This is a genomic window from Micromonospora sp. NPDC047620 (assembly GCF_043205005.1).
Taxonomy (GTDB): Bacteria; Actinomycetota; Actinomycetes; order Mycobacteriales; family Micromonosporaceae; genus Micromonospora.
This window is the reverse complement of record NZ_JBIDDG010000042.1, coordinates 1-45,233: the sequence shown is the minus strand read 5'-3', so window position 1 is coordinate 45,233 and position 45,233 is coordinate 1. Positions and strand designations below refer to the sequence as shown.

The following is a 45,233-nucleotide window of genomic DNA, read 5'->3' as shown; positions in this document are numbered from 1 at the left end:
CTTCTAATCCCAAGGCCGCAGGTTCGAATCCTGCCGGGCGCACCACCTGCGCAAACGTAGATCGCATCGGTCCGGCGGGGTTGCTACAGCGGTACCGGGACAGAGTATTCTGCCCTAACCGCGCTAGCGCTGTAGCACTCGGGAGGCCCCGCCACATGGACGTGAACGAGCTGCACTTCGCGTCGTACGAGCGATACCACCGCACCAAGCGCACCTCCCCCAACACCGTCAAGAGCTACCTCATCACCCTCCAACAGCTCGCCGAGTTCCGGCCCGGCCTACCCATTGTCGACCTCGACCGTGAGGACCTTGAGGAGTTCCTCATCGCCGCCGCAGCCGTCAACGCCAGCGCCACCGTCCACAAGAAGTTCCGCAACCTGCGCGCCTTCTACCGGTGGTGCGAGGCCGAGGAAATCATCGACAAGTCGCCGATGCGGCGCATCGCCGAACCGAAGGTCACCTCCAAGCCGGTGCCGATCGTGCCCGACGACCAGATCGCCGCCCTACTCAAGGCGTGCTCCGGCCGCGAGTTCGGCGACCGCCGCGACACCGCCATGATCCGCCTCTGGTGCGAGGCCGGCTCGCCCCGCGTATCGGAGATGGTCGGCATCAGCGTCGACGACCTCGACATGCGCCACGACCGGGTGACCCTCCGCGGCAAGGGCGACAAGATCCGCACCATCCCGTTCGGCGCGAAAACCGGCCAGGCCCTGGACCGGTACCTGCGCGTCCGCGCCCGCCACAAGCACGCCAGGCTGGAGTCGCTGTGGCTCGGCCAGCTCGGCGGAGCGCTCACCACCTCCGGCGCCTACCGACTGCTGGAGCGCCGCTGCCGGGAGGCCGGCGTCCCGCGGATCCACCCGCACAAGCTCCGCCACCTGGCCGCGCACCTGTGGGCCGACGCCGGCGGCAGCGAGGGCGACGCGATGGCGCTGTTCGGATGGAGCAGCGCGGAGATGCCGCGCCGCTACGGCCGGTCGGCGCAGGTGGAGCGCGCACATAGAGCGGCCCGCCGGGTTTCCCAGGCGGACCGCTTCTAGGCCACAGTGTGACCGAACTTGCCTATCAGTCTTCCGGGGGCACGACGTACAACCCGCCGCCTGGCAGGCGGTGGCCGTCGTTGACGGCTTGGCGCAGCTGTAGTTCGGCGTCAGCGTCGGCCACACCGATGACGTCGGCCATCTCGCGGCGGACGGCGGCCACGCTGGCGGCGACCTGTCGCATGAGCTGCATCTGCTCGGCCTGCCGGTTCGCCAGGTCGGTGATGCGGTGCGCCAGGTGTTCCTGCCGGTCGTACTGCTCTCGCAGGCGCGCCTCGATGGTCGTGCCGATGCTGCGTAGGACCTGCTGGTTGTGGGTCATCCGGTCGCGTACGAGGACGGTGATGACTGCCGTCCAGGCGACGGCAGAGGCGCCCGACAGCAGCATCATGGTCGTGTGACTGACTGCGGGGGCGTTGCGTACTTCCTCGATTACGGCGAGGACGACGGTGGCCGTCAGGGCGAGCACGGCGACGCACAGGGTGGTGGCAAGCAGGCGGGAGATGCCCGGGGGTCGGTCGGCTGCGGCGCAGTAGAGGCCGGCCCTGGAGGAGGTGGGTAGCCTGAGCTGGCCGGTGCTTCCGTCGATGTCGATGCCGTCTTTTGGGCGATCCCGTGGACGGGACTTGCCCGAGATGGTCGTCATGCCTGCCCTCCCTGAGGGGGTGGGGTGGGTTCGTACGTGTGTACGACTCAAAGCTGATGATTAGCGAAACCCTAACGGGGTTCTTTCCCGCACGAAAGCCCATCACGGGGCTCAATACCCACAGTCGACATTCCCACGCCGTGGCTGTGCGGATGATTCACGCAGTGTTACGGCGACCCCGAGACCTCAGCCTCGCCGACCGGCGGTAGGGCTCAAGGTACTGGTCCAGGAACGCCGCGATCGCCTTCCGCTCCACCTCGGGCAGCGGCGAGCTGTCAGCGAGGAGTCCATCCAGCTCGCGGGCAAGCGGGTGACCGACCACCTTCGGCGGCTCGGGGGCCGCCTCGAGGCCGAGATCCTCGGGCCGAACCCGGCAGGCGAGGACGAGCAGATCACGTAGCGGGGCCTTGATCACGGGCGCCAGCTTCTCCAGGCTCTTCACGCTGGGCTGCTCGGCCCCAGAGAACCACTTGGAGTAGACGCCGGGCTTGATCTGGGTGGCTCGGGCCAGGTCGGCGACGCTCTCGATGCGCGCGTTGGCGTTGGCTGCCATCCGTAGCACGTACGAGCGGAAGGCTGCTCCAGCCTCGGGACCCCACGCTTGGGTGCTCACGTGCACGAACCCTATGGCATTTCGCGCACGAAAGCGAGTCACCCCCCTACCAACTGACCGATAGGCGACTACCTGTCCGTCTACTGCTTCGATCATGCACGTAACCCTATACGGAGATTTCGTGCGCGAAAGTCACCCGAACGGGTGAGTTAGTGGATGTTGCTTTCGAGCGGCCACAGCGCTAGCGTCTGTTTCGTGCTCGAAACACAAGGCCGGCAGACCCCTGACCAGCCGCGCGTTCGACTCCGCCTCGACCAGATCGACCGGATAACCACAGCGCTCGGCCACACCACCGACTCGGACCGCGCCGCGTTCCTCGGCATCAGCCCCGCCGCTCTGTCGAAGATCCGCAACGGCGTCAACGCACCCAGCGAGAAGACCATCGCCGCCATCTGCTCCGCGCTCCCCCGGGTGCCCTTCGAGCGGCTCTTCGTCATCACCACTGATTCGGAGGAGAAGGGATGAACCACGCAACCGCAGGACGCATCGGCGCCCACAAGCGGTGGGGCAAGACCCCCGACCGCAGCGCCGCCACCGAGCCGGCACGCAAGGCCGCCGCCGACAAGTGGCTCCGCGAGATCCAGGTCGAGTTCCCCGATCTCGACCTGGCCACCCAGCAGCAGATGGCCGACAGCCGGCGACGCGAACACATGATCCGCATCGCCCAGCTCCCCCGCCGCCGCAAGGCCGCCTGATCCACCCGGTGCCCGCCCGGGCCCCGGAAACAGACCAGCGCCCCGCATCCCGGCAAGGACATCGCGGAGCGCCGACCGACAAGGAGTATGGCATGGCCATCCAGACCCGACAGTGCTACACGATCACCTGCGACGACTGCGGCAGCAAGCTCGACTGGGACTACGAGCCGCACTTCGACTCGCCCGAGATGGCCCGCGAGCTGGCCAGTGATGCCGGCGAGTTCTGGAGCGACGGCGCCACCGACCTGTGCAGCACCTGCAGGCTCAAGCCCCACAAGTTCGTGCCGGAGATCGCCGGCCGCGACGACGTGGCGTGCGAGCAATGTGGGCTCGACCAGGACGAGCACGAGCCGGTCGCAGCCGCCGAGGTGACCCGGTGAGCCCCGCGGACCGGGAAGCGGTCGACCACATCGCCGCCGACCTCACCCACCTGTCCGACACCGACCTCCAGCGCCTCGCCGCCGACAACGCGTACCTGCCCGGCGAGTGCGCCACGGCCGTCCGCCACGCCATCGACGGCGAGATCGAGTTCCGGCGGGCCTACCGCCACGCCTTCCTGGCGGTGACCCGATGAGCCGCATCAACCGCGACCAGGCCGCCGCCGACCTGCACGCCTACGCCGACGCCATCACGGCCGGAACCGCCAGCATCCCCGCCCTGCGGCACGTCAACGACGGCGGCACCCTGATCCGGGTCGTGCCCCGCGCCATCCACAACGTCCTCTGCGGGTGGCGGGTCGGCACCGCCCAGGACACCACCCCGGTCGTCATCGGCTGCGCCGGCTGCGGCCTGGCCTACCCCGAGGGCGGTGAGCCCCGATGACCGCCCCGCTCGACCTCGCCGGCCTGGCCGACCTGCCCCTGCACGACATCGACCACCACCTCAACGGCCACGAGACCCGCACCTACCAGTCCGACACCCACCGCCGCTGGGCGTACGTCGGACCTGCCGGAGCCGTCTCCGTCACCGCCACCAACCAGTGGGACTACCCGCTGCCCGACGGCGTAGACGTCTGCTCCAACCACCACTGGCTGTTCACCAGCCGCACCACCACCATCCACCGCCCCGACCCGGCCGGCGACCACTGCCCGATCGCCGGCGGCCCGTGCGCGCACAGCAACGGCGGTCCGCTCGTCGAGGCGTTCGCCTACTGGTGGGACGACACCGGCGCGTTCGACGGGGCGGTCAGCGACGACCTGGCCGACACCTACGCCGCCGAGTTCGGGGGTGCGCGATGACCGCCCCGCTCGACCTCGCCAGCCTGGCCGCCTGGGTGTCCCGCCCCGCCCCCACCACCGCCGACTGCGGGCACATCGCCGGCGACCGGTGCACCGACACCTGCCAGCGAACCCGCGACCTGATCGAACTCGCGTTCGCGCCGGTCCTGCACCTGAGGAGCGCCGACTGATGCCGAAGCGGATTCAGCGCAAGCGCACCGCCGGCTGGCGGATGCCCGAGGGAGCCGTCTACGTCGGCCGGCCCACCAAGTTCGGCAACCCATTCGCCTACCGGGGCCAGTGGGGCTCGTCCACTACGGGCCGAAGCACCACGAGCGGTTCGGCCGCGACTGGGACCACGAGGGCCGCATCAGCCGCGCCGGCAACCGCCACGACATGTTCCTCCCCATCGACGGCTCGGATGGTTTGGACCAGGTCGAGACCTACGTCCGGTGGGGGACCCGCGCCGAACTCGTCGAGCTGTACCGCCTCACCCTGGCCGAGCCGACGCTGGGCATGCGGTGGGCGTACCCGAGTCGCGGGGGCCGGTTCGTGAAGGTCACGCCCGACGAGATCCGCACCCATCTGGCTGGCAAGAACCTCGCGTGCTGGTGCCCGCTCGACCAGCCCTGCCACGCCGACGTGCTCCTGGAGATCGCGAACGGCGGGCAGCAGTAATGGCCCGCCTCGCCGTCGCCCTGATCGCGCTCGCCGCCATCATCGCCGCCGCCTACCTCACCGGCCGGCTCACCGAACGCCACCACACCGCCGCCGACTTCCGGCTGCTGCGTTCCGAGCTGGACGCCCTCCACGCCGCCCTCATCGCGATCCCCGCCGACGCGTGGGAGCACCGCCGGGAAGTCGCCGCCGAGCACCTCGCCCGCCGTCGGGCGGCCGTCGACCGGCTCGACACCTACTACCTCGGCCTGCGGGAGGCGTCGTGACGCGCCGCCGCACGTGGGGCCTCGCCGCCCTCACCTCCACCGCCCTCTGGGCCGCCGCCTTCCTGATCTGGAGCCTCTGATGACCGTCAACTGGAACACCTGCGCCTTCGCCGACGAGGGCTGCACCTGCGGACGCCCGTCGCTCGCCATGGTCGAGCAGACCGAGCTGGAGAAGCTCCGCGCCCAGGTCGCCGAGCTGACCGCCGCCCTCACCGAGTCCCGCACGCAGGCCGCCACCTACGCCAACGAGATCGGCGCACTCAAGGCCGAACTGGAGCGGATGCGCGAGCAGGTCTTCGCCCAGAAGCCCGTCATCAACGCCGCCCAGGCGTGGGCCGAGGCGCACGAAGACAACGACGTTGTTCGCCTGATCCGCCGCCCGTCCGCCGCCCCGGCCCTCGTCAACCTCTACGACGCCGTCGAGCAGTACCGGCTGATGGACCTCGCCCTCACGTCCGCCCGCGCCGAGCAGCCGGCGGGGGTGGCCCGATGAGCGCCGACATCCGCAACCAGATCACCGACATCCTCACCCAAGACCTGCCCGCCGAAAAGCGCGCCGACCTCATCCTCGACGCCGTCGCCACCTGGCTCACCGACGCCCGCATGGACTTCCGCCTCGGCCTGGCCCTCTCCGAAGCCGCACCCGGCAAGTTCGGCTACGGCATCTGGGAGGACGCCGAACTGACCGACGCCGCCCGCGCCGTCGTCATCGAAGCCGCCCGGGCACTCCGCCCCACCCCCGTCATCCCGCCCGCCGGAGGCGACCGGTACGCCGCGCTCGCCGCCGTGAACGGCGTCAACACCGGGGAGGCGCTGTGAGCGGCCTCGACTGGCAGGAACGCGGCATCTGCAACCAGACCGACCCCGAGCTGTTCTACGTCGACAAGGGCGGCACGCCGGAACCCGCAAAGGCGGTATGCCGCAACTGCGAAGTCCGCATCGACTGCCTGGAGTACGCCCTCGCCAACAACGAGGCGTACGGCGTATGGGGCGGCACCACCGAGCGCGAGCGCCGCGCCCTGAAGCGGAGGGCCGCATGAGCGCCCTGCCGATGGGCTGCCAGCGGTGCGGCATCGTCCGCCGCCAGCACGACGCCCCCGACCACCGCTGGATCAGCCCCGACATGCGCACCGTCCTCGCCAGGGCCGCCGCGCTGCGAAAGCAGGTGACCGCGTGACCATCATCGAGCTGACCATCACCGAACCCGGCGTCTACGACGGAATGCCCGACGAGACGTACCACCGCGACCCGGTACCCGCCGGCAGCCTGTCGAGCTCCGGCGCCCGCAAGCTCCTGGAAACCTGCCCCGCCCGCTTCGACTACGAGCGCCGCCACCCCGAACCGCCGAAGAAGACGTTCGACATCGGCCACGCCGCCCACAAGCTGGTCCTCGGCGCCGGACCGGACCTCGAGGTGGTGCCCGGCGACCGCTGGGACACCAAGGCCGCCAAAGAGCAGGTCACCGAAATCCGCGACCGGGGCGGCGTGCCGCTCAAGCAGGCCGACCACGACCACGTCACCGCCATGGCCGACGCCATCCGCCAGCACCCCATCGCCAGCGCCCTTTTCAACCCCGCCGCCGGAAAGCCCGAGCAGTCCCTGTTCTGGATCGACGGTGACACCGGCGTCTGGCGCCGCGCCCGCACCGACTGGCTCCCGAGCTCCGGCCGCGGCCGGCTCATCGTCCCCGACTACAAAACCTGCCTGTCCGCCCACCCCGACGCCGTCAGCAAAGCCGTCCACAACCACGGCTACTACCAGCAGGCCGCCTGGTACCTCGACGGCATCGCCGCCGTCGACCTCGGCGAGGACGCCGCGTTCGTCTTCGTCTTCCAGGAGAAGACCCCGCCCTACCTCGTCACGGTCGTCGAGCTCGACGCCGAAGCGCTCATGACGGGCCGGGAGCGCAACCGGCGCGCCCTGCGCATCTACGCCGACTGCACCGCCACCGGCGTGTGGCCCAGCTACGCCGACGCCCACGACATCGCCCTCGTCTCTCTGCCCGCCTGGGCGACCCGCACCGAGGAGTTCACCCGATGAGCGACATCGCCATCCGCAACGACCAGCAGCTCGACCTCGCCGTCAGCTCCGACCAGGCCATCGAGCGCCTCGCCGAATGGGCGCGCGTCGCCGACGCCGCCTACGGCATCGCCACCAAGCTGTGCGGCACCTCGTTCGCCCCGCAGGCGTACCGCGGCAAGGCCGAGGAAGCCACCGCCGCGATCCTCGCCGGCGCCGAACTCGGCTTCGGGCCGATGGCCAGCCTCCGCGCGTTCGATTCGATTCAGGGGACCCCCGCGCCAAAGGCCATCACCCTCCGCGCCGTCGTCCAGTCCCGCGGCCACGACCTCGAGGTCCGCGAGTCCGACACCACCCACTGCGTCGTCGAGGGGCGCCGCAACGGCTCCGACCGGTGGCAGCGGCTGGAGTGGACCATCGAGCGCGCCGAGAAAGCCGGGTACGTCTCCAAGAACCCGAAGTGGAAGACCGACCCGCAGGCCATGCTCGTCGCCCGCGCCACCGCCGAGATGGCCCGCTGGCTCGACTCCGCCGCGATCATGGGCATGCCCTACAGCGCGGAGGAGCTCCACGACGAGCCGGCCGCCGTCCGGCCGAAGCTGACCCGGGTCACCGCTGCCGAGATCCTCGGCACCCCCGTTGAGACGCCGCCCGCCGCCGCCAGCGACCCGACCGATCCGCTCGGCCTGTTCGCCGCTGTGGACGCCCCGCTCACCGCCGCCGAGATCCTCGCCGAGATCGCCGACGCCGGCACCCAGGAACGCCTCGACGAGATCAAGGCCATCTGCCAGCAGAACGGCATCCGCGACCCGCAGGTGCTCGACGCCTGGTCCGCCCGCTCCCACCAGCTCGCCGAGGCGGCCTGAGCCATGACCATCATCATCACCGAAGGACCCACCGCGAAGGTCATCGGCCACACCGGCTACGAGCGACACCGCCGCCGACAGATCGCCTATGGCCGCTGGAACCGGTGGGTCGACCCCACCCCCGTCCGCGAACACATCCTCGCCCTGCGCCGCCGCGGCGTCGGCCGCGACACCCTCGCCCGCAACGCCGGCGTCACCGAACACACCATCCGCCGCATCGTCGGCGGTAAGACCACCAAAGTCCACGTCACGTGCGCGGAGAAGCTCCTCGCCGTCACCGACCCGCAGATGCCGTACGTCGACGCCACCGGCTCCCGGCGCCGACTCCAAGCCCTCGGCACCCTCGGCTGGGACCAGTCCACCCTCGCTACCCGCATCGGGTGGAGCGTCGGCAACCTCAACCTGATCGTCAGCGGCCGACGCAAGAAGGTCACCCCGACCACCGCCGACCTGATCCACCGCCTCTACGAGGAACTGTCGACGGTTGCCGCGCCCGCCGGGTACCCGGCGTCCCGGGCCAAGGTGTCCGCCCGGCGCCACGGCTGGGCGCCGCCGCTGGCCTGGGACGACATCGACGACCCGAACGAGCAGCCCAACCTCGGCGACCCCAGCAGCCGCGACGACGACTACGACGAGACCACCGTCGCGCTCGCCGTCGACGGGCGACTCACCTACACCCAACTCAACGCCCACCGCCCCGACCTGATTGAGGCCATCCGCAGGCTCGCCAAGACCCTCGGCGACCTCGAAATCGCCCACCTGCTCCGCGTGCCCGGCGCCGGAGACGTGATGGAGGGATCCAAGACCCGCGGGCAGGCCACCGTCACCGGCATCCGCAAGCGCGCCGGCATCCCCGCCTTCGCACGGCCGGAAGCCCCCGTCCCGTACCGGCGGGCCCGCGACCGGGCTCGCCGCATCGCCCAGGCCGCCTGATGACGGTCCGCCCTGCCCGGACCCGGCCGGCATCGCGCATCGAGCGCGCGACGGGGCGCCACACCACGACCACCGCAACGACCACCAGGGGGGACCTGATGACCAGCACCACCCCGCTCCAGCAGCGACCGCACACCCTGTACCGCTTCTTCGGCGAAGACGGCGCCCTTCTATACGTCGGAATCACCGCCACGCTGCCTGCCCGACTCGTCAAGCACCGCGACGACAAGCCGTGGTGGAACGAGGTTGCCCGGATCACTGTCACGCACCACGCCGACCGCGAGTCGGTGCTCGCCGCCGAGCTCGACGCCATCAAGGCGGAGTGCCCCCGGTACAACATCCAGCACAACACCGGGTTCTCCGGTTCCGAGATCGGCAGACGGAAGGCCCCGACATGGAGGGGGTGGGGCAACCAGCCGGACGGCGACATCTGGACCTTCCGATCGCGCGCCAGCGGCTACCGGAAGGAAGAACCCCTCCGCCTCTACTGGGAGCTCCACTGCGACCCCATCAGCGACGACTGGCTCCCTGACGAGATCTCCGCCGAGGAACTCTGGCGGCTCTGGATCACCAGGTATCCCCGCGACGAGCAGGCCGAAGCTCAGTTCGGCACGGGCGCCATGCGGATTTGGTGGTTCGTCGACGGACACAGCGTCTTCGAGGGCGCGCCGTTCCAGCACCCCGGTGCCAGCCGCCAGGGAGCCGACGACTTCCTGGCCCACTACACCGTGCCGATCAACGTGAACACCGGCGAGCACATCCAGTGGACCCGACTCCCCGTCGTCGACAAGCTCTGGCAGCCCGGCCGCGCCGACAAGGGCGGATTCATCCAGGAGGCCACCGGGTGGAAGCCCTCTCCGTTGCAGCCGTACGTCGACGTGCGCCAACTGGCTCGCGCCGCCCGACTGGCCCTGCCGGACACCGCCCACCACGCGAGCAAGGCGGCCTGATGACCAAGCTGACGTTCACCGCCGAGGAGGCGTTCGAGTTGGCCTGGACCGCGTACCTGCGAGGCCGCTACGACGCGGACATCAACGAGGTCCGCGGGACGTGGACGGAGATGGCCGAGCCTCGGGCAACGCGTGAACAGCGCGTTGCCCGCCGGATGGCGGAAATGGACACCGCCGCCCGGGCTCGCGCCGAACGGGAGGGCCGGCCGTACCGCATCTACCGCGGAGGACCGGTGGACTGGGAGACCGGCCGCCCGGTCCGCGAGCTGCGGGCGGCGGCGTGACCATGACCGCCGAACCCTTCAACGCGTTCCCATCCGGCGACCCGCACCATGCCGCGTTCGCCGCCGCCGAGGAGGCAGAGAGCATCGTCGGAGCCGCCTACGACTGCGAGCTCTGGCCCGACGGCTGGGAGCAGTACGAGCCGGCTACCGAAGTCGCCGAGAAGGCCCTCGACTCCGGCGCCGCCACCGTGCCACTGGTAAACCTGCCCGACGCGTTCTGGAGCCGCCGGCCCCTCTTCAAGGACATCCGCGAAGCCGCGTGGGCGTCCGTGACCTCTCCCGACGCCGTCCTCGGCTCCGTGCTCGCCCGCGCCGCCGGCATGGTCGACCACCGCATCAAGTTCGACTCCGGCCGCGGCCCCACCGGGTCGCTGAACACCTTCGTCAACCTCATCGCCCCGTCGGGCCAGGGCAAGACGGAGGCGATGCGCACCGCCCACCGGCTCGTTCTGCCACCCCGCCATCTGTCCCGCCTCGACGGCACCCCCGACCCGGATCTCTTCCGCGACGGTATCGGCCTCGGCACCGGCGAAGGCATGGCCGAGGCGTACATGGGCTGGGTGCAGCGGGAGACCGGAGAGCTCGACCGCAAGGGCGAGCCGAAGACGGAGAAGGTCCGCGCCCAGGTCCGCCACAACGCGTTCTTCTACGTCGACGAGGGCCAGACATTGACGAAGATGATGAAGGAGCGACAGGGCGCCACCGTCGGCATGGCCATCCGCACCGCATGGACCGGTGGAGCTCTCGGCCAGGCCAACGCCCGCGAGGAGAACACCCGCTTCCTGCCCGACGGGTCGTACTCCATGGGCCTGCTGATCGGCTACCAGCCGAACGTCGCGCAGGACCTGCTCGCTGACGGCGGGCCGGGCACCCCGCAGCGGTTCCTCTGGCTGTCGGCGATCGACCCGAACATCCCCGACGAGCCGGTGCCGGTGCCCGACCCCATTCGGCTCATCATCGGCGCGGAGCGCATCGGTGAGTCCGCCCCGGTGGTGACGTTCCCCGCGGACCTGCGGGCGCAGCTCCGCCGCGAGCAGATCGCCCGGCAGCGTGGCGAGGTCGTCGTCGACGAACTCGACTCGCACGTTCCGCTGATGCGCTGCAAGCTCGCCGCTCTCCTGGCGCTGCTCGACGAGCGGTTCGCGGTGACGTGGGAGGACTGGGAGCTCGGCGGGCTGATCTGGGCGACGTCGTGCGCAGTCCGGGACCGACTCATCGAGTTCGGCCGACAGGAGGCGGAGCGGAACAAGCAGGCGCTGCTGGAGCGGCGCCGGCAGGAGGCCGTGGCGATCCGCCTGGCGGAGCGTGGCGTCGACTCGACGGTGGAGCGGGTTGCGGCGTGGATCTGCGACAAGGTCCGCGCGAAGGAGCGGATCGCCAAGGGGGCGCTGCGCAAGCTGCTGCCGTCCCGGGACCGCGACTGGTTCGAGCCGGGGCTGTCTCACGCCGAGGCGCTGCGGTGGATCCGCATCGATGAGGACCGCTACCTGACGCCGGGTCCAGCGCGCGTGGACAGGGGGGGTGGACAGGTGGACACGTGTCCACCCCCGGGCGGCGAAAACGGGGGTTCCGGGGATGAGTGACGAATTGACTACGCAGCGTCATAACGGGCCTGACCATATAAAAGAAAGATCAACTTACAAAAAAACCCCTGACTACGTGACGCGCGCGAGGCGAACCCGCGAGGGGGCCGGGGTGGACATGTCCACCTGTCCACCCCCCGGCCCGGATGTCCACCCCTCGGAGCCCGAGCCCATCGGTCCCCTCGCTGAGAAGTTCCTCGACCAGCTCGCAGCGCAACAGGACGACGACGACCTCGCCGCCCGCCAAGCCACCGCCCTCCACCGCCTCGCCCGCCAGAAGCCCGCCATCCGAAGGAGCCAGCCGTGACCACCCCGCCGCACGTCCTCGCCTGGCTCCAACAAGCCGCCACCAACCACACCCCCGGCACCCTCGACGACCCCAACCGCCTCCGCGCCCGCATCCAAGGAGCAGCCGTGAGCCCCGACTACTACACCGAATGCACCTGCGACGTCCGCACCGAGCCCGGCCCCCACCCCCACTGGTGCGCCACCGAGGCGACCAAGCCGCCCCGGCCCGACGACACGATCCGCGACCACATCTACGCCTGGGCCAAAGCGATCGGCCTCGACCAGTGGCTCACCAGCACCGACTACGACGACCTCATCAACCGGCTCACCACCGAGACGCACACCGAATGGACCTGGCGGCACAACGCCTACACCTCAACCGCCAAGGCCACCACCGACCGCGCCGAAGCCGAGCGCGCCATCGCCATCTTGCAGCGCAACAACCCCGGCGGCCCCGTCACCCTCATGCGCCGCACCGTCAGCGGCTGGACCGAGGTGACCCGATGACCCGCCTCACCGTCACCCTCTGCGGCAGCCTCACCCGCGCCGCAACCGACCTCGCACGCATCCACCGCGCCCTCGCCCTCGCCGGCCACCTCGTCCACACCCCCGTACCGCCCCTGCCCGGCGAGACGCCGGCCACCGCCGAGCAGATCCGCAACCTCGCCGACCGGCACTACGCCGCCATCAACGACTCTCAGCTCGTCATCGGCGTCGCCACCGACGGCCGCCCCGGCAGTAGCACCAGCACCGAGATGCGCTACGCCGTCGCCCTGGTCGGCCACACCCGCTGGGTACTCAGCCCGCAGGCCCTCGACGCCCTGCTCGCCGACATCGCCGCCGGCCGCCTCACCGCGACGGAGGTGCCGGCATGAGCACCCCGCTGCTCACCATCACCGCCTACGGCCTCCCCGCCCCTCAAGGCAGCAAACGCCACGTCGGCCGCGGCATCCTCGTCGAGTCCTCCAAGCACCTCAAGCCGTGGCGCGAAGCCGTCAAGACTGCCGCCCTCGACGCCCGCGCCCCCATGTACTGGCAACCGCTCGACGAGCCGCTCGCCGTGCAGATGGTCTTCACCATGCCCAAGCCGGCCAGCGCGCCCAAGCGCCGCCGCACCTGGCCCGCCCGCATGCCCGACCTGTCGAAGCTGATCCGCGCCACCGAAGACGCCCTCACCGACGCCGGCATCTGGCGCGACGACGCCCGAGTCGTCCGCTACCGCGACACCTACAAGGCGTACCCGGGCGAGGAGCCGCTCGCCCTCGAATCACCCGGCGTCGTCATCCGCATCTGGCTGCTGGAACAGCTCACCGCCGAGCCCCGGCCCGCCGTCGTGCCCTGCAGCGCCACCACCCCGCCCGCCCACACCATCCACCAGCCCTGAGGAGGACCGCCATGATCCTCGACCTCTACGCAGGCGCCGGAGGATGGGACGAAGGAGCCCGCACGCTCGGCCTCAACACCATCGGACTCGAAATCTGGCACGACGCGTGCGTCACCGCCGTCCAAGCTGGCCACCCCCGCATCCGCTGCGACATCGCCACCTACCCCACCGCACCGTTCACCGGCCGCGTCACCGGCCTCATCGCCTCCCCGCCCTGCCAGCCCTGGTCCAACGCCGGCAAGCAGCTCGGCAAGCTCGACCAGCCGCGGGTCCACGCCCTCGTCGACCGCATGGCCGCCGGCGACGACCGATGGCAGGACATGGCATGGGAGGACGACCGGTCGCACCACGCCGCCCAACCGACCCGCTGGGTGCGCGACCTGATGCCCGAGTGGGCCGCCTTCGAGCAGGTGCCCGAAGTGCTGCCGCTCTGGGAGCACATCGGGCGGGTTCTCCGCGGCTGGGGCTACAACGTGTGGACCGGGAAGCTGTGCGCCGCGGACTACGGGGTGCCGCAGACCCGCGAACGAGCGGTCCTCATCGCCTCCCGCGTCCGCCGCGTTCACCAGCCCACCCCGACGCACTACGACCCCAGCGCAGGACACGGCCTGTTCGGCACGCCCTGGCTGACGATGGCCGAGGCCGTCGGATGGCACGGCAACGACGTGCTCCAGTCCCGTCGAGACTCCCCGCGGTGGGTCGAGCAGCACGGTGCCCGGGAGAACCGGACCGCGGCCAGTCCCGCCCCGACCATTACCGGCGAGGCGTTCCGCTGGAAGGTCCGCGCCGGGCAGAACAGCCAGATGGGGGACGGAACACAGAAGCGGTACGAGCGGACTACCGACCGGCCAGCGCCAACCGTCATCGGCACGGTTAGCCGCTGGAAGGTCATCGCCGGCGAACACAGCCGCCCAATCGAGCTGAACGAGGCGACCGTCCTCCAGGGCTTCCGCCCCGACTACCCGTGGCACGGACACAAGACGTCCCGCTACCGGCAGCTCGGCAACGCCGTTCCACCCGGCCTCGCCGCCGCGGTCCTCGCCGTCGCCACCGGCCGCACCAACGCCCTGTCCCTCGCCGCCTGAGGAGCACCGTGACCCACACCGCCGCCCTCCACGCCCGAGCCGCCGCCCACAGCCTCGGAGACGCCCTCACCCGGCTCCGCCACGCTGCCGCCGCAGAGGCCGCCCACATCGCCTGTGAGGGCCTGTACGCCGCCGACGGGCTCCGCTCCACCACCTACGGCGTCCGGTACGGCAGCGGCGGTCACAGCGACCCCACCGCCACCACCTACCTCGTCCACGACCGGCCCTTCCAGGTCAACCGGTCGCAGGCCCTCTACGACGACCTCACCGAACAGCTCCGCCAGCTCGCCGCTCCGCTGCCCGGCGCCGGGACGCCGCTCGACCGCATCCACGCCGCCATCCCCCGCATGCGAGCGGACATCGCCCAAGCCGCCGCCTGCGCCCTGCACCGGCTCGACGAGGTGGCCCGCCGGCACCTGCACATCGGACCCGCCCGGAGGTCGCTGTCCGGCCCGAAGGCGCCCGCCTGCCCGGTCTGCGGCATCCGCAACCTCCACCTCCAGACCGCCGGCCCGCAGGACGCGTGGACGGTGGTGTGTGACGGCGAGTGGCGGGACGGTCGCCTCAACCCGTGCCTGTGTGTGGGTCCCGGCTGCCCGTGCGGCGTGGACGGTGCGGTGCCGGGCGTCGCGCACATCTGGCCCCGTGACGCCGTCATCGGTGCGGTCGCGGGGGCCGCACCAACCCAACCCGCCAACTGACCCAACCGGCCCGAGAGGACGACCATGAAGCCCCCGTTCCCGTACTACGGCGGAAAGATCACCATCGGGCCGGCCATCGCCAGCCTGCTACCCGCGCACACCCACTACGTCGAGCCGTTCGCCGGCAGCCTCGCCGTCCTGTTCGCCAAAGAGGCCTCGATCCACGAGACCGTCAACGACCTCGACGAGAGCATCATCAACTTCTGGCGGATCCTCCGCGAGCGGCCCGACGACCTCGCCCGCGTCTGTGCGCTCACCCCCCACTCCCGCGCCGAGTACGAGGCCTGCGCCGACATCGACGCCACTGTCGACGACCTGGAGCGGGCCCGCCGGATGTGGGTCCGGCTCACCCAGGGACGCTCAGGTCGGCTGCGGCGGGCGGGCTGGCGGCACTACGTCGCGCCCGCAGGCGTCAGCACCGGCATGCCTGGCTACCTGGACGGCTACGTCGAGCGGATGGCGGCCGCGGTCGAGCGGCTCAAGAACGTGACCCTGGAGTGCCGGCCAGCGCTGGAAGTGATCCGCACCTACGGGGCCCGCCCCGACGTGCTGCTCTACGTCGACCCTCCGTACCTCGGCAGCGTTCGCGCCAACGACCGGTCGTACCGCCACGAACTGATGGCCGACAACGAGCACCGAGAGCTGGCCGAGGCCTTGCACTCCTGCAAAGCGGCCGTGGTGCTGTCCGGCTACCCGTCCGACCTGTACGACCGCGAGCTGTACTCCGGCTGGGACCGGCACAGCATCGCGGCGAGCACCTTCCACGCCGACGTCCGTGCCGCCCGTACCGAGGTGCTGTGGTCGAACCGGCCGCTCGGTGTGCAGGGCGCGTTCGACTTCGACGAGCTGGGGGCGGCCTGACCGACCGTGGCCCGTGGCGTGAGTCCACCTCTCGTCACGGGCCACGCAACCCGACCCGAACGACCGAAGGAGACACCGAGATGAGCCCCGACCAGATTGCTCAGCGCATCGCCTCCGCGATCGAAGGCGACTATCCCGAGGTGTTGCTGGTCGCCCACGTCGACAGCGACCCGACGGCGGTGTGGGTTGAGGCAACCGACAGCGACGGCTTTACCCACACGTTCCGGCTGACCGTGGAAGCGCAGTGACCGGGTGTGCCACTTCCAACGAAGTGGCACGGGGGGTCGAAGGTGACGGAGTGTCGCCCTAGGCCCGGACCACAAGTGGTGCCACAATGGGTGTACCACAAAGGAATCACAGAGAAGGAAAGAGGCACCATGCCTACCGAGACCACCGCGTACACCGACGCCGACGTCGAGCTGGTCGCCAATGCGCTCTGGGCGGAGTGCGGTGCGCCCGGCCCGGCAACCCCCACCTGCCGTGAGGACGCCCGCGCCGCGCTGGACTCCCTTGCCCGCGCCGGCCGACTGCTGCCCACCGGGGGCAAAAAGAGGACGGAACACGAGATCGACTGGCAGCACCGCGACCGCGAGCAGGACAGCCCAACGATGACCTACGACGACTTCGCCGAGCACCAGGTCGACAACGAGATCGCAGAGGCTGGCCACCTCGGCTACGAGCCCCGGCAGGTTCGGCGACGGGCCATCCTGACCTGGCCGGACGGAGCGACCTTCACGAGCGCGTGGGAGATGCGGTGACCGACCCGACGCCGCACACCGGCATGGAGTTGGGCTACGCCCGCGTCTCCACCACCAAACAACACCTCGACCGGCAGATCGACGCCCTCGAAAAGGTCGGCATCCCCACCGACCGCATCTACGTCGACAAGCGCACCGGCGCCACCGTCGACCGCGACGGCCTCAAGACGCTGCTCGCCTACGTCCGGCCCGGCGACACCATCGTCGTCTACACCCTCGACCGCCTCGGCCGGAACCTGCGCGAAGTCCTCAACCTCGTCCACGACCTCAACGACCGCGGCGTCGGCGTCCGATCCCTTGCCGACCCCATGCCCATCGACACCAACGCCACCGGCATGGGCCGCATTGCGTTCCTGCTGCTGGCGCTCATCGCCGAAATGGAGCGGGTGTTCACCGCCGAACGCGCCGCCCACGCCCGAGCAGTCGCCGCCGCCGCCGGAAGGAACATCGGCCGCCCGAGGGCACACAGCGACGCCCAGATCGAACACGCCCGACTGCTGCGGGAGCGGGGCGACAGCCTGTCCCAGATCGTGAAGAAGACCCAGATTCCGAAGTCGTCACTGCGCCGCTACCTGAGCACCGCCGAGACCACGAAGTGAGGACCCCGATGGACGACATGCAGCGCTACCGCGAGATCCGCGACAACGCCGACCCCGACGACCCGGTGAAGACCCTCCGCCTGTCGCTGATCGTTGCCTGCGACGAGGCGCTCGTCGAAGCCCTGAAGTTGGAACGACAGGGCAAGCGCGGCAAGGTGCGCGCCCTGGGCTTCACCGCCACCGCCGACCTGCTCGGCCTCTGACCGGCCGCCACCGAGGCAAGACCACCACCCGCTGAGGGAGAATCGAACCGTGGACGACCTGCCCTGGATCAACGGCCGGCAATGGGGAACCGCCCACCAACTCGCCGCCCACCTCGGCGACGACATCACCCCCGCCATGATCCGCCGCTGGCGCGACCGCAAAGGACTCACCACCATCGCCGGCTACTCGCCTCTCGACGAAGCCGCCGCCATCGAACACGCCACCCGCACCTCAACACGCGGACGCCCCCGCCAACTTGACCTTGCCGCCGCATGAGCAGATGATTGTTCACGACTCCGTTGGCGGAGTGTGCCCACAGCCCGGCAGGTCGACCCCCCAGGTCCCGCCGGGCTGTCGCGTACCCGGGGTTCGGGACGCGGGGCGAGGGAAGCGGGCAGGCCAAGCGGCGGGCTGGCCTGCCCGCACACGCCCACCACGGAGGCAGCCATGGCCGCCCGCTGGGCAGGACGCAAAGGAAGACCGTGGCTCAGGCTGTGCGCCCAGGTGTACGCCGAAGAGACACACTGCATCCGCTGCGGCAGGTACGTCGACCAGACCCTGCCACCCCGCACACGCTGGTCCCGCAGCGTCGACCACAAGGTGGCGCTGCACCTCGGCGGTCAGCCCCTCGCACGCGGCAACGTCGGCCTGGCCCACTACGGATGCAACAGCAGGCACGGCGCCTACCTCAGATGGGCAACGAGGGGACGCAAACGCCCAGCCGAGGACGCATCGCCGCAGCTCAGCACATCTGAGGACTGGTGAGCGTCAGGGGGAGGGCGGGTCGAAAGTCCACAGGCCCGCAGGCAGACCCCACGCTCCTGTCTCCCGTTTTTCCCCCCGCGCTGGATCTTGGAGGCGGCTTGTGGGGCTCACGAACGCCGAGCGGCAGCGCCGATACCGCGAACGGAAGCGCGCTGAGCAGCGCAATGGCGTCACGGACGTTACGTCGGCCGTCACGGGACCTGTTACGCGTAACGACGTAACGCCGGACGGCCCGAAGCTCGGTCCGCGGGGCCGGCGACTCTGGGAGCAGCTCACCAACGAGGGCGCGGCGCTGAAGCCGGCCGAGAGGGTGCTCGCCGAGGAAGCCAGCCGGACCGCGGACCGCCTGGACACCCTGGATCGGATCCTGCGGGGCGATGAGGACGCGTGGATGCGGTTTCGGTCGATGAACGAGGACGGCACCGTCGTCGCGGTGCAGATCAACAACGTGTTGGCGGAGGCCCGCCAACAGCAGGTAGCGCTCAAGGCTCTGCTCGCGGAGCTGCGGACGTCCCAGGCCGGCGGCGCGGCACCGAAGACACCCGGCGCCCGACCACCGGCAGCGAAGGAGGACGTCGGCGATGTCTCTGCTGGCTCCCCCGGCGTCGTCAGTCTCGCCGCTCGGATTGCCGCTAAGAGGGGCGGATCGACCGCGGGTTGAGACGCACCCGGAGTTCGCCTACTCGTACGGCGAGGAGGCATCTGAACTGATGCGCCGGGCCCGCCGGCCGCTGGACCCGTGGCAGGTCGACGGGGTCACGCTGATGCTGGCATGCCGCGATGACGGGCAGTGGGCCTGCTACGAGTACTGCGAATGGGTGAGCCGGCAGAACGGCAAGGGCGGCATGCTGGAGGCCCGGGCGCTGACCGGATTCCTCCTGCTCGGTGAGCAGCTGATCCTCTGGAGCGCCCACCTCTACAAGACCGCCGTGGAGATGTTCCGTCGGGTCAAGGCGCTGATTCGGGCGTTGGGTCGGCGGGTCAAGCCAAACAACGACGACCTGTGGTGGGTGCCCGCCGTCGTGGTTGATGAGGAAACCGGCGAGTCTCGCGAGGAAGAGGTACTCGTCAAGGTTTCGAACGCCAACGACAATCGGGGCTTCGAGCGGCTCGATACAGGCGCGCGAATCCTGTTCATCGCCCGGTCGGCCGGCGGCGGCCGGGGCATGTCAGGCGATGTCAACATCATCGACGAGACGTTCGACTATGACCGGGACGAACACTCGGCCCTGCTCTATACCCTGAGCGCCCGGCCGAACCCGCAGATCATCTACACATCGTCGCCGCCGCTGAAGGGCGACACCGGTGAGATCATGTACGACTTGCGTCGCCGGGGTGACCCCACCGCGCCTCGGGACGCCGATGATGGACCGTGGGCGCAGGACCCCTCTCTCGGCTACCGCGATTGGGGCCACGCCGGGGACCTGGAGGACGTCCAGGTCGACATCGAAGACGTCGCGGTGGCTGCAGCCGCCAACCCGGCGTACGGCATCCGTATCACCCTGGAGACGATCCAACGGGAGTTGCGGTCCGACCGTGCGGGCTATCCACGGGAGAGGCTCGGCATCTGGCCTCGCGAGATACGCGCCCAGAACGGCGCAGTCATCTCCGCCGAACTGTGGGAGGCGCTCGGCGACCCGCAGTCGACGCGGGTTGGAGACATCGCCATCGCGATCGACGTCAGCCCAGAGCGGGATGGGGCGATAGCGATTTGCGGCCGGCGGGGCGACGGCCTGGCGCACTGGGAGCTGATCGAGGACCGCCCGGGGACGGATTGGATTGTTGACCGGGTACTGGAGCTGAAGGCGAAGCACAACCCGCTGGTCATCGCGATCGACGGGAAGGGCCCGGCCGGCTCACTGGTGTCCGACCTGATGAAGAAGGGCCTCAAGCCCTCCGCGGACCCGCAGGAGCCCAAGCCGGGAGACCTCGTGGTCTCGGGGGCGCAGGACATAGCTGACGCCTGGGGCAAGTTCGTCGATGCCGCCAAGCAGAAGCAGGGCCGGCATCGCCGACAGCCGCAGCTTGACGCGGCGCTCGGCGGCGCGAAGATCCGGTCGATTGGCGACGGCGGAACAGCGTGGGGCCGGAAGCACTCGGCGAACATCGCGCCGCTGGTGGCGGTGACCCTCGCCCATTGGGCGTACGAGACTCGCGCGCACCTCATCGTCGAGGAGACCGCGCCGAACATTTGGTGAGGAGCTGGTCGTGAACGACTTCGTGGAGGCGCTCGGGTACGCCCTCATCGTCGCGTTCCTGTACCTGGTGTGGGCGCCGCTGGCGCTGCTGGGCGGCGGTCTGCTGCTGGTGGTGTGGGCGAACGTGCGCGAGAAGCGTCCGGCCGGCCAGAAGGGCCGCACGGCGGCGGCGCTGGGCGCGGCCTGGGGCGCGGCAAGGCGGGCGTACCGGGCGCAGCAGGAACTGCCCGACGGGCCGCCGGTTCGTCGGATCGCGTGAGTAGGAGGGGGTCGCGGTGACGTTGTTCAACTCGGCCCGGGCCGCGATCCGCAACGCCAGCGTGGAGTCGCCGGCGGTGCCGCTGACCTCGACGACGCTGTTGGAACTGTTCGGCGGGCCGAAGGTCGCCGCCGGCGTGGCGGTCAACGAGCAGGGCTCGCTGGGCATGCCGGCGGTGTGGCGGGCAGTGAACTTGATCGCCGGCACGTCGGCGTCGCTGCCGCTGCACGCCTACCGCTACGAAGACGACATCCGGGTTAGGGTCGGTCCGGGTTCGCAGGCGGCGCGGCTGCTGGTGAACCCGCACCCCGACATGACGCCGTTCGAGCTGTGGGAGCAGGTGTTTGCGCACCTGCTGCTGTGGGGCAACGCCTACCTGCGGGTGCTGCGGAACCGGCTGGGTGAGATCGCCGAACTGTGGCCGATCCACCCGTCGCGGGTCCGCGCCGGCCGCGAGTCGGAGACCGGCACGAAGGTGTACCTCATCGACGGGGCCCTCGACGCCGAGTACACCGACGAGAAGATCCTGCACATCCCGGGCTTCGGCTACGACGGGGTGTGCGGCGTGTCGCCGATCCGGGCGGCCCGGCAGGGCATCGGCTTGGCCCTCGCCGCGGAGCAGTACGGGGCGCAGTTGTTCGGCAGCGGCTCTCTCGCGTCCGGCATTCTGCAGACGGAGCAGCGGCTCAACCCGGAGCAGGCCGACGCGCTGAAGGCCCGATGGAAGGCGAAGGTCGGCGGCCTGGACAAGGCCCACGACGTGGCGGTGCTCGACTCCGGCATCAAGTTTCAGCAGCTCAGCATCCCGCCGGAGGACGCACAGTTCATCGAGTCGCGGAAGTTCCAGATCGACGAGGTCGCGCGCATGTTCGGCATCCCGCCGCACATGCTGATGCAGACCGAGAAGTCCACGTCGTGGGGCACCGGCATCGAGCAGCAGGTGCTCGGGTTCGTGAAGTTCACCCTCCGGCCGTGGCTGACGCGGGTGGAGCAGCGGGTGACGAAGCTCCTGCCGCCGCAGCCGGTGTACGCCCGGTACTCGCTGGAGGGGCTGCTGCGCGGCGACTCCCAGCAGCGGGCCGCCTTCTACAAGCAGATGTGGGAGTTGGGCGCGTTCAGCACCAACGACATCCTCCGGCTGGAGGACATGCCGCCGGTGGAGGGCGGAGACACCCGCTACCGGCCGCTGAACTTCGGCGAGCTGGGCCAGCCCGACCCGAACACGCAGGAGGTGCCCAGCGATGCCTGAGCCCAGCTACCGGTTCCGTGGGCGGGTCGCGCCGTCGGCCCGGGCGAAGACCCCGATTTGCGCCGAGCAGCCCGCCAGCGACGTCTCCGACGGGGTGGCGACGCTGCGGCTGTACGACCCGATCGACTCGTGGGGCGACTTCTGGGGCGTCTCGGCGAAGGAGTTCGTGCGGGCCCTCGACGAGATCCCGGACGTGCACGAGATCCGGCTGCACATCAACTCCCCGGGCGGCGAGGTGTGGGAGGGCATCGCCATCCTCAACGCCCTGCGTAACCATCCCGCGCGTGTTGTTGCGGTCGTTGACGGCCTGGCCGCGTCGGCGGCGTCGTTCATCGCGACGGGCGCCGACGAGGTGGTGATGGGCCGCAACACCGAACTGATGATCCACGACGCGTGGGGGCTGGCGATCGGCAACGCCGCCGACATGCGGGACCTCGCGAGCCGCCTCGACAAGATCAGCGACAACATCGCCAGCGTGTACGCGGCGAAGGCTGGCGGCACCGTCGAGTCGTGGCGGGCGGCGATGCTCGCCGAAACGTGGTACTCCGCCGAGGAGGCCGTGGCCGCCGGCCTGGCCGACCGGGTGGAGGGTGCCGAGCCCGACGTGGACGCGAAGAACGCGTTCGACCTGTCGGTGTTCAAGCACGCCGGCCGCGCCCAGGCCCCGGAGCCGGTGATGCCCCGCGAGGACCCGCCCGCCCCGCAGCCGGAGCCGGTCGCCGACCGGATCCCGCGGCCTGATGACCCGCTGGTGCGCCACCGCAACCGGCTGGCCCGCACCGGGCGATAGCCCACCCACCTTCGTACCCGACGGCAACAGGGCCGGCCGGGACGTCCGCATGCTCACGGAAGGGACCACGCATGCCTACCACCCAGCAGCTCCGCGAGCAGCGGGCGAACATCTGGGAGCAGATGAAGGCTCTCATCGAGAAGCCGGAACGCTCCGCCGAGGACAACCAGACGTACGACCGGCTGGAGACCGAGTACGACAAGCTCGACGGCGACATCGAACGCCAGGAGAAGCACGAGAAGCGAGAGAAGGAGAACAACGCGGTCGACCGCCGCGGCGTCGTCCCGCCCAGCGACAAGCCGGCCGAACCGACCGAGGAGGCGTACGCCAGCGCGTTCCGCAACTTCCTTCGTGAGGGCGTCAACGACCTGGAGCCAGAGGAGCGGGCGTTGATGCGCTCCCGGTTCGAGCAGTTCAAGAACGCAGCGGGCGCCGGGACCGGCGCGGCCGGCGGCTACTTGGTGCCGCCGGAGTTCCGCGACCGGATGATCGAGACGATGAAGTGGTACGGCCCCATGCTGCAGGAGGCCGAGACCATCACCACCGACACCGGCGCGAACCTGCCGTGGCCGACGAACGACGACACCGCCAACGTCGGTGCGATCCTCGCGGAAAACACGCAGGTTACCGAGCAGGACGTCACGATCGGCACCGCGTCGATCGACGCGTACATGTACACCTCCAAGCTGGTGCGCGCGTCGTACCAACTGCTGCAGGACCGGCCGGATTTCGACGACTGGCTGGCCCGCAAGCTGGGCGAGCGCATCGGCCGCATCTGGAATCAGCACTTCACCACCGGCACCGGCACCGCGCAGCCCGATGGCATCGTCACCAGCGCCACCGTCGGCGTGACCGGCGCGGCCGGTACCGCTGCGAGTGGTCCGGCGTACGCCAACTTGGTGGACCTGGTCGAGTCCCTCGACCCGGCGTACGGAGCCGGCAACGGGCTGCGCTGGATGATGCACCAGTCGGTGCGCAAGTCGCTGCGGAAGCTCACTGACTCGCAGAACCGGCCGCTGTGGGAGCCGTCGCTCCAGGCCGGCGAGCCGGATTCGCTGCTCGGGTATCCGACGCGGCTGAACAACGACATGCCGACCCTCGGCGCCAACTCGAAGTCGCTGCTGTTCGGCAACATCCGCGAGGCGTACCTGATCCGCACGGTTCGTGGCATCAACACGCTGCGACTGACCGAGCGGTACGCAGATTTCCTGCAAGTAGGCTTCCTGGCCTTCGCTCGCGCCGACGGAGCTCTGCAGAACGGCAATGCTGTGCGCGTGTGGCAGGCCGCCGCCACCTGATCGGTTGATGCGGGTGCGGTATGCGAAAATCGGTCATGCCTAACGCCGAGACCACGGCTCGCTACCGCGCCCGCACCGATGAGGAACTGCTGGCGCTCACGCCAGCGCAGAAGACATGCCGCTCCTGCAAGGAAACCAAGCCGGGCGACGAGTTCGCGCGGGACAGGTCCAAGCCGGACGGCCGCGACACGCGCTGCAAGGCGTGTGCTCGCCAGGCGACGAGCGAATACCGACGCGAGCATCCTGAGCGGGTTCGCGCCACTGCGGCCCGCTCCTATCGGCGGACGTACCAAACCACCCGGGCTTACAAGCTGAAGCGACTGTACGGCCTCACCGTTCTTGAGTACGACGATCTATTCAAGGCTCAGGGTGGTCGTTGTGCGATCTGCCGGCAGCCGGAGACGGCTCGGGACAACAAGACCGGCGCGGTGCGGGACCTGGCGGTTGACCACTGCCACAACAGCAGCAAGGTTCGAGGCCTTCTCTGTGCTCGCTGCAACTCCGCAATCGGGCTGCTCAACGACGATGCCGACGTGCTGCGTTCGGCGATCCGATACCTAGAGGAGACGTGTAGAGATGGCACAGGCCAGTGAGAACACGAGCGGCGCCGGGAACACGGCGGTGCCGAAGCACGGGGACCACGACCGGGTGGCGATGCTGTCGCTGCGCGCCGACGGCTCCCCGGACCAGCTCGCCCCGGAGATGATCGGCGACAAGGAGTTCGCCCGGGAGGCGACCCGCCGGCAGTTCCAGGAGCAGGCGGTCAGCGCGGCGGACGTCGCCGAGCGGGGCGTGACCGCCGACACCGGCGCCGAGGAGGTCGGCCAGGACCCGGAGATCGAAAAGCTCCAGAAGGTCCACGAGAAGGCGGCCGGAGAGGCGGAGTCGGCGGCGGACGCGACGGTGAACGCCCTGTTCACCGACGACCCGCAGCTCACCACCGGCACCGAGGTGAAGCCGGCCGCGCGGAGCACCGCCACCGCGGCGGACACCTCGAAGTCCAGCAAGAACAGCAGCACTCGCTGATGGGCGGCCCCGCCGGTCGGAGCGGGCCGGCCGGCGGGGCATCAGCGTGAAGGGGGCGGCGTGGCTGACACGGACATCGTGACCGTGGCCGAGGTGAAGAAGCACCTCAACATGAGCGCAACGGACACGTCGCAGGACGACGAGCTGGGCGTGTTCATCGAGTCGGTGACGGACGTCATCGAGCACATCGTCGGCCCGGTCGTTCCTCGCGCGGTCACCGAAGTCCACGACGGCGGCGGCGGCGCGCTGGTGCTGCGTCGCCCGCCGGTGCTGTCGGTGATGTCGGTGACCGAGGACGGCATTGCGGTGGTGGAGGGCACGTACTCGCCGTCGCTGTCGGCGGGGGTGCTGTATCGGTCGTCGAGCGCGTCGTCGCGTAGTCACTGGGCGGGCGGCCGGGGCGCGGTGACGGTCGTCTACCGGGCGGGCCGGGCGTCTACGCCGGCGAGCATCAAGCAGGCGGCGAAGGAGCTGGTGGCGTTGAACTTTCGGCCGCAGCAGGGCGGCAACTACTCGCCGTTCGACAGCGGCGGGGACGCGGCACCGGGCGGGGAGATGATCCTCGGGTTTTTCGTGCCGAACCGGGTGATGCAGATGCTGGCGCCGCACGCGGTCCCGGACGGGTTCGCCTGATGGCCACCTCAGCGATCCCCGCAGCGATCGACTACCTGGTGGAGACGGCGCGGGCCCTGCCGGAGGCGGCGGAGCCGGTGCGGGTGTTCGACGGCTGGCCGGACGCTCGCGCGGACACGGCGATGGTGATTGGGGTGACCCCGGACGATCCGTCGACCGAGGACGGCGTGACCCACGGCAACTTGGGTGCCCAGACGCAGTGGGAGGACTTCACCATCCCGTGCATCATCTGGGCGCACCGCGCTGGTGGCGAGGCGATGGGGGAGGCGCGGCGGGCTGCGTTCGCGCTGCTCGACGCTCTCGACACGCATCTGCGGACGCCGACGGGCCGGACGTTGGGCGGCGCCCTGAAGTCGGGGACGGCTATCGCGACGAATGTGGTGATCCGGCAGACCGGGTCCGCTGAGGAGGCCGGCGATGGCCGGGCCTGTGAGATCAGTTTCGACGTGCTGTGCCGCTCGCGGTCGGCAGCGTGAGAGGGGTTGTCGTGGCGAGGGTGAAGTTTCCGCATGACGTGCCGCACGACGTGCCGTGGCTGGGCCGCAGGGTCGAGCCGGGCGAGATCGTCGAGGTCCCGGACGGGGACCTGCCGAACTACCTGGAGGCCGGCTGGACGGCCGCCCAGGACAAGGAGACGAAGAGGGCCGTCGAGAGGCTCGACAGGGCCCCGACCAGCGGTGAGGAGCAGAGCTGATGGCGATCGGTTCCGGCCTTGGCAGCTCCTTCGGGATGGCGCCCGAGGTCACCTACGGCACGTACGTGGCGCCCACCCGCTTCCTGGAGGCGACGGCGTCGCTGACGAAGCAGAAGCAGACCTACCAGGGCGGCGGCATGGCTGCCGGCCGGATGGTGCAGCCTGGCAGCCGCCGGTACGTGACCACGAAGGGCGCGTCGGGGTCGCTGTCGACGGCCGTGTACTCGAAGGGCATGGGCCTGCTCCTCAACGGCCTGATGGGTGGCACCGTCGCGCCGGTGCAGCAGGGCGCCACCGCGGCGTATCTCCAGACGCATGCGCTGGCGGACCCGTTCGGCCGGTTCTACACGATGCAGGCCGGTGTGCCGGACCTGGGCGGGACGGTGCGCCCGTACACGTACCTGGGCTGCCAGATCACGTCGGCGGAGTTCTCGTGCGAGATCAACGGAAATCTGGCGACGACGTGGCAGGTGACCGCCCGGGACGTGTCGGAGGCGCAGACCCTCGCCGCCCCGTCCTACCCGTCTGGGCTGGGCGAGTTCCACTTTGGTCAGGCGACGCTGAAGGCGGGCACGTACGGTGCTGAGACGGCCGTGGACGGCGTCCGGTCGGTGAACCTGACCATCGAGCGTCCCCGCCACGACGGCGGCCCGTACATGGGCAACCAGGGCCTGCGGTCGCAGGGCGTACTGAACGGCTGGACCGGGGTGTCGGGCACGATTCAGGCGGACTTCCTCAACAAGGCCGACTTCGCCGACCGGTTCGCCGCGGACACCCCGGTGTCGCTGGTGTGGGAGTTCGTGGGACCGCTGATCGCCTCCACGTACTACGAGACGATCCGGTTCCGCATCCCGCAGGTGTTCTTCAACGGCGACACCCCGACCGCGGGCGGCCCCGCCGAGGTGTCCACGAGCTTCCCGTTCGTGGCGCAGCACGACGGCACCAACTCGCCGGTGACCATCGAGTACATCTCCGCCGACACGGCTCTCTGATGTCGGTGCAGGTGCGCGGCGGCGACCGGTTCACGCTGGTGGCCCGCCGGTTAAAGGGCGCCGCTGACCGCAAGGATCTCGTTCGGGAGCTGCGCAAGGGCATCCTCGACGCGGTCCCCGCGCTGAAGGATGCCGTCCGCACCGACGCCCCGGCGTACCTGCCGGACCGGTACGCGGCGGAGCTGGTGCCGTCGCTGCGGATGACGACGTCGACGAGCACCGGCGGGTCGCAGGTGACGGTGACGATCCACGTGTCGGCGAAGGGCGCGAAGGGCAACGCCCGGCAGGTCGGTGATGTGGAGGCCGGCCGGCTGAAGCACCCCGTGTTTGGGCGCACCCGCGCCCTGAAGCGGCATGCCCTGCATCGGGCGACGTCGCAGCTCAACCCGTGGGTGACGCAGGCCGTGAAGCCGGGGTTCGTCACCGAGCCGATGTCGGAGGGCCGGCCCGCGGTGCGCCGGGAGATCGAGGCGGCCGTGGACCGCGTCCTCAACAAGATCACAGGAGCGTGAGCATGACCATCATCCGGGTGTGCCTCGACGACACCGACCGCAAGCAGTACGGCGGTGACGACGGCCCCCTGCCCGCCGAGCTGGTGCTCGACACCGAAGCGCTGAAGGACATGGGCGCCGGTGACCTCGACGCCGTCGAGCGGGAAATGGACCTGGCCGTTGCCGGTCTGCTGACCGTCATCGAGCCGCGCCTGTCGGGGCTGTCGTTCGCCCGGCGGGCGGTGGCGTACCTCGCCGTGCGGATGGCCGGTCACGCGGTGTCGTTCGCCGAGTTCCAGCCGAAGCTGCTGCGCGCAACCTTCACCCAGGAGGACGCGGGCCGCCCCCCGGCTGGCCCCTCGGAGGTTTCCTCCGAGGCATGACCGTCGGCGCGTTCCTGCGCGCCGTGGAACCGTTCTTCACGTTCGAGGCCCGCATCCCCCCGTATGAGGTGCGGCGGCTGTCCCTCGACCAGATCCGCGACCACCTGCTGTGGTGGGAGGCCCACCGCGGCCCGATCGAGTTCAAACCGACCACACCCGGGAGGTGACCGGTGGCCCGCGAGAAGGTGGAGTTCGACGTCGTCGGCCGTGACTCCGGCGGCTCGAAGGTGTTCAAGCAGGTCGGTGACGCCGCCGAGAAGGCCGGCGACCAAGTCGAGGGCCTCGGCGAGCAGTTCAGCCACCTCGACACGGACATCGCCGCTGCCCAGGCCGCCGTGCGGGACCTCGCGGCGGAGATCGACCGCACCGGCAACAAGGAGCTGTTCAAGGATCTCCGCAAACAGCAGGGTGAGCTGCGCAAGCTGATGTCGGCGCGGAACCTGCTGCCCGACCCCGACGACGGCCGTAACGAGGCGCTGCGCTTCGGCGCCCGGGTTGCCGAAGGGGTCGCCGCAGGCCTGTCCAAGGCTGGCGGCCCGATCGCGGCGGCGTTCAGCAATGTGTTCGGAACGCTGCCGCCGCAGGCTCAGGCCGCTATCGGCGCAGGTGTGGTCGGCGCGGCAACTGCCGCAGGCCCGCTGATCGGTGGCGTGATCTCTGCTGCGGTGGTTGGTGCGGCGGGCGGCGGCGGCATCATCGGTGGTGTCGCTATCGCCGCGCGGAATCCGGCGGTGCAAGCGGCGGCGAAGGAGACGGGCAGCGCGTTCTCGGACGCCTTGGAACAGGCCGCTGAGTCGTTCGTTCCGGCGACCATCGAGTCCCTGGGCGTCGTCCGGTCTCGCATCGGTGACATTTCCGACGACCTGGACCGCGCCGGGAACGCCGCGTCGCGGATGCTGCGTCCGCTGACGGAGGACGTGCTCGACGGCGCCGAGTCCGCAGTTGAGGGCTTCGCCACCGCGGTGGAGCGGTCCGGGCCCGTAGTCGCGGCTCTGGGAACCATCGCCGAGCGTGCCGGCGACCTGGTCGGCGACACCTTCACCATGCTCAGCGAAAACTCGGCTGAGGCGTCGCGGGCGCTGGGCACGCTGTGGACGGTCTTCGAGTACGGCACCCGCGGAATGGTCGCCACGATCGCCGGGCTGACCGAGGTGTACGGCTGGATGGAGAAGCTGTCCGCCGTCGCTACGGGCGACGCCGCTCGGTTGGCTGAACTGGTCGCCCAGGAGGAGGCGGCGAAGAACGCTGGCGGCGGCATGTCGGAGGGCCTCCAGAACCTGATCAACGCGCTGGCCGGCACCGGCGATGCGGCTGGGTCGGCGAATGCCGACGTGGAGACGTTCCAGCAGACGCTGGAGCGGTTCCGGGACGCCGCGCTGGGGGCGGAGAACGCCGAAATCCGCATGGAAGAGGCCATCGACCGGGCTGCGGAGGCGGCGCAGCGCGGCAAGCGGGGCATCGACACGAACACGGAGGCGGGCCGGGCGAACCGGCGGGCCTTGCTGAACCTCGCCGAGGCGACGAAGGCGTCGTCGGCGGCGATCCTGGAGTCGACGGGCTCGCATGACCTGGCTGCGCAGGCCACGGAGCGGGGGCGGGCGAAGTTCCTGGCTGCGGCGAAGGCGATGGGTGTCGAGAAGGGCGAGGCCGTCGACCTGGCGAACAGCCTGTTCGGAATTCCGGAGAAGCGCCAGTCGGATGTCGATGTCAACATCCGGCAGACGCCGATCGACCTGAAGACGGTGGCTGGGCGCATCGCGGCGATCAAGTCGAAGCGGGTCGTCATCACGGTCGTCAACAACCAGGTGACGACCCGGTCGGAGGGCCGCAACGTTGGCATCGGTGACGGCGTCGGTGGTCGCGCATCGGGCGGTTCGACACTGCGCGGCGAGACGTATTGGGTGGGTGAGCGTGGCCCGGAGCTGCTGACGTTCGCGGACAACGGCTATGTGCTCAACGCCCGCCAGTCGGCGGACATCGCGCGGTCCACGATGCTCGCAGGGTCGCCGGCACCAGCGGGGGTGGCTGCGGGTCCGGGCGTGGACGACCTGTTTCGGGCGTTCGTGCGGGCTTTGCAGACGGTGCCGGTGGCGCGGATCGACAGCGGCCGGACTGCGGACATCTACGCGAGGGCGGGGTGAGTGGTGCCTGACGTGTGTCAGTTCGTCGACAGCATCGCGGCGTCGCCGACGGTGCGTCTGGACCTCAACGACGACGTCGTGTGGGGGCTGTCGTATGACGGCACGGACCTTTCGCCGCCGGACCTGCGGCGGGCGGTGTCGCAGACGCTGCTCACCGACGGCGGGCAGGTCACGGCGGCTGTGTACGACAATCGGGTGTTGCGGCTGCGCCTGGAGCTGAAGGACATCAGCGCCGATGCGATGGCCGTCCGTACGCAGGAGCTGCTGCGGGAGCTGGACCGGCCGACGAACCTGCTGCGGTGGCGGCCGGGCACCAGCGAGCCGGTGTTCTTCCGCACCATGCGGTCCCCAGTGAACCGGGTGACGGAGGTGCCGGGCGGGGGGTTGCTGAAGCTGCTCGACGTGGAGGTGCTCGCGGAGCCGTTCGCGTACGGGCTGAAGGAGACCCTGCCGGCGGTGACGGTCTACAACGACCCGGCCGAGGGGCAGACCCTCAACGCCAACCCGTACTTCGAGGCAGACGTTTCGGGGTGGACTGGCCGGGAGGGAGCGGCCCTCACCTGGTCCACGGCGCAGGCGCATGAGGGCGTGGCGTCGCTGCTGCTCACGCCTGACGGGGTGGGGGTTAACTCGCGGGCCGAGTCGGAGCAGGTGCCTGTGACGGCGGGGGCCACCTATCGGGCGTCGGCGTGGCTGCGGTGCGCGGTGACGCGGGTCGTGGATGTGCAGATCCTTTGGTACACGGCCGGGGGTGCGTTTCTGAGCAACACGGGCTCCGGTACGTCGGTTACGGCGGGGGTGTGGACGCTGGGGCAGGTGGCCGGCGTCGCGCCGGTGGGTGCGGCTTTCGCGACTCTGACGGTGCGGATGACGGGCACCCCGCCAGCGTCGAACACCCTGCACATCGACGAGGCGCGGATCCGGCCGGTCGGCGGAACGGGCGGTGCCTGCTTCGACGTGACCGATGTTCGCGGTGACGTGGAGACGCCGCTGTTCCTGCGGTTGGGCTCCAACGTGATCGGCAGTGTCTACGACTACCGCAACGTGGTGATGGGTGTGCGCCGGCGAGGCACTCCGTCGCAGGCTCCGTTCGTTCTCCAGGCGGAGGCGATGACGACGGGCACCAACACCACGTTGGGCGCAGCCAACGATCCGCTGATGTCGGGGTCCGGCCAGAACTACATGCGGGTCGCCCCTGCGGGGGCGCTGATGGAGCAGCGGCTCTACATGCCGCTGTGGCCGACGGCAGCGACCCAGGACGCGCGGGGCCGATACCGGGTGCTGGCCAGGATGCGTATCTCCGCGGTGAGTGACGTGTGGTCGGTGCAGTTCGCGTACGGGGCGAACGCGACGCTGCCGATCCGCAACGATGCGGTGCGGGTGACGCAGACGTCGGAGATCGCCTACTACGACTTGGGCACCATTCAGTTCCCGGTCGGCGCGGACCCGGTCACCGACGGCTACTCGGGCACGGAAACGCCGGTGGCCGGCACCCGGGTGGCGGTGTGGGCGCAGCGGGCGGCAGGCGCCGGAACCCTCGACATCGACTGTCTGGTGTTTGTGCCTGCTGACGACCGGTACTCGGTGACGCGGGTGTGGTCGGACACCGGCGCGTCGGCGGGGATCATCGACGGGGCCCAGCACATGGCGTACGCGGTCGGTGGCTCCGGTGAGGTTCGCATGCCGGCGCAGCCGGACGCGCCGGTCGGCGGGCTGCCGATGCTGTCGCCAGGGCAGGTGAACCGCATCGTGTGGCTGGTCGACGGCGGCAGCCCTCGCGACATCCTGTCGTCGACGTCGACGCTGACCCCGTACTACTGGCCCCGGTACCTCTACACGCGCCCACCATCGAGCTGAGGGGGTTGGGGTGAGTCTGCCGATTCCCCTGACGGTGCGGCTGCGTACGGCCCGCGCTGACCGGCATGTCACCGCCGACGCCCGGGATCTGGTGATGCGGTGGACCGATCCGGGCGGGTACGCGTCGTGCATGGTGCCGCTGGACCGGCCGCTGTCTCTCCAGCCAGACGAGATCGGCTACTACGGGCAGGTCACCGTCTACGACGCCCGCGACGGGTCGGTGGTGTGGGACGGCCGCATGGAGGATCCGGGCCGGTCGGCACGGGACGGGCAGGTGTGGGACCTCACCGCTGTCGGCGGGCAGGCCCACACCCGCGACCGGACGGTGCCGCTGGTGTACGTCGACCAAACCCTGTCCGACGCCTTCCGCACGCTGACGAACGCGCCGGGCGCCACCAACTCGACCGGTGAGGACCCGGGCGGCTCCGGTAAGGACAGCGTGATCCTCCAGTTCCCGGAGGGCCAGTCGGTCAGCACCGGCTCCCGGGTGAACGTCCGCTTCGACGCGCTGGCCCGCGCCGGCATGAAGTTGGGCCGGATCGACTACGCGTTCGACGGTGGTATCGCCGACGCCAACTATTCGGTGATGGCCATCGCCAGCACGAACGGCGGGGCGTCGGACATCGCCCGCGACCAACCGCTGTCGACCGGCGGCGGCGGATCCTCGGCGCGGGTCGTCGGCACCCACTGGACGAACGGCCGAAACACTCTCGACCTGCGGTTGCAGCGCAGCGCGGGCGGGGCGATCAAGGTCGCCGACGACCTGCATTGGGCCGCGTTCATGGACTTGGTCGTGCAGGCGATGCGCTACAACGCCAACGGCCTGGAGAAGACCACCGGCTACACCAGCAACACGATCCTGGCCTCCGACGTGGTGGCGGACCTGTTGGGTCGGCTACTCACCGACTACGACGGCACGAACGCCGTCATCGCCACCACCACGCATCCGATCGACCAGCTCGCCTACCCGGACGGGGTGACGGCGGCGCAGGTGCTCGATGACCTGCTGCGGCTGGAGGGCGGCTTCACGTGGCGGGTGTGGGAGCGTGCCGCTGCCGGGAAGTACCGGTTCGAGTGGGTGCCGCTGCCCTCCGTGGTGCGCTACGAGTGCGACGTGGTCGACGGCTACGACGGCCAGGGCAGCGCGGATGGCCTCTACAACATGGTCACCGTCCGCTGGCGGGACTCCGCCGGCCGGTCCCGGTTCACGTTCCGCAGCAGTGTGGTGCCGGAGCTGGTTGCGGCGGGCCTGAACCGGCAGGCGTCCATCGACCTCGGCTCAGAGGTGGGGTCGACGGCTGCCGCGCAGCGCGCCGGCGACCAGTTTTTGGCCGAGCACCAGTTCGCCCCGAACGGGGGCCGGTTGCGCATCGCCCGCCCGATTCTCGACTTGCAGACCGGGCGGATGGTGCAGCCGTGGGAGATCCGGCCTGGGCTGATCCGGGTGCGCGGCATCCTGCCCCGCGTGGACGCCCTCAACGCGTCGGCGCGCGACGGCGTGACCGTGTTCCGGATCGTCGGCGGCGAGTACCGGGCGTCCGACGGCGCGGCGACGTTGGACCTCGATTCGTACGCCAACACCACCCCGCGGCTGCTGTCGACGCTGATGCGCCGCATGGCCACGTTCCGGCGCCCCTAACCCATGGAGGACTGAGATGACGTACGTGCTGCCCGATCCGCCGGGCACGAGCATGGTGCTGGACCGCGACGGGATCGAGTGGCGGGGGCAGGACGGGACGTGGACGGCGTCGCCGTGTCCGCAGTGCCGCACGCGGCTCGGCACGATGACGTGGCCGGAGCTGTTGCAGGATCGGGGGCCGCTGTCGGATGTGCCGCTGCCGCCGGCGGGCGCAGCGATGGCGGGTGAGGGCTGATGCGTCTGACATGGCTGCCCGAGGTGCTCCGCCGCGCCGGCCTGACCGTGCACGTCGCGTCGGGCTGGAGTGAGCGCGGCTCGTCGAGCTGGGGCCCGATTGAGGGCATCACCATCCACGAAACCCGGGGCTCCCGCACCAGCACCGACGCGGGCGAGATCCGGGTGCTCATCCACGGCTCCAACTCCGCGCCGCCGCCGATCGCGCAGCTCTACCTGTCCAGGTCGGGCGAGTGGTGGGTGATCGCGTCGGGGCGCTGCAACCACAACCTCGTCGGCTGGGCCGGCCCGAACAAGGGCCTCGGTAACTCGCGGCTGCTGGGCATCGAGGCGCAGCACGCTGCTGGTGAGCCGTGGACGGCCCGCCAGTACGACTCGTACATCCGGGGTGTCGCCGCGCTGGTGCGGCACCTCAGGATTCCGGTCGGCCGGGTGGCCGGGCATAAGGAACACCAGCCGTGGCCGGCCCCGAAGGGGCAGACCAGCACGAAGAGCGACCCCGAATTCGACATGACCCGCTTCCGCCGCGACGTTGCGGCGAGGCTTGCTGGAGAGGACGACACTGTGACCCCTGCCGAGTTCCTGACCATCCTGAAGGACCCGAAGGTTGCCGCCGAGATGTCGCGGCTTCCGTGGGCGTTCAAGCCCGCCGACCACGACGGAGAGACCGCCCACGGGATCGTGCTGACGAACATGACGCACAGTCTGCTGACGGCGAACAACCTGGCCACGAACGCCGACACCAAGGCCACCCAGATCCTGGCCCGCCTCGACGGCCTCGACGAGGAGATCCTCGCCGGGCTGGGTGGGCAGCCGGCGCCGGAGGTCGCGCAGGCCCTCGTCGCTGCCGGCCAGGACCCGGCCGCCCTCGCCGCCGAGCTGACCAAGCTGGCCGGCACCACCCCGCAGAGCTGATGCGCCGGGCAGCGTCCGGCCTGCGGCGCCGGGTCGGCCACCGCGGGTCGGCGCTGCTGTTCTTCGCCGTCCTCGACCTCGTCTACTGCAGCAGCCTGCTGTTCCCGTCGCCCCAGGCACGCCGCGGGGTGTCGCTGATGTTCCTGTCCGGGCTGATGCCGCTGTGGGCGTGGGCTGCGGCGTGGGGCGGCGTCGGACTGCTGTGCCTGGTGCAGGCGTTCCGCCCCAGCGACCAGGCTGCGTTCGCCGCCGCCATAGGGCTGAAGGTGATGTGGGGCGGGGTGACGTTGGGTGGGTGGCTGGTCGGCGGCGTCGACCGCGGGTACGTCCAAGCGGCTGTGTGGCTGGCGTTCGCGGGGTTCGTAGGGATCATCGCGAGCTGGCCGGAGCCGATCGACCAGAAGGGGCGGCCCACGTGGACCCCACCCTTGGAGTGATCCTGGCGGCGGTGTTCTCCGCCATCGCGGCCGTTGTCGCCAGCTACATGACCAACCGCGTCGCCGGGCGTGCCCAGCGGGACTCGGCGCTGCTGGAGTGGGCGAAGCAGTTGCAGGCCAGCGAACAGGCGGCCCGCCAGGAGGCCCGGGAGTCCGACGACCGCGCGGAGCGGATCAGGGACGAAGCCGATTCCGACGTCAAGCAGTTGCGCACCCAACTCGAATCCATCCAGATCCAGCTCGACATGGCGCAGAAGGCCGCGGCCCGTCTGACGGACACGCTGATCTCCGTGGCGACGGAGGTGTGGCGCCCGGAGCCGGACATCGGCGCGCTGAGGCGTCTCGTCGGGAAGCCGGGCACGGTGAACGGCCGGTCGGTGTAGCGGGGGCCGACCGACTCAGTACCCGTCGTGGCGGTGGATCCGCCACTGCCCGGCCGCCCGGCCGGCAGCGTAGACGCGCTCCAGCTCAGCCCGCGCACCCGCCTCGTCCGGGTAGCGGACGTGCTGGGACGGCGCTGATGCCGGGTCGGACAGGTACAGATCCCATCCGGCCCCGTCCATGCGCTCCTCCAGCCTCACGTGGGCGAGGGGCACGTCCGGGTCGTCCGGCGCGTACAGCCAGGCCGACTCGCGGACCTGCGGGAAGCCTGCCATCCAACGACCGTACCCAGGAGGTACAGATGAAGCTCAAGCCGTACGCCAAGGCCGTCGTCGGCGGGCTCACCGCCGGCCTCACCGCACTCGGCACCGCCCTCGCCGACGACCACGTCACCCGGCTGGAGTGGACGATCGTGGCGGGCGCTGTCCTCGCCGGCCTCGGCCTGGTCTACGCCGTGCCCAACAAGCCGGCCTGACCGCACCACCCCAACGACTGCGCCCCCTCTCTGCCGCCCGAACCGGGCTGGCGGGGAGGGGGCGCTTCGTCGTATCTGGGGGCTACTTCACCGCCCACCGCGGCGTCACCTGCTCGCCCTCCGGCGCGTACTCTACGAACGCCGGCCGCGTCTTCCCCGGCACCGGGAACGTGATCCAACCCCGCACGCACCGGCCCGGCGCGAGAGCCTTCTCCGTCCACGGGTACTCCGGCTTCGGGAACGCGTCATAGCCCGTCTGCGACGCGCCGATGGTGGTGTCGTCGGCGTAGACGAGAGCCCACGGCCCGTTCGACACACCCACTGACGAGACGGTGATGTCCTTGTTGGCGCACACCTTCACGTCAACGGCACCCCACACGAAGCCGGGCTGTTCGTCGGGGCGGGGCGCGGACTTGGCGACGTTGTGTCGGTAGGCGTAGACGGTGGCGGTGACGTACCCGCCGCCGGTGACGATGCCCTTGCCGAAGGGCAGCGGCGTGTCCGGGTTGACGGTGGGGCTCGGGCTGGCGGCGCTGGGCGTCGGGCTTGCGGCGGCGCTGGTGGGGGCGGGCTCGGACGTGGCAGGTGCGGCGGCCGGCTCAGGGTCGCTGGCGCAGCCGGCCAGCACCGCGGCGGCCAGGGCCAGGGCGGCGGCGTAGTGGGGGAGGCGGGTCATCCGGGCACCATATCGACCTGCGGCAACGCTCGCAGGGCATGACGGACAGGTCGTCATGTGCGACAGTGAAGGCGTGATGACGCTGAGCACCCCGCCCGCAAAGCAGCGCGACGTCGATACGGCGCTCGCCGACCCGGCCCGCGTCGAGCGCTCCCGGGCCGACCACACCGAGGGCCTCCGCAAGCTCGCCACCGCCGTTGAGGTCGCCGTCGGCCGCGGTGCCACCCGCGAGGAGATCCTCGCCGTGGTGACGCGCTCGGCCGACGAACTGGCGCAGACTTCCACGCTCGCAGCGACCGCCCGCGCCCGGGTGCACGACGGCGACGACCGCTACTGACCGACACGCGAAGCGGCCCCCACCGTGCTGGTGGGGGCCGCTTTCTGCTGTTCAGGCCGCGTACTTGCCGCCGTCGAGCTTGCGGAGCTTGCCCTCGTCGACGTACCGCGGCACCCACTTGTTGATCGTCTTCATGGACACCTTGATGCCCCGGTCGGCGAGCTTGCGGCGCATCTCCGTGGGGCCGATGCCGTCCGTGCCGGCGTCGCGTGCCAGCTCGATGAGCAGCTCCGGCTGCCAGCCCTCGCCGTCGAGGCCGTCGTCGCCCTGGTCCTGCCCGGCCGCGGGCCGGAGGTCGGCGACCAGCGACCCGAACACGTCGTCGAGCTGGTCCTTCGGCATCTGGCTGACTTCCATCCGCGCCGTAAACCGCCGCAGGCCATCCCGAGCAGCCGCGCGACGGGCGTCCCGATCAGCGGGAGCAGCCGGAGCCTCCGCCTCTACCTCGACGGCGGCCGCCGCCCGCGGCCCCGGAACTGCGCGGTGGCCTCCGGCCGGAACAGTGGGCGCCGTTTCCGGCCTGCCCGCCATCCGGTCCAGCCACGGCCGCAGCGCATCGAGCCGGTGGGCGTACGCCTCCCCGCCGACCTGCTGCCCCGCCCGGTCCAGACGCGGCCGCTCCCCCGCGGTGGCCCGGACGACGGCGGCGATCCGATCCGGCGTGGTCCGGTACACCTTGATCTGCCGCACCGGCGCCCCCACGTCACCGCGCCGCAGGTAGAACGTGCCCGGGTGCACCAGGTCGGCGGAGCGGACCTTCGCGCCGGCCATCATGTAGCCCAGGTCGGTGTCGTCGTCCATTGGCCCGGCCAGCTTCAGCGCGGTTTGCTTCCGCACCGGCACCGGAATGGTGTCCTGCGTTGGGCGCAGCGCCGAGAACACCACGTTGACGGCCTCCGCGCGGCCGATCCGCTGCACCTTCAGCAGCGACTCCATCGCCTTCTTCGCCATCGGGTCCCCGTCGAGCTCGGCGGACTCGTCGACCACGATGGTGATCTGCGGCAGGTCGGCGGTGACTGGCAGCAGGTCACCGCCGGAGCGGGCGGTCAGGGCCGCGTACCGGGCCTTCCGGTCCTTCGCGATGGCGGCCGCGACCTCGGCCATCACCATCACCTTCTCGGGGGTGTCGGCCACCCAGTCGATCGGCGGCTCGTCGACCTCCCCGTCGACGTACGGGAGCATGAACGGCACGGCCAGGCCGCCGCCGTTGAGGTCGGCGATCCAGGTCAGGTTGTCCCGGCAGCGCAGCAGGTTCTCGATGAGCACCTTCAGCAGGTTCGTCTTCCCGCCGCCACGCCGGGAGGCGATCAGCCCGGACGCCTGCCGCAGGTTGATCACGGCGGGGGTCTTGTCCTCGTTGACGCCGATCGTCAGGTCTTCCCAGATCGACAGCGGCGAGTAGTCCTCGGGGGCGGGCACGTCGTCGGCGAGGGCGTACACGGTGGGCACCCGCATGACGGCGGTGCCCTGGATGTCACCCTCAGCAACGCCGATGGTGCAGCCGCGGGGCAGGCCGGCCGCAGCGCCGAGCCGGTGCTTCACGCCGTCGATCGCCTCCCACGAGTCGCCGGACTCGGGGGCGAAGGTGATGTGCAGGGTGAAGCCGGTGCCGGCCGGCCAGTCGTCGTCAGCGGTGATGGTGATGGGCTGCACGCGGGCGATGCGCTCGATGCGCTGCTTCCACACGGCCCGCCGCCCGGTCGGCGCAGTGGCCTGCCCGGGTGCTGTACCGGGCTGCTGGGCCGCCTGGGGCGCGTCCTCGCCGACGAACGCTGGCGCGACGAACACGCCGAACAGGGCCGCGCCCGCCCCGGCGACCAGGTTGGCGAGGTGCCACGGGCCGGTGAACGCGGACCAGGTGGTCCACGCTGCGGCGGCCAGGCCGGAGGCGAGCCGGAAGGCCCGCTCCGACCACGGCCGCCCGGTACGGCGGTCTCGTACTGCGACCCCGGCCAGGACAGCGCCGGCCAGGGTCGCGGGCACCACCGCAGGCACGTCCCCCGCGGTGCACAGCCCCGCACCGACCAGCGGCCCGGCGGTGGCGATGACCGCGCTGGCGATGTTGTCCCACGACCTCTGACCGTTCACTGCTCTGCCCTCCCTGGGTCAGACGTTCCAGCGACGCTCGCCCTGACGGGGGGCCTCGCCGCGCTCGATGTCGGTCTCGTTCTCCCGGTACACGGCGGTTTTGGCCTCGCCGACGGTGCTGGCGGCGGCCTTCACGTCCCCGGCGACGCTGCCGAGGGCCTCGACGACGGGGGCGGCCAGCGGCCACTCCGACTCGGCGCGGCTGGCCATCATCTTGATGCCGCCCTCGATGGCGGACAGGGCATCGCCGAGCTGCGGCAGCTCACGGACGAAGACGTGCATGTCTTCCTCGTCGTACGCCTTGAGCTGGCCGGCGAGGTCTTCGGCGGCGGCGAGGATGTCTCGCATGCTTCCCACGGTGGTTCCTCTCGATCGGCGGGAGGTGACCGGCGCCGGGGTGGCGTCGGCGACCTTCTCCACGGCTTCCTTGACCAGCTCGTCCCGGGTGGGCGGCTGGGGCTTCTCCTGCCCGGCGGCCGGCGTCGGTGCTTGCTCGGTCGGCTTCGGTTCGGGGCTGGGCTTCTTCGGCTGAGGACTGGCCTTGCTGCCTTCGCGTACGCCGCGTCGGAAGTCGGCAGCGAGCTTCGCCGCCTGCTTCCGCGCCTTGCCCCAGTTCGGACGCCACGTTCCGGCTGAGGCGCGCTGGCCGAGGCGGACACCCCACTGGCCGCGCCCGATACCTGGGCGCTTCTCGGTGGCCTGACGGCGGGCGGTCGCTCGCTTCGCGGCGCCGCCCAGGCGGCCGAGCAGGCCACCCGAACGGCTTCGGCCGGACCGCGACGTACCGCTGGGGCCCCGACCGCTCCCGGTCCCGGAGCCGCGCCCGAGGCGGCCGAGGAGCCCTCCGGCGCGTCCGGCGGACCGGCCCGCACCGGAGCCGGTGCGGCGGCCGGACGCTCCGCTGCGGCCCAGCCGGCCCAGCAGGCCACCGGACCGCTTCGCGCCGGCCCCCGACCGCCCGCCACCGGAAGCCGCGCCCCCGCGCCGACCGCCGGTGAGCCGGCTCAGCAGGCCACGCCGAGCCGAACCGCCGCCACCGCCGGAGGCACCCGACGCGGCTCGACCGTTGCGGCGGAGCAGCCGGCCCAGCGGACCCCGCGCGCCCCGCGCCGCACGCTGGCCGCCGGCCGCAGCCCTGCCGATCGGCCCCAGCGCTGCCCGGCCGAGGCGGGCGTCCCGCCGGCTCCGCCCCCGCAACCACACCAGCAGCCCGAAGCCGACCAGGATCAGCAGCACCCCGTGGATCACCCCGCCCCAGAACGGGCCGCCGACCTGCCAGACGAGCAGCTCCAGGGCGACCACGACCAGCGCGGCGGCAGCGAGAATCTTCGGCGGCGGTATCCGCAGGGACCGCCGGACCGGGCGGCCGGTGGACGGCTTCTCCGGCTTCCGGGAGTCGGGCTCGGGGACCGCCGGGGCGGGCGTCTCGGGGTGAGTCACCGGGGGGTGAGTCACCTGCGGGTCGGTCGTCATTTCCGCACCTCAGAGGGGGTTCCGGAAGGGGTGACGCCCAGGTGAGTCACCTCGGGTGAGTCACCCCGGGGTGAGGCCTTCACCCAGGCGAGCGCGTAGCAGGCCAACGCGGTGATCGCGGCGGTCGCGAGGAGCGCGGCGAGGAGGGTGTGCAGCGGCAGCCACGGGCCGCGGGCGGCCCGGTCGGCGGCGAGGAACCCGCCAACCGCGACGGCGGAGGCCAGGGCGACGTTCCCGCGCACGTTGAGCGCGGCAGCACGCTGGCGCGGCGTCTTCATCGGTGGTCCGCCCGGTACTCCATGACCAGCGCGAGCCCGGCCAGCACGAGGGCCACGGCGAACGCGGCCACGGCAACGTCGAAAATGCCGGACCAGTCGAGCAGGTCCGCGAGCGCGGCGCCGATGGCGGCCAGGCCGCTCGTGAGGGACGCGCCGTTGACGACGTAGTGCCACCGGCTGGGCGGGGTGTAGACGATGACCGGCTCGGCACCGGCGTCGCGGGACTCCGCAACGCGACGGGCCAGCTCATCGGCGGTCTCGGCCGGCATGGTGACGGTGCGGCCGGCGAGCGCGGTCAGAGGCGAGCCCTGCGGCACCTGGCTGGTGACGGCGTACCGGGTCGTTGTCATGATGGGTGTCTCCCTTGGTGGAGTGCGGGGCCCGGTCCGGCTCGGAAGGTGGGGCCGGGCCCCGCGGCTTGTGGTGGGTCAGATGCCCCTGGCCAGGCGACGCTGGTCGCGCAACCAGTCGCCCGCCGAGTCGTGCAGGCCGTTGATGAGGCCATCGGCCACCTGGTGCTGATCGCCGCTGGTCGCGGCGGTGGTGTGGAACTCCTTCTTGGTGTCGCCGATCTCGATGACGATCCGAACGCTGACGTGCTCTCCCATTGCGGTGCCTCCTCAGGCGGTCACGTCGATGTCGAGGCGCTTCCACCACGGCAACTGCTGCTCGCAGCGGATCACCCAGGCGTTCGCGGCCAGGTAGGCGTCGGTCTCCTCGGTGCTCTGCTCGCTGACCTCGGCGAGGCGGGCGCGGGCGCAGCGGTAGGCGAAGCGGGCGACGCGGGTCTGGTGGCTCATGGGCCAGCGGAGTCGGCGGAGTCGGCGGATGGCCTGGAGCATGGTCAGTTCCCCTTCGTGGTGCCGCTGAGCTGCTCGAACATCACGTGGGCCAGGCTGGCGGGAAGCTGTCCGCGCTGGATGGCGCCGAGCTGCGCGTACTGGCCGGCGATGCGCTCCCAGCCCTGCATCAGAAGCGCGCGGTAGCCGGCGTTCTCCCGTTCGTTGGCCGCGGCGGCCTTCTCAAGGAGATCGGCGGCCTTCGCCAGGTAGTCGGTTTCACCAGCGGGCACCCGTGTGGTGCCGGACTCGTCGTAGGTGGTGCCGTACATTGCGGGCTCCTTTCAGACCGCAGCGCGGTCGTCGGTGTCGGCGGACTCGATGGCGAGCGCCGGGTGGTCAGCGGGGATGCTGTTGAGGACCGTCCGGACCGTCCGGTCGGTCGTTCCGGCGGCGGCGGCGAGTTCCTTCCGCGTGCCGCTCGGGTTCTGCCGGTAGGCGGAAATCACGCGGGCCACGGTGGCGGAAGCGACGTCCTTCACGACCGGAAGGTCACCCGGAACGGATGGCGGAAGGGCTGGCGTCGCCTTCCGCTTCCGGGGGGCGGAAATTTCCGCCTGCCGGCGGGCTCCGCCTTCCGCCCGCTGCTGCAACCGGGCGATCACCTGCTGCGCCTTCGCCAGCTCCTCGGCGAGCGACTGCCGCGACTCGGCCAACGCCTCACAGTGCTGCTCAGCGGCCATCTTGTCGGCGATGGCCCGCTCCGCCAGCAGCCGCGCCTCCTCCAGTTGGCCGGCGACCCGGGCGGCCTGCTCGGACGCCTCGGCGGCCTGCGTGCGGGCGTCGCGGGCGGAAGCCTGGATCTCCTCGGTGCGGCGGATCAGGCGGGCGATTTCCGCCTCCGACTCGTGGCTCTCTTCCGCCCGTGCTTCCGCCTCCAGGGCGGCCTGCTCTTCCGCCTTCCGCCGGCGCTCGGCTTCCGCCTCGGCGCGCTGTTCGGCGTCGGCGCGCTTCCGCTCTTCCGCCTCCAAGGCGGCCTCGGCTTCCGCCCGCTTCCGGTCCGCAGCGACAGCTTCCGCCCGCGCCTTCCGGGCATCCTCGACCAGTTCGCCGTCGCGGCGCTCCGCCTCAATTTCCGCCCGGGTCTTGCCAGTCAGCGCCTTCACCCGTACGACCACGATCGGCGCAATGCAGGCGACCGCCATGACAAGACCCCACGGCGTCTCCTCGCCTTCGGTGATGAAGACGGGCACGAGGTGCACAGCGATCTGGCAGAAGAGCATCAGCGAGAGGCTGATCGCGACGTCCAGCCAGCGGCGCTTGTGGAACGCGGTGACCACGTAGACGTCGAGCATGACCGGGAAGATCCAAGCGATCCCCTCGTGGAAGTGCGCCATGACGGCCAGGTCGAACTCGCCCTTGGCGGTCAACGCCACGGCGGTGGACAGGGCGATGCGCTCGCCCCAGGCGGTGGCGTCGGCGCGAAACCAGGCTTGCGCCGGGCTCATCGCTCGGCTCCCACCATCGCGACGTGGGTGATCTCGCCGTGGCCGTCGGTGCGGTACACCTCGGCGTAGTCGAGGCCGAGGGCGACCACCATCTGCCGCGCGGCGTCGATCGCCTCGGTCTCGTTGCGGGCGATGTACCGCTCGGTGTGGTCGAACTCGGCGCCGGCGGCGTAGAGGTCAGCTCGGTACTCCATGCCGGCCAGCATGACACATCTTGGAAAGGTTGGAAAGGTTGGTAGAGTCTTCACATGTTGAGTCCACCGCCTGCTCCCAAGCCGCGTCTTGCCGTGCGACCATTGGTCAACTTGCGAGACCTGGAAGACCTGGGAGACGACGTGGCCGAGAACGGATACCTGACCATCAACCAGGTCCGCGACCGCCTCGTCGCCGCCGGCTTCAACGACAGCGGTCAAACCATCCGTCGGCTCGTCGACTCCGGCCACTTCGGGCAAGAGGGCGCCGACTGGTACCTCACCGAACGCGGCCGATACCGGATGATCGCCGTCGAGGCCGTCGATCGACTCATCGCCCGCCGGCGGCTGGCCGGCCACCAGAGGGGGGATCACGTGCCCGAGGAAGCTACGAAGCCCGAGCCGAGCCCCGTGGTGGCGAGCATCGTCACCAGCGACCTCGGCGTGCTCATCGGCCGACGGAACGACGGCAAGCCACCGTGGACCTTCATCGCCGGTGAAATCGAACCCGGAGAGTCCCCGGCCGACGCCGCGGTACGCGAGGTCAAGGAGGAGACGGGCCTGCTGGTACGCGCCGCCGAACGCGAGATCGGTCGCCGCGTGCACCCCAAGACCGGGCGCACGATGATCTACTTGGCGTGTCACCCACTCGGGAAGCTCGACGTGTTCGTCGGCGACGAGGACGAGCTGGCCGAGGTCCGGTGGGCATCCCTGGAGGAGGCACAGCAGCTACTGCCGGGCCTGTTCGAGCCGGTGCTGGCCCACCTTCAGCGGGAGCTGGGAGCCTGACGCCCTCACGACACAGCGGCCACCCCTTCGTCGGGGGTGGCCGCTGTTTTGTGTCGAGAGACAGAAGGACCGGGAGGCGCGGGGCCTCCCGGTCCGGGGTGTCGCGACCCGGCGCCAACCAGGGACGGAATACCCGCAGGTCAACCTAGGTCACAGTGTGGCCATAGGTCAATCACTGCTTGAGGTGGGGCAGCGGGTCGTGATCTCATCGGCGGGCCAACCAGGGAGCCACCGCCATGCCCATACCGATGTCGTCGCGCCAGATCGCGGACGACCTGACCGCCCGTATCCGCAGCGGGGAACACAAGCCGGGCAGCAAGCTGCCGTCGCTGCGGGAGCTGGCCGAGCTGTACTCGGTCAGCGTGTCGACGATCCAGCGCGCCCTGGAGCTCACCCGGGAGCGTGGGCTTACCGTGGGAAGGGCCGGCAGCGGCGTCTACGTAGCCGAGAATTAGCGCTGTAGCAGAGGGCAGAGTATTCCCCGACTCTCGTTCTTCAGCGACCTGCGTTTACGCACGTCGCTACAGCGCTAAGGGCGGGAGTTCTTCTAATCCCAAGGCCGCAGGTTCGAATCCTGCCGGGCGCAC

General features: G+C 70.6%; 70 protein-coding genes and 1 pseudogene. 58 read left to right on the top strand and 13 right to left on the bottom strand.

Annotated elements, in window-relative coordinates:
• Positions 1 to 155 precede the first annotated feature (155 nt).
• On the top strand, positions 156 to 1,040 hold the full coding sequence (locus ACGF5C_RS31770; RefSeq protein WP_393307644.1) for a tyrosine-type recombinase/integrase: 885 nt from the start codon (positions 156 to 158) through the stop codon (positions 1,038 to 1,040).
• A 25-nt stretch (positions 1,041 to 1,065) separates the two neighbouring features.
• On the opposite strand, the gene ACGF5C_RS31765 is transcribed toward ACGF5C_RS31770, so the two are convergent.
• Positions 1,066 to 1,686, bottom strand: a complete 621-nt coding sequence (locus tag ACGF5C_RS31765; RefSeq protein WP_393307642.1) for a hypothetical protein — start codon at positions 1,684 to 1,686, stop codon at positions 1,066 to 1,068.
• Between the two features lie 157 nt (positions 1,687 to 1,843).
• The gene (locus tag ACGF5C_RS31760) at positions 1,844 to 2,299 is read right to left on the bottom strand and encodes a helix-turn-helix domain-containing protein (protein ID WP_393307640.1); all 456 of its coding nucleotides are present in this window, start codon (positions 2,297 to 2,299) and stop codon (positions 1,844 to 1,846) included.
• Positions 2,300 to 2,494: 195 nt separating this feature from the next.
• Here ACGF5C_RS31760 and ACGF5C_RS31755 point away from each other — a divergent pair, with 195 nt between their 5' ends.
• The 53 genes and pseudogenes from ACGF5C_RS31755 to ACGF5C_RS31495 all read left to right on the top strand — a co-directional run bounded on the left by ACGF5C_RS31755 (position 2,495) and on the right by ACGF5C_RS31495 (position 36,054).
• Positions 2,495 to 2,764 (top strand): helix-turn-helix domain-containing protein, encoded by a 270-nt coding sequence (locus ACGF5C_RS31755; protein ID WP_393307638.1) that lies wholly within the window; start codon positions 2,495 to 2,497, stop codon positions 2,762 to 2,764.
• Positions 2,761 to 2,994, top strand: a complete 234-nt coding sequence (locus ACGF5C_RS31750; protein ID WP_393307636.1) for a hypothetical protein — start codon at positions 2,761 to 2,763, stop codon at positions 2,992 to 2,994. Before ACGF5C_RS31755 ends, ACGF5C_RS31750 begins: the two co-directional genes overlap by 4 nt.
• A gap of 92 nt (positions 2,995 to 3,086) precedes the next feature.
• On the top strand, positions 3,087 to 3,374 hold the full coding sequence (locus ACGF5C_RS31745; RefSeq protein WP_393307634.1) for a hypothetical protein: 288 nt from the start codon (positions 3,087 to 3,089) through the stop codon (positions 3,372 to 3,374).
• A complete protein-coding gene (locus tag ACGF5C_RS31740; protein ID WP_393307632.1) occupies positions 3,371 to 3,568 on the top strand; it encodes a hypothetical protein in 198 nt (65 codons plus the stop codon). Before ACGF5C_RS31745 ends, ACGF5C_RS31740 begins: the two co-directional genes overlap by 4 nt.
• Positions 3,565 to 3,816: a hypothetical protein gene (locus ACGF5C_RS31735; RefSeq protein WP_393307630.1), complete on the top strand. Its 252-nt coding sequence runs from the start codon at positions 3,565 to 3,567 to the stop codon at positions 3,814 to 3,816. Before ACGF5C_RS31740 ends, ACGF5C_RS31735 begins: the two co-directional genes overlap by 4 nt.
• Positions 3,813 to 4,232 (top strand): hypothetical protein, encoded by a 420-nt coding sequence (locus tag ACGF5C_RS31730; protein WP_393307628.1) that lies wholly within the window; start codon positions 3,813 to 3,815, stop codon positions 4,230 to 4,232. The genes ACGF5C_RS31735 and ACGF5C_RS31730 overlap by 4 nt, the downstream gene beginning before the upstream one ends.
• The gene (locus ACGF5C_RS31725; protein WP_393307626.1) at positions 4,229 to 4,402 is read left to right on the top strand and encodes a hypothetical protein; all 174 of its coding nucleotides are present in this window, start codon (positions 4,229 to 4,231) and stop codon (positions 4,400 to 4,402) included. The genes ACGF5C_RS31730 and ACGF5C_RS31725 overlap by 4 nt, the downstream gene beginning before the upstream one ends.
• A pseudogene (locus ACGF5C_RS31720) lies at positions 4,402 to 4,470 on the top strand (hypothetical protein); the annotation flags it as partial. The gene ACGF5C_RS31725 and the pseudogene ACGF5C_RS31720, both read left to right, overlap by 1 nt.
• 41 nt (positions 4,471 to 4,511) lie before the next feature.
• Positions 4,512 to 4,889: a DUF4326 domain-containing protein gene (locus ACGF5C_RS31715; RefSeq protein ID WP_393307624.1), complete on the top strand. Its 378-nt coding sequence runs from the start codon at positions 4,512 to 4,514 to the stop codon at positions 4,887 to 4,889.
• Complete coding sequence (locus ACGF5C_RS31710) at positions 4,889 to 5,155, top strand: hypothetical protein (RefSeq protein WP_393307623.1); 267 nt, start codon at positions 4,889 to 4,891, stop codon at positions 5,153 to 5,155. Before ACGF5C_RS31715 ends, ACGF5C_RS31710 begins: the two co-directional genes overlap by 1 nt.
• A gap of 79 nt (positions 5,156 to 5,234) precedes the next feature.
• A complete protein-coding gene (locus tag ACGF5C_RS31705) occupies positions 5,235 to 5,648 on the top strand; it encodes a hypothetical protein (protein ID WP_393307621.1) in 414 nt (137 codons plus the stop codon).
• Entirely contained in the window at positions 5,645 to 5,974 is a 330-nt protein-coding gene (locus tag ACGF5C_RS31700) for a hypothetical protein (protein ID WP_393307619.1), read from the top strand. The genes ACGF5C_RS31705 and ACGF5C_RS31700 overlap by 4 nt, the downstream gene beginning before the upstream one ends.
• A complete protein-coding gene (locus tag ACGF5C_RS31695) occupies positions 5,971 to 6,195 on the top strand; it encodes a WhiB family transcriptional regulator (protein WP_393307617.1) in 225 nt (74 codons plus the stop codon). The genes ACGF5C_RS31700 and ACGF5C_RS31695 overlap by 4 nt, the downstream gene beginning before the upstream one ends.
• On the top strand, positions 6,192 to 6,332 hold the full coding sequence (locus tag ACGF5C_RS31690) for a hypothetical protein (protein WP_393307615.1): 141 nt from the start codon (positions 6,192 to 6,194) through the stop codon (positions 6,330 to 6,332). The genes ACGF5C_RS31695 and ACGF5C_RS31690 overlap by 4 nt, the downstream gene beginning before the upstream one ends.
• Positions 6,329 to 7,195 carry a PD-(D/E)XK nuclease-like domain-containing protein gene (locus ACGF5C_RS31685; protein WP_393307613.1) on the top strand — a complete coding sequence of 289 codons (867 nt, stop codon included), beginning with the start codon at positions 6,329 to 6,331 and terminating at the stop codon, positions 7,193 to 7,195. The genes ACGF5C_RS31690 and ACGF5C_RS31685 overlap by 4 nt, the downstream gene beginning before the upstream one ends.
• Positions 7,192 to 8,040 carry a hypothetical protein gene (locus ACGF5C_RS31680; RefSeq protein WP_393307611.1) on the top strand — a complete coding sequence of 283 codons (849 nt, stop codon included), beginning with the start codon at positions 7,192 to 7,194 and terminating at the stop codon, positions 8,038 to 8,040. Before ACGF5C_RS31685 ends, ACGF5C_RS31680 begins: the two co-directional genes overlap by 4 nt.
• A 3-nt stretch (positions 8,041 to 8,043) precedes the next feature.
• Positions 8,044 to 8,973 (top strand): hypothetical protein, encoded by a 930-nt coding sequence (locus ACGF5C_RS31675; RefSeq protein ID WP_393307609.1) that lies wholly within the window; start codon positions 8,044 to 8,046, stop codon positions 8,971 to 8,973.
• 98 nt (positions 8,974 to 9,071) lie between these two features.
• Positions 9,072 to 9,923, top strand: coding sequence for a hypothetical protein (locus ACGF5C_RS31670; protein ID WP_393307607.1), 852 nt, complete (start codon positions 9,072 to 9,074; stop codon positions 9,921 to 9,923).
• Positions 9,923 to 10,207 (top strand): hypothetical protein, encoded by a 285-nt coding sequence (locus ACGF5C_RS31665; RefSeq protein WP_393307605.1) that lies wholly within the window; start codon positions 9,923 to 9,925, stop codon positions 10,205 to 10,207. The genes ACGF5C_RS31670 and ACGF5C_RS31665 overlap by 1 nt, the downstream gene beginning before the upstream one ends.
• A 2-nt stretch (positions 10,208 to 10,209) precedes the next feature.
• On the top strand, positions 10,210 to 11,790 hold the full coding sequence (locus tag ACGF5C_RS31660) for a hypothetical protein (RefSeq protein ID WP_393307603.1): 1,581 nt from the start codon (positions 10,210 to 10,212) through the stop codon (positions 11,788 to 11,790).
• A gap of 303 nt (positions 11,791 to 12,093) precedes the next feature.
• A complete protein-coding gene (locus ACGF5C_RS31655) occupies positions 12,094 to 12,585 on the top strand; it encodes a hypothetical protein (RefSeq protein ID WP_393307601.1) in 492 nt (163 codons plus the stop codon).
• A complete protein-coding gene (locus ACGF5C_RS31650) occupies positions 12,582 to 12,953 on the top strand; it encodes a hypothetical protein (protein WP_393307599.1) in 372 nt (123 codons plus the stop codon). The genes ACGF5C_RS31655 and ACGF5C_RS31650 overlap by 4 nt, the downstream gene beginning before the upstream one ends.
• Positions 12,950 to 13,462, top strand: a complete 513-nt coding sequence (locus tag ACGF5C_RS31645) for a RusA family crossover junction endodeoxyribonuclease (RefSeq protein ID WP_393307597.1) — start codon at positions 12,950 to 12,952, stop codon at positions 13,460 to 13,462. The genes ACGF5C_RS31650 and ACGF5C_RS31645 overlap by 4 nt, the downstream gene beginning before the upstream one ends.
• An 11-nt stretch (positions 13,463 to 13,473) precedes the next feature.
• Positions 13,474 to 14,547, top strand: coding sequence for a DNA cytosine methyltransferase (locus ACGF5C_RS31640; protein WP_393307595.1), 1,074 nt, complete (start codon positions 13,474 to 13,476; stop codon positions 14,545 to 14,547).
• Positions 14,548 to 14,555: 8 nt separating this feature from the next.
• The gene (locus ACGF5C_RS31635; RefSeq protein ID WP_393307593.1) at positions 14,556 to 15,248 is read left to right on the top strand and encodes a hypothetical protein; all 693 of its coding nucleotides are present in this window, start codon (positions 14,556 to 14,558) and stop codon (positions 15,246 to 15,248) included.
• A 24-nt stretch (positions 15,249 to 15,272) separates the two neighbouring features.
• The gene (locus ACGF5C_RS31630; RefSeq protein WP_393307591.1) at positions 15,273 to 16,109 is read left to right on the top strand and encodes a DNA adenine methylase; all 837 of its coding nucleotides are present in this window, start codon (positions 15,273 to 15,275) and stop codon (positions 16,107 to 16,109) included.
• An 80-nt stretch (positions 16,110 to 16,189) separates the two neighbouring features.
• A complete protein-coding gene (locus tag ACGF5C_RS31625; RefSeq protein WP_393307589.1) occupies positions 16,190 to 16,357 on the top strand; it encodes a hypothetical protein in 168 nt (55 codons plus the stop codon).
• A 129-nt stretch (positions 16,358 to 16,486) separates the two neighbouring features.
• The gene (locus ACGF5C_RS31620) at positions 16,487 to 16,867 is read left to right on the top strand and encodes a hypothetical protein (RefSeq protein ID WP_393307587.1); all 381 of its coding nucleotides are present in this window, start codon (positions 16,487 to 16,489) and stop codon (positions 16,865 to 16,867) included.
• Positions 16,864 to 17,466 carry a recombinase family protein gene (locus ACGF5C_RS31615; protein WP_393307585.1) on the top strand — a complete coding sequence of 201 codons (603 nt, stop codon included), beginning with the start codon at positions 16,864 to 16,866 and terminating at the stop codon, positions 17,464 to 17,466. Before ACGF5C_RS31620 ends, ACGF5C_RS31615 begins: the two co-directional genes overlap by 4 nt.
• Positions 17,467 to 17,474: 8 nt before the next feature.
• Positions 17,475 to 17,669, top strand: a complete 195-nt coding sequence (locus ACGF5C_RS31610) for a hypothetical protein (protein WP_393307583.1) — start codon at positions 17,475 to 17,477, stop codon at positions 17,667 to 17,669.
• 49 nt (positions 17,670 to 17,718) lie between these two features.
• On the top strand, positions 17,719 to 17,946 hold the full coding sequence (locus ACGF5C_RS31605; RefSeq protein WP_393307581.1) for a hypothetical protein: 228 nt from the start codon (positions 17,719 to 17,721) through the stop codon (positions 17,944 to 17,946).
• A 589-nt stretch (positions 17,947 to 18,535) separates the two neighbouring features.
• Positions 18,536 to 19,096, top strand: coding sequence for a hypothetical protein (locus tag ACGF5C_RS31600; RefSeq protein WP_393307579.1), 561 nt, complete (start codon positions 18,536 to 18,538; stop codon positions 19,094 to 19,096).
• A 49-nt stretch (positions 19,097 to 19,145) separates the two neighbouring features.
• A complete protein-coding gene (locus ACGF5C_RS31595) occupies positions 19,146 to 20,633 on the top strand; it encodes a hypothetical protein (protein WP_393307577.1) in 1,488 nt (495 codons plus the stop codon).
• A gap of 10 nt (positions 20,634 to 20,643) precedes the next feature.
• Positions 20,644 to 20,892, top strand: a complete 249-nt coding sequence (locus ACGF5C_RS31590) for a hypothetical protein (RefSeq protein ID WP_393307575.1) — start codon at positions 20,644 to 20,646, stop codon at positions 20,890 to 20,892.
• A gap of 16 nt (positions 20,893 to 20,908) precedes the next feature.
• Positions 20,909 to 22,141 (top strand): phage portal protein, encoded by a 1,233-nt coding sequence (locus tag ACGF5C_RS31585; protein WP_393307573.1) that lies wholly within the window; start codon positions 20,909 to 20,911, stop codon positions 22,139 to 22,141.
• Positions 22,134 to 22,931 carry a head maturation protease, ClpP-related gene (locus ACGF5C_RS31580; RefSeq protein WP_393307571.1) on the top strand — a complete coding sequence of 266 codons (798 nt, stop codon included), beginning with the start codon at positions 22,134 to 22,136 and terminating at the stop codon, positions 22,929 to 22,931. The genes ACGF5C_RS31585 and ACGF5C_RS31580 overlap by 8 nt, the downstream gene beginning before the upstream one ends.
• A 71-nt stretch (positions 22,932 to 23,002) precedes the next feature.
• Complete coding sequence (locus ACGF5C_RS31575; RefSeq protein ID WP_393307569.1) at positions 23,003 to 24,229, top strand: phage major capsid protein; 1,227 nt, start codon at positions 23,003 to 23,005, stop codon at positions 24,227 to 24,229.
• A gap of 20 nt (positions 24,230 to 24,249) precedes the next feature.
• Complete coding sequence (locus ACGF5C_RS31570; RefSeq protein WP_393307567.1) at positions 24,250 to 24,822, top strand: endonuclease VII domain-containing protein; 573 nt, start codon at positions 24,250 to 24,252, stop codon at positions 24,820 to 24,822.
• Positions 24,806 to 25,255, top strand: a complete 450-nt coding sequence (locus ACGF5C_RS31565) for a hypothetical protein (protein WP_393307565.1) — start codon at positions 24,806 to 24,808, stop codon at positions 25,253 to 25,255. The genes ACGF5C_RS31570 and ACGF5C_RS31565 overlap by 17 nt, the downstream gene beginning before the upstream one ends.
• A 60-nt stretch (positions 25,256 to 25,315) precedes the next feature.
• Positions 25,316 to 25,888, top strand: coding sequence for a hypothetical protein (locus tag ACGF5C_RS31560; RefSeq protein WP_393307563.1), 573 nt, complete (start codon positions 25,316 to 25,318; stop codon positions 25,886 to 25,888).
• Complete coding sequence (locus tag ACGF5C_RS31555) at positions 25,888 to 26,364, top strand: hypothetical protein (protein ID WP_393307561.1); 477 nt, start codon at positions 25,888 to 25,890, stop codon at positions 26,362 to 26,364. The genes ACGF5C_RS31560 and ACGF5C_RS31555 overlap by 1 nt, the downstream gene beginning before the upstream one ends.
• Before the next feature lie 20 nt (positions 26,365 to 26,384).
• On the top strand, positions 26,385 to 26,582 hold the full coding sequence (locus tag ACGF5C_RS31550; RefSeq protein WP_393307559.1) for a hypothetical protein: 198 nt from the start codon (positions 26,385 to 26,387) through the stop codon (positions 26,580 to 26,582).
• Positions 26,582 to 27,574 (top strand): phage tail tube protein, encoded by a 993-nt coding sequence (locus ACGF5C_RS31545; protein WP_393307557.1) that lies wholly within the window; start codon positions 26,582 to 26,584, stop codon positions 27,572 to 27,574. The genes ACGF5C_RS31550 and ACGF5C_RS31545 overlap by 1 nt, the downstream gene beginning before the upstream one ends.
• Positions 27,574 to 28,086, top strand: coding sequence for a hypothetical protein (locus tag ACGF5C_RS31540; RefSeq protein WP_393307555.1), 513 nt, complete (start codon positions 27,574 to 27,576; stop codon positions 28,084 to 28,086). The genes ACGF5C_RS31545 and ACGF5C_RS31540 overlap by 1 nt, the downstream gene beginning before the upstream one ends.
• A 2-nt stretch (positions 28,087 to 28,088) precedes the next feature.
• Positions 28,089 to 28,448, top strand: a complete 360-nt coding sequence (locus tag ACGF5C_RS31535; protein WP_393307553.1) for a hypothetical protein — start codon at positions 28,089 to 28,091, stop codon at positions 28,446 to 28,448.
• Positions 28,445 to 28,615, top strand: a complete 171-nt coding sequence (locus ACGF5C_RS31530) for a hypothetical protein (protein WP_393307551.1) — start codon at positions 28,445 to 28,447, stop codon at positions 28,613 to 28,615. The genes ACGF5C_RS31535 and ACGF5C_RS31530 overlap by 4 nt, the downstream gene beginning before the upstream one ends.
• A 3-nt stretch (positions 28,616 to 28,618) precedes the next feature.
• Positions 28,619 to 30,589, top strand: coding sequence for a hypothetical protein (locus ACGF5C_RS31525; RefSeq protein ID WP_393307549.1), 1,971 nt, complete (start codon positions 28,619 to 28,621; stop codon positions 30,587 to 30,589).
• Positions 30,590 to 30,592: 3 nt separating this feature from the next.
• Positions 30,593 to 32,446 (top strand): hypothetical protein, encoded by a 1,854-nt coding sequence (locus tag ACGF5C_RS31520; RefSeq protein WP_393307547.1) that lies wholly within the window; start codon positions 30,593 to 30,595, stop codon positions 32,444 to 32,446.
• 10 nt (positions 32,447 to 32,456) lie between these two features.
• Positions 32,457 to 34,085 carry a hypothetical protein gene (locus ACGF5C_RS31515; RefSeq protein ID WP_393307545.1) on the top strand — a complete coding sequence of 543 codons (1,629 nt, stop codon included), beginning with the start codon at positions 32,457 to 32,459 and terminating at the stop codon, positions 34,083 to 34,085.
• A 16-nt stretch (positions 34,086 to 34,101) separates the two neighbouring features.
• Positions 34,102 to 34,320, top strand: a complete 219-nt coding sequence (locus tag ACGF5C_RS31510) for a hypothetical protein (protein ID WP_393307543.1) — start codon at positions 34,102 to 34,104, stop codon at positions 34,318 to 34,320.
• The gene (locus ACGF5C_RS31505) at positions 34,320 to 35,234 is read left to right on the top strand and encodes an N-acetylmuramoyl-L-alanine amidase (RefSeq protein ID WP_393307542.1); all 915 of its coding nucleotides are present in this window, start codon (positions 34,320 to 34,322) and stop codon (positions 35,232 to 35,234) included. The genes ACGF5C_RS31510 and ACGF5C_RS31505 overlap by 1 nt, the downstream gene beginning before the upstream one ends.
• The gene (locus tag ACGF5C_RS31500) at positions 35,234 to 35,671 is read left to right on the top strand and encodes a hypothetical protein (RefSeq protein ID WP_393307540.1); all 438 of its coding nucleotides are present in this window, start codon (positions 35,234 to 35,236) and stop codon (positions 35,669 to 35,671) included. The genes ACGF5C_RS31505 and ACGF5C_RS31500 overlap by 1 nt, the downstream gene beginning before the upstream one ends.
• Positions 35,650 to 36,054, top strand: a complete 405-nt coding sequence (locus ACGF5C_RS31495; protein ID WP_393307538.1) for a hypothetical protein — start codon at positions 35,650 to 35,652, stop codon at positions 36,052 to 36,054. Before ACGF5C_RS31500 ends, ACGF5C_RS31495 begins: the two co-directional genes overlap by 22 nt.
• A gap of 15 nt (positions 36,055 to 36,069) precedes the next feature.
• Here the strand turns inward: ACGF5C_RS31495 and ACGF5C_RS31490 are convergent, their stop codons facing one another.
• The gene (locus ACGF5C_RS31490) at positions 36,070 to 36,327 is read right to left on the bottom strand and encodes a hypothetical protein (protein WP_393307536.1); all 258 of its coding nucleotides are present in this window, start codon (positions 36,325 to 36,327) and stop codon (positions 36,070 to 36,072) included.
• A gap of 26 nt (positions 36,328 to 36,353) precedes the next feature.
• Here ACGF5C_RS31490 and ACGF5C_RS31485 point away from each other — a divergent pair, with 26 nt between their 5' ends.
• Positions 36,354 to 36,527, top strand: a complete 174-nt coding sequence (locus ACGF5C_RS31485) for a hypothetical protein (protein ID WP_393307534.1) — start codon at positions 36,354 to 36,356, stop codon at positions 36,525 to 36,527.
• An 82-nt stretch (positions 36,528 to 36,609) separates the two neighbouring features.
• On the opposite strand, the gene ACGF5C_RS31480 is transcribed toward ACGF5C_RS31485, so the two are convergent.
• Entirely contained in the window at positions 36,610 to 37,203 is a 594-nt protein-coding gene (locus tag ACGF5C_RS31480) for a hypothetical protein (RefSeq protein WP_393307532.1), read from the bottom strand.
• A gap of 55 nt (positions 37,204 to 37,258) precedes the next feature.
• On the opposite strand from ACGF5C_RS31480, the gene ACGF5C_RS31475 reads away from it, so the two are divergent.
• Positions 37,259 to 37,540, top strand: a complete 282-nt coding sequence (locus ACGF5C_RS31475) for a hypothetical protein (RefSeq protein ID WP_393307530.1) — start codon at positions 37,259 to 37,261, stop codon at positions 37,538 to 37,540.
• A gap of 51 nt (positions 37,541 to 37,591) precedes the next feature.
• Here the strand turns inward: ACGF5C_RS31475 and ACGF5C_RS31470 are convergent, their stop codons facing one another.
• The 9 genes from ACGF5C_RS31470 to ACGF5C_RS31430 all read right to left on the bottom strand — a co-directional run bounded on the left by ACGF5C_RS31470 (position 37,592) and on the right by ACGF5C_RS31430 (position 43,860).
• Entirely contained in the window at positions 37,592 to 39,628 is a 2,037-nt protein-coding gene (locus ACGF5C_RS31470) for a hypothetical protein (RefSeq protein WP_393307528.1), read from the bottom strand.
• A gap of 18 nt (positions 39,629 to 39,646) precedes the next feature.
• The gene (locus ACGF5C_RS31465) at positions 39,647 to 41,101 is read right to left on the bottom strand and encodes a hypothetical protein (protein ID WP_393307526.1); all 1,455 of its coding nucleotides are present in this window, start codon (positions 41,099 to 41,101) and stop codon (positions 39,647 to 39,649) included.
• On the bottom strand, positions 41,098 to 41,379 hold the full coding sequence (locus ACGF5C_RS31460) for a hypothetical protein (protein ID WP_393307524.1): 282 nt from the start codon (positions 41,377 to 41,379) through the stop codon (positions 41,098 to 41,100). Before ACGF5C_RS31460 ends, ACGF5C_RS31465 begins: the two co-directional genes overlap by 4 nt.
• Positions 41,376 to 41,729 carry a hypothetical protein gene (locus ACGF5C_RS31455; protein WP_393307522.1) on the bottom strand — a complete coding sequence of 118 codons (354 nt, stop codon included), beginning with the start codon at positions 41,727 to 41,729 and terminating at the stop codon, positions 41,376 to 41,378. Before ACGF5C_RS31455 ends, ACGF5C_RS31460 begins: the two co-directional genes overlap by 4 nt.
• Before the next feature lie 78 nt (positions 41,730 to 41,807).
• Entirely contained in the window at positions 41,808 to 41,987 is a 180-nt protein-coding gene (locus ACGF5C_RS31450; protein ID WP_393307520.1) for a hypothetical protein, read from the bottom strand.
• 12 nt (positions 41,988 to 41,999) lie between these two features.
• Entirely contained in the window at positions 42,000 to 42,221 is a 222-nt protein-coding gene (locus ACGF5C_RS31445) for a hypothetical protein (protein ID WP_393307518.1), read from the bottom strand.
• Positions 42,222 to 42,223: 2 nt separating this feature from the next.
• Positions 42,224 to 42,490, bottom strand: a complete 267-nt coding sequence (locus ACGF5C_RS31440) for a hypothetical protein (protein WP_393307516.1) — start codon at positions 42,488 to 42,490, stop codon at positions 42,224 to 42,226.
• A gap of 12 nt (positions 42,491 to 42,502) precedes the next feature.
• Positions 42,503 to 43,666 (bottom strand): hypothetical protein, encoded by a 1,164-nt coding sequence (locus ACGF5C_RS31435; protein WP_393307514.1) that lies wholly within the window; start codon positions 43,664 to 43,666, stop codon positions 42,503 to 42,505.
• Positions 43,663 to 43,860, bottom strand: a complete 198-nt coding sequence (locus ACGF5C_RS31430; protein ID WP_393307512.1) for a hypothetical protein — start codon at positions 43,858 to 43,860, stop codon at positions 43,663 to 43,665. The genes ACGF5C_RS31435 and ACGF5C_RS31430 overlap by 4 nt, the downstream gene beginning before the upstream one ends.
• A 111-nt stretch (positions 43,861 to 43,971) precedes the next feature.
• On the opposite strand from ACGF5C_RS31430, the gene ACGF5C_RS31425 reads away from it, so the two are divergent.
• Both ACGF5C_RS31425 and ACGF5C_RS31420 read left to right on the top strand, forming a co-directional pair.
• Positions 43,972 to 44,646, top strand: a complete 675-nt coding sequence (locus tag ACGF5C_RS31425) for an NUDIX hydrolase (RefSeq protein WP_393307510.1) — start codon at positions 43,972 to 43,974, stop codon at positions 44,644 to 44,646.
• A gap of 236 nt (positions 44,647 to 44,882) precedes the next feature.
• Positions 44,883 to 45,101 (top strand): winged helix-turn-helix domain-containing protein, encoded by a 219-nt coding sequence (locus ACGF5C_RS31420; protein ID WP_393307508.1) that lies wholly within the window; start codon positions 44,883 to 44,885, stop codon positions 45,099 to 45,101.
• Positions 45,102 to 45,233: the final 132 nt, after the last annotated feature.

Coding starts and splice junctions, on each gene's coding strand:
- ACGF5C_RS31770 (WP_393307644.1), top strand. CDS start 156: ATGGACGTGAACGAGCTGCACTTCGCGTCGTACGAGCGATACCACCGC.
- ACGF5C_RS31765 (WP_393307642.1), bottom strand. CDS start 1,686: ATGACGACCATCTCGGGCAAGTCCCGTCCACGGGATCGCCCAAAAGAC.
- ACGF5C_RS31750 (WP_393307636.1), top strand. CDS start 2,761: ATGAACCACGCAACCGCAGGACGCATCGGCGCCCACAAGCGGTGGGGC.
- ACGF5C_RS31745 (WP_393307634.1), top strand. CDS start 3,087: ATGGCCATCCAGACCCGACAGTGCTACACGATCACCTGCGACGACTGC.
- ACGF5C_RS31735 (WP_393307630.1), top strand. CDS start 3,565: ATGAGCCGCATCAACCGCGACCAGGCCGCCGCCGACCTGCACGCCTAC.
- ACGF5C_RS31730 (WP_393307628.1), top strand. CDS start 3,813: ATGACCGCCCCGCTCGACCTCGCCGGCCTGGCCGACCTGCCCCTGCAC.
- ACGF5C_RS31725 (WP_393307626.1), top strand. CDS start 4,229: ATGACCGCCCCGCTCGACCTCGCCAGCCTGGCCGCCTGGGTGTCCCGC.
- ACGF5C_RS31710 (WP_393307623.1), top strand. CDS start 4,889: ATGGCCCGCCTCGCCGTCGCCCTGATCGCGCTCGCCGCCATCATCGCC.
- ACGF5C_RS31705 (WP_393307621.1), top strand. CDS start 5,235: ATGACCGTCAACTGGAACACCTGCGCCTTCGCCGACGAGGGCTGCACC.
- ACGF5C_RS31700 (WP_393307619.1), top strand. CDS start 5,645: ATGAGCGCCGACATCCGCAACCAGATCACCGACATCCTCACCCAAGAC.
- ACGF5C_RS31690 (WP_393307615.1), top strand. CDS start 6,192: ATGAGCGCCCTGCCGATGGGCTGCCAGCGGTGCGGCATCGTCCGCCGC.
- ACGF5C_RS31680 (WP_393307611.1), top strand. CDS start 7,192: ATGAGCGACATCGCCATCCGCAACGACCAGCAGCTCGACCTCGCCGTC.
- ACGF5C_RS31675 (WP_393307609.1), top strand. CDS start 8,044: ATGACCATCATCATCACCGAAGGACCCACCGCGAAGGTCATCGGCCAC.
- ACGF5C_RS31670 (WP_393307607.1), top strand. CDS start 9,072: ATGACCAGCACCACCCCGCTCCAGCAGCGACCGCACACCCTGTACCGC.
- ACGF5C_RS31665 (WP_393307605.1), top strand. CDS start 9,923: ATGACCAAGCTGACGTTCACCGCCGAGGAGGCGTTCGAGTTGGCCTGG.
- ACGF5C_RS31660 (WP_393307603.1), top strand. CDS start 10,210: ATGACCGCCGAACCCTTCAACGCGTTCCCATCCGGCGACCCGCACCAT.
- ACGF5C_RS31650 (WP_393307599.1), top strand. CDS start 12,582: ATGACCCGCCTCACCGTCACCCTCTGCGGCAGCCTCACCCGCGCCGCA.
- ACGF5C_RS31645 (WP_393307597.1), top strand. CDS start 12,950: ATGAGCACCCCGCTGCTCACCATCACCGCCTACGGCCTCCCCGCCCCT.
- ACGF5C_RS31640 (WP_393307595.1), top strand. CDS start 13,474: ATGATCCTCGACCTCTACGCAGGCGCCGGAGGATGGGACGAAGGAGCC.
- ACGF5C_RS31630 (WP_393307591.1), top strand. CDS start 15,273: ATGAAGCCCCCGTTCCCGTACTACGGCGGAAAGATCACCATCGGGCCG.
- ACGF5C_RS31625 (WP_393307589.1), top strand. CDS start 16,190: ATGAGCCCCGACCAGATTGCTCAGCGCATCGCCTCCGCGATCGAAGGC.
- ACGF5C_RS31620 (WP_393307587.1), top strand. CDS start 16,487: ATGCCTACCGAGACCACCGCGTACACCGACGCCGACGTCGAGCTGGTC.
- ACGF5C_RS31610 (WP_393307583.1), top strand. CDS start 17,475: ATGGACGACATGCAGCGCTACCGCGAGATCCGCGACAACGCCGACCCC.
- ACGF5C_RS31595 (WP_393307577.1), top strand. CDS start 19,146: ATGCGCCGGGCCCGCCGGCCGCTGGACCCGTGGCAGGTCGACGGGGTC.
- ACGF5C_RS31580 (WP_393307571.1), top strand. CDS start 22,134: ATGCCTGAGCCCAGCTACCGGTTCCGTGGGCGGGTCGCGCCGTCGGCC.
- ACGF5C_RS31575 (WP_393307569.1), top strand. CDS start 23,003: ATGCCTACCACCCAGCAGCTCCGCGAGCAGCGGGCGAACATCTGGGAG.
- ACGF5C_RS31570 (WP_393307567.1), top strand. CDS start 24,250: ATGCGAAAATCGGTCATGCCTAACGCCGAGACCACGGCTCGCTACCGC.
- ACGF5C_RS31565 (WP_393307565.1), top strand. CDS start 24,806: ATGGCACAGGCCAGTGAGAACACGAGCGGCGCCGGGAACACGGCGGTG.
- ACGF5C_RS31555 (WP_393307561.1), top strand. CDS start 25,888: ATGGCCACCTCAGCGATCCCCGCAGCGATCGACTACCTGGTGGAGACG.
- ACGF5C_RS31545 (WP_393307557.1), top strand. CDS start 26,582: ATGGCGATCGGTTCCGGCCTTGGCAGCTCCTTCGGGATGGCGCCCGAG.
- ACGF5C_RS31540 (WP_393307555.1), top strand. CDS start 27,574: ATGTCGGTGCAGGTGCGCGGCGGCGACCGGTTCACGCTGGTGGCCCGC.
- ACGF5C_RS31535 (WP_393307553.1), top strand. CDS start 28,089: ATGACCATCATCCGGGTGTGCCTCGACGACACCGACCGCAAGCAGTAC.
- ACGF5C_RS31530 (WP_393307551.1), top strand. CDS start 28,445: ATGACCGTCGGCGCGTTCCTGCGCGCCGTGGAACCGTTCTTCACGTTC.
- ACGF5C_RS31510 (WP_393307543.1), top strand. CDS start 34,102: ATGACGTACGTGCTGCCCGATCCGCCGGGCACGAGCATGGTGCTGGAC.
- ACGF5C_RS31505 (WP_393307542.1), top strand. CDS start 34,320: ATGCGTCTGACATGGCTGCCCGAGGTGCTCCGCCGCGCCGGCCTGACC.
- ACGF5C_RS31500 (WP_393307540.1), top strand. CDS start 35,234: ATGCGCCGGGCAGCGTCCGGCCTGCGGCGCCGGGTCGGCCACCGCGGG.
- ACGF5C_RS31490 (WP_393307536.1), bottom strand. CDS start 36,327: ATGGCAGGCTTCCCGCAGGTCCGCGAGTCGGCCTGGCTGTACGCGCCG.
- ACGF5C_RS31485 (WP_393307534.1), top strand. CDS start 36,354: ATGAAGCTCAAGCCGTACGCCAAGGCCGTCGTCGGCGGGCTCACCGCC.
- ACGF5C_RS31480 (WP_393307532.1), bottom strand. CDS start 37,203: ATGACCCGCCTCCCCCACTACGCCGCCGCCCTGGCCCTGGCCGCCGCG.
- ACGF5C_RS31475 (WP_393307530.1), top strand. CDS start 37,259: ATGTGCGACAGTGAAGGCGTGATGACGCTGAGCACCCCGCCCGCAAAG.
- ACGF5C_RS31465 (WP_393307526.1), bottom strand. CDS start 41,101: ATGACGACCGACCCGCAGGTGACTCACCCCCCGGTGACTCACCCCGAG.
- ACGF5C_RS31460 (WP_393307524.1), bottom strand. CDS start 41,379: ATGAAGACGCCGCGCCAGCGTGCTGCCGCGCTCAACGTGCGCGGGAAC.
- ACGF5C_RS31455 (WP_393307522.1), bottom strand. CDS start 41,729: ATGACAACGACCCGGTACGCCGTCACCAGCCAGGTGCCGCAGGGCTCG.
- ACGF5C_RS31450 (WP_393307520.1), bottom strand. CDS start 41,987: ATGGGAGAGCACGTCAGCGTTCGGATCGTCATCGAGATCGGCGACACC.
- ACGF5C_RS31445 (WP_393307518.1), bottom strand. CDS start 42,221: ATGCTCCAGGCCATCCGCCGACTCCGCCGACTCCGCTGGCCCATGAGC.
- ACGF5C_RS31440 (WP_393307516.1), bottom strand. CDS start 42,490: ATGTACGGCACCACCTACGACGAGTCCGGCACCACACGGGTGCCCGCT.
- ACGF5C_RS31435 (WP_393307514.1), bottom strand. CDS start 43,666: ATGAGCCCGGCGCAAGCCTGGTTTCGCGCCGACGCCACCGCCTGGGGC.
- ACGF5C_RS31430 (WP_393307512.1), bottom strand. CDS start 43,860: ATGGAGTACCGAGCTGACCTCTACGCCGCCGGCGCCGAGTTCGACCAC.
- ACGF5C_RS31420 (WP_393307508.1), top strand. CDS start 44,883: ATGCCCATACCGATGTCGTCGCGCCAGATCGCGGACGACCTGACCGCC.